At 72.0% G+C, this 57,671-nt stretch carries 41 protein-coding genes, 4 tRNA genes and 1 riboswitch (2 of these 46 running past the window's edge); of the genes, 13 read left to right on the plus strand and 32 right to left on the minus strand.

The window, feature by feature from the left end; genetic code table 11:
* From thiC to clpB, 4 genes are all read right to left on the minus strand, one after another.
* Positions 1 to 1,264 carry the 5' portion of a phosphomethylpyrimidine synthase ThiC gene (thiC, locus tag H9641_RS03320; RefSeq protein WP_225219876.1) on the minus strand. The gene continues 500 nt to the left of window position 1, outside the view, so 1,264 of the gene's 1,764 nt are visible here — the first part of the coding sequence; it begins with the start codon at positions 1,262 to 1,264; its stop codon lies beyond the left edge, outside the window.
* Positions 1,255 to 1,364, minus strand: a riboswitch (TPP riboswitch). Its footprint overlaps the gene before it by 10 nt.
* Positions 1,365 to 1,540: 176 nt before the next feature.
* The gene (locus H9641_RS03325; RefSeq protein WP_191800993.1) at positions 1,541 to 2,524 is read right to left on the minus strand and encodes a diacylglycerol/lipid kinase family protein; all 984 of its coding nucleotides are present in this window, start codon (positions 2,522 to 2,524) and stop codon (positions 1,541 to 1,543) included.
* 68 nt (positions 2,525 to 2,592) lie between these two features.
* Positions 2,593 to 3,663 carry a CAP domain-containing protein gene (locus tag H9641_RS03330; protein ID WP_191800995.1) on the minus strand — a complete coding sequence of 357 codons (1,071 nt, stop codon included), beginning with the start codon at positions 3,661 to 3,663 and terminating at the stop codon, positions 2,593 to 2,595.
* Between the two features lie 202 nt (positions 3,664 to 3,865).
* A complete protein-coding gene (gene clpB, locus H9641_RS03335; RefSeq protein WP_191800997.1) occupies positions 3,866 to 6,481 on the minus strand; it encodes an ATP-dependent chaperone ClpB in 2,616 nt (871 codons plus the stop codon).
* Positions 6,482 to 6,766: 285 nt separating this feature from the next.
* On the opposite strand from clpB, the gene H9641_RS03340 reads away from it, so the two are divergent.
* On the plus strand, positions 6,767 to 7,327 hold the full coding sequence (locus H9641_RS03340; protein ID WP_191800999.1) for a hypothetical protein: 561 nt from the start codon (positions 6,767 to 6,769) through the stop codon (positions 7,325 to 7,327).
* Positions 7,328 to 7,516: 189 nt separating this feature from the next.
* The gene (locus H9641_RS03345) at positions 7,517 to 8,476 is read left to right on the plus strand and encodes an alpha/beta hydrolase (protein ID WP_191801001.1); all 960 of its coding nucleotides are present in this window, start codon (positions 7,517 to 7,519) and stop codon (positions 8,474 to 8,476) included.
* 25 nt (positions 8,477 to 8,501) lie between these two features.
* Here H9641_RS03345 and H9641_RS03350 read toward each other — a convergent pair whose 3' ends face one another.
* From H9641_RS03350 to H9641_RS20585, 11 genes are all read right to left on the minus strand, one after another.
* A complete protein-coding gene (locus H9641_RS03350; protein ID WP_191801003.1) occupies positions 8,502 to 9,512 on the minus strand; it encodes a cation diffusion facilitator family transporter in 1,011 nt (336 codons plus the stop codon).
* A 65-nt stretch (positions 9,513 to 9,577) separates the two neighbouring features.
* Complete coding sequence (mnhG, locus tag H9641_RS03355) at positions 9,578 to 10,006, minus strand: monovalent cation/H(+) antiporter subunit G (protein WP_191801005.1); 429 nt, start codon at positions 10,004 to 10,006, stop codon at positions 9,578 to 9,580.
* The gene (locus H9641_RS03360) at positions 10,003 to 10,458 is read right to left on the minus strand and encodes a monovalent cation/H+ antiporter complex subunit F (protein ID WP_191801007.1); all 456 of its coding nucleotides are present in this window, start codon (positions 10,456 to 10,458) and stop codon (positions 10,003 to 10,005) included. Before H9641_RS03360 ends, mnhG begins: the two co-directional genes overlap by 4 nt.
* Entirely contained in the window at positions 10,455 to 11,138 is a 684-nt protein-coding gene (locus H9641_RS03365; protein WP_191801009.1) for a Na+/H+ antiporter subunit E, read from the minus strand. The genes H9641_RS03360 and H9641_RS03365 overlap by 4 nt, the downstream gene beginning before the upstream one ends.
* Complete coding sequence (locus H9641_RS03370; RefSeq protein ID WP_191801011.1) at positions 11,135 to 12,712, minus strand: Na+/H+ antiporter subunit D; 1,578 nt, start codon at positions 12,710 to 12,712, stop codon at positions 11,135 to 11,137. Before H9641_RS03370 ends, H9641_RS03365 begins: the two co-directional genes overlap by 4 nt.
* Positions 12,709 to 13,260 carry a Na(+)/H(+) antiporter subunit C gene (locus tag H9641_RS03375; protein WP_191801159.1) on the minus strand — a complete coding sequence of 184 codons (552 nt, stop codon included), beginning with the start codon at positions 13,258 to 13,260 and terminating at the stop codon, positions 12,709 to 12,711. The genes H9641_RS03370 and H9641_RS03375 overlap by 4 nt, the downstream gene beginning before the upstream one ends.
* Positions 13,261 to 13,349: 89 nt before the next feature.
* Positions 13,350 to 16,418 (minus strand): Na+/H+ antiporter subunit A, encoded by a 3,069-nt coding sequence (locus H9641_RS03380; protein ID WP_191801013.1) that lies wholly within the window; start codon positions 16,416 to 16,418, stop codon positions 13,350 to 13,352.
* A gap of 258 nt (positions 16,419 to 16,676) precedes the next feature.
* Positions 16,677 to 17,312, minus strand: coding sequence for a PadR family transcriptional regulator (locus H9641_RS03385; protein ID WP_191801015.1), 636 nt, complete (start codon positions 17,310 to 17,312; stop codon positions 16,677 to 16,679).
* Positions 17,313 to 17,453: 141 nt separating this feature from the next.
* Entirely contained in the window at positions 17,454 to 18,545 is a 1,092-nt protein-coding gene (locus H9641_RS03390; protein WP_191801017.1) for a hypothetical protein, read from the minus strand.
* Between the two features lie 65 nt (positions 18,546 to 18,610).
* A complete protein-coding gene (gene dcd / locus H9641_RS03395) occupies positions 18,611 to 19,186 on the minus strand; it encodes a dCTP deaminase (protein WP_056652708.1) in 576 nt (191 codons plus the stop codon).
* Between the two features lie 164 nt (positions 19,187 to 19,350).
* Positions 19,351 to 19,983 carry an NINE protein gene (locus H9641_RS20585; RefSeq protein WP_191801019.1) on the minus strand — a complete coding sequence of 211 codons (633 nt, stop codon included), beginning with the start codon at positions 19,981 to 19,983 and terminating at the stop codon, positions 19,351 to 19,353.
* 136 nt (positions 19,984 to 20,119) lie between these two features.
* Here H9641_RS20585 and H9641_RS03405 point away from each other — a divergent pair.
* Positions 20,120 to 20,193: transfer RNA gene (locus tag H9641_RS03405), tRNA-Gly, on the plus strand.
* 61 nt (positions 20,194 to 20,254) lie between these two features.
* Here H9641_RS03405 and H9641_RS03410 read toward each other — a convergent pair.
* Positions 20,255 to 20,440, minus strand: a complete 186-nt coding sequence (locus tag H9641_RS03410) for a hypothetical protein (RefSeq protein WP_191801021.1) — start codon at positions 20,438 to 20,440, stop codon at positions 20,255 to 20,257.
* A gap of 155 nt (positions 20,441 to 20,595) precedes the next feature.
* On the opposite strand from H9641_RS03410, the gene H9641_RS03415 reads away from it, so the two are divergent.
* From H9641_RS03415 to H9641_RS03425, 3 genes are all read left to right on the plus strand, one after another.
* Positions 20,596 to 21,003, plus strand: a complete 408-nt coding sequence (locus H9641_RS03415; RefSeq protein ID WP_191801163.1) for a TOBE domain-containing protein — start codon at positions 20,596 to 20,598, stop codon at positions 21,001 to 21,003.
* Positions 21,000 to 21,854: a molybdate ABC transporter substrate-binding protein gene (modA, locus tag H9641_RS03420; RefSeq protein WP_318244358.1), complete on the plus strand. Its 855-nt coding sequence runs from the start codon at positions 21,000 to 21,002 to the stop codon at positions 21,852 to 21,854. The genes H9641_RS03415 and modA overlap by 4 nt, the downstream gene beginning before the upstream one ends.
* Positions 21,855 to 21,942: 88 nt before the next feature.
* Positions 21,943 to 24,087 (plus strand): ABC transporter permease, encoded by a 2,145-nt coding sequence (locus tag H9641_RS03425; protein WP_191801023.1) that lies wholly within the window; start codon positions 21,943 to 21,945, stop codon positions 24,085 to 24,087.
* A 50-nt stretch (positions 24,088 to 24,137) separates the two neighbouring features.
* On the opposite strand, the gene H9641_RS03430 is transcribed toward H9641_RS03425, so the two are convergent.
* The 6 genes from H9641_RS03430 to H9641_RS03455 form a co-directional block, all read right to left on the minus strand.
* Positions 24,138 to 25,388 (minus strand): AGE family epimerase/isomerase, encoded by a 1,251-nt coding sequence (locus H9641_RS03430; RefSeq protein ID WP_191801025.1) that lies wholly within the window; start codon positions 25,386 to 25,388, stop codon positions 24,138 to 24,140.
* Between the two features lie 99 nt (positions 25,389 to 25,487).
* Entirely contained in the window at positions 25,488 to 30,956 is a 5,469-nt protein-coding gene (locus tag H9641_RS03435; protein WP_225219878.1) for a GH92 family glycosyl hydrolase, read from the minus strand.
* Between the two features lie 285 nt (positions 30,957 to 31,241).
* On the minus strand, positions 31,242 to 32,156 hold the full coding sequence (locus H9641_RS03440; protein ID WP_191801027.1) for a carbohydrate ABC transporter permease: 915 nt from the start codon (positions 32,154 to 32,156) through the stop codon (positions 31,242 to 31,244).
* Entirely contained in the window at positions 32,153 to 33,058 is a 906-nt protein-coding gene (locus H9641_RS03445; protein WP_191801029.1) for a carbohydrate ABC transporter permease, read from the minus strand. The genes H9641_RS03440 and H9641_RS03445 overlap by 4 nt, the downstream gene beginning before the upstream one ends.
* Before the next feature lie 194 nt (positions 33,059 to 33,252).
* A complete protein-coding gene (locus H9641_RS03450; protein WP_191801031.1) occupies positions 33,253 to 34,542 on the minus strand; it encodes an ABC transporter substrate-binding protein in 1,290 nt (429 codons plus the stop codon).
* Between the two features lie 258 nt (positions 34,543 to 34,800).
* Entirely contained in the window at positions 34,801 to 36,003 is a 1,203-nt protein-coding gene (locus H9641_RS03455; RefSeq protein WP_318244359.1) for a LacI family DNA-binding transcriptional regulator, read from the minus strand.
* Positions 36,004 to 36,216: 213 nt separating this feature from the next.
* Here H9641_RS03455 and H9641_RS03460 point away from each other — a divergent pair, with 213 nt between their 5' ends.
* From H9641_RS03460 to H9641_RS03475, 4 genes are all read left to right on the plus strand, one after another.
* On the plus strand, positions 36,217 to 39,459 hold the full coding sequence (locus H9641_RS03460) for a GH92 family glycosyl hydrolase (protein ID WP_225219880.1): 3,243 nt from the start codon (positions 36,217 to 36,219) through the stop codon (positions 39,457 to 39,459).
* An 86-nt stretch (positions 39,460 to 39,545) separates the two neighbouring features.
* Positions 39,546 to 43,550: a discoidin domain-containing protein gene (locus H9641_RS03465; RefSeq protein WP_191801035.1), complete on the plus strand. Its 4,005-nt coding sequence runs from the start codon at positions 39,546 to 39,548 to the stop codon at positions 43,548 to 43,550.
* Positions 43,551 to 43,617: 67 nt separating this feature from the next.
* Positions 43,618 to 43,986, plus strand: coding sequence for an ArsR/SmtB family transcription factor (locus H9641_RS03470; protein WP_191801037.1), 369 nt, complete (start codon positions 43,618 to 43,620; stop codon positions 43,984 to 43,986).
* Between the two features lie 169 nt (positions 43,987 to 44,155).
* Positions 44,156 to 45,673, plus strand: a complete 1,518-nt coding sequence (locus tag H9641_RS03475) for a GmrSD restriction endonuclease domain-containing protein (protein ID WP_191801039.1) — start codon at positions 44,156 to 44,158, stop codon at positions 45,671 to 45,673.
* Positions 45,674 to 46,211: 538 nt separating this feature from the next.
* Here the strand turns inward: H9641_RS03475 and H9641_RS03480 are convergent.
* Positions 46,212 to 46,284, minus strand: a tRNA-Arg gene (locus H9641_RS03480).
* A 255-nt stretch (positions 46,285 to 46,539) separates the two neighbouring features.
* Here H9641_RS03480 and H9641_RS03485 point away from each other — a divergent pair.
* From H9641_RS03485 to H9641_RS03495, 3 genes are all read left to right on the plus strand, one after another.
* On the plus strand, positions 46,540 to 47,283 hold the full coding sequence (locus H9641_RS03485) for a fumarylacetoacetate hydrolase family protein (RefSeq protein WP_191801040.1): 744 nt from the start codon (positions 46,540 to 46,542) through the stop codon (positions 47,281 to 47,283).
* A 181-nt stretch (positions 47,284 to 47,464) separates the two neighbouring features.
* A complete protein-coding gene (locus H9641_RS03490; RefSeq protein ID WP_191801042.1) occupies positions 47,465 to 48,310 on the plus strand; it encodes an ABC transporter ATP-binding protein in 846 nt (281 codons plus the stop codon).
* Positions 48,307 to 49,671 (plus strand): FtsX-like permease family protein, encoded by a 1,365-nt coding sequence (locus tag H9641_RS03495; protein ID WP_191801044.1) that lies wholly within the window; start codon positions 48,307 to 48,309, stop codon positions 49,669 to 49,671. The genes H9641_RS03490 and H9641_RS03495 overlap by 4 nt, the downstream gene beginning before the upstream one ends.
* A 177-nt stretch (positions 49,672 to 49,848) precedes the next feature.
* Here H9641_RS03495 and H9641_RS03500 read toward each other — a convergent pair.
* The 9 genes from H9641_RS03500 to H9641_RS03540 all read right to left on the minus strand — a co-directional run.
* Positions 49,849 to 49,937 (minus strand) — tRNA-Ser (locus H9641_RS03500).
* 193 nt (positions 49,938 to 50,130) lie between these two features.
* Positions 50,131 to 52,731, minus strand: a complete 2,601-nt coding sequence (locus H9641_RS03505; RefSeq protein ID WP_191801046.1) for an MMPL family transporter — start codon at positions 52,729 to 52,731, stop codon at positions 50,131 to 50,133.
* A 41-nt stretch (positions 52,732 to 52,772) separates the two neighbouring features.
* Positions 52,773 to 53,429, minus strand: a complete 657-nt coding sequence (locus H9641_RS03510) for a TetR/AcrR family transcriptional regulator (protein WP_191801048.1) — start codon at positions 53,427 to 53,429, stop codon at positions 52,773 to 52,775.
* An 82-nt stretch (positions 53,430 to 53,511) separates the two neighbouring features.
* Entirely contained in the window at positions 53,512 to 54,783 is a 1,272-nt protein-coding gene (locus tag H9641_RS03515) for a threonine/serine exporter family protein (protein ID WP_191801050.1), read from the minus strand.
* 146 nt (positions 54,784 to 54,929) lie between these two features.
* Positions 54,930 to 55,014, minus strand: a tRNA-Ser gene (locus H9641_RS03520).
* A 207-nt stretch (positions 55,015 to 55,221) separates the two neighbouring features.
* Entirely contained in the window at positions 55,222 to 55,761 is a 540-nt protein-coding gene (locus H9641_RS20590) for a GTP-binding protein (protein ID WP_157257694.1), read from the minus strand.
* Between the two features lie 367 nt (positions 55,762 to 56,128).
* On the minus strand, positions 56,129 to 56,545 hold the full coding sequence (locus tag H9641_RS03530; protein ID WP_056652781.1) for a DUF742 domain-containing protein: 417 nt from the start codon (positions 56,543 to 56,545) through the stop codon (positions 56,129 to 56,131).
* A 10-nt stretch (positions 56,546 to 56,555) separates the two neighbouring features.
* Positions 56,556 to 57,005, minus strand: a complete 450-nt coding sequence (locus tag H9641_RS03535) for a roadblock/LC7 domain-containing protein (RefSeq protein WP_030151141.1) — start codon at positions 57,003 to 57,005, stop codon at positions 56,556 to 56,558.
* A 40-nt stretch (positions 57,006 to 57,045) separates the two neighbouring features.
* Positions 57,046 to 57,671, minus strand: partial view of a sensor histidine kinase gene (locus tag H9641_RS03540; RefSeq protein WP_191801052.1) — the end only. Its footprint extends 3,139 nt past the window's final position; only the last 626 of its 3,765 coding nucleotides appear in the window; its start codon lies off the right edge, out of view — the gene reads right to left on this strand; it ends in the stop codon at positions 57,046 to 57,048.

Consider the following 57,671-nt stretch of genomic DNA (forward strand, 5'->3'; position numbering starts at 1 on the left):
TCGCGGCCCCGATCGCGGACGTGATGTGGTCGTACGCGGGCGCGATGTCGGTCGCGAGCGGGCCGAGCGTGTAGAACGGCGCCTCCTCGCACAGCTCCTCCTCGAGGCGCACGTTCTCGACGATCTTGTGCATGGGGACGTGCCCCGGGCCCTCGATCATGACCTGCACGCCGTAGGACTTCGCGACCTTGGTCAGCTCGCCCAGCGTGCGCAGCTCGGCGAACTGGGCCGCGTCGTTGGCGTCCGCGATCGAGCCCGGGCGCAGGCCGTCTCCCAGCGAGAACGTCACGTCGTAGTCGCGCAGGATCTCGCACAGCTCCGCGAAGTGCGTGTACAGGAACGACTCCTGGTGGTGCGCGAGGCACCAGGCAGCCATGATCGAGCCGCCGCGGGACACGATGCCCGTGACGCGGCGGGCGGTCAGCGGGACGTAGCGCAGGAGGACGCCCGCGTGCACGGTCATGTAGTCGACGCCCTGCTCGGCCTGCTCGATCACGGTGTCGCGGTAGATCTCCCACGTGAGCTGCGCGGGATCGCCCTTGACCTTCTCGAGCGCCTGGTAGAGCGGCACGGTCCCCACGGGGATCGGGGAGTTGCGCAGCACCCACTCGCGGGTCTCGTGGATGTCCTTGCCCGTCGAGAGGTCCATGAGGGTGTCCGCGCCCCAGCGGGCGGCCCACACCATCTTCTCGACCTCCTCCTCGATCGAGGACGTCACGGCCGAGTTGCCGATGTTCGCGTTGATCTTCACGCCGAAGGCCTTGCCGATGATCATGGGCTCGATCTCGGGGTGGCGGCGGTTGGCCGGGATCACGGCCCTGCCCCGCGCGACCTCGTCGCGCACGAGCTCGACGTCGACACCCTCGCGGGCCGCGACGAAGCGCATCTCGTCGGTCACGACCCCGGCCCGCGCCCAGGCGAGCTGCGTCCGGGCGCCACCCGTGCCGCGCTCGGTGGGGGCGGCGTCGGGCCGGAGCCAGGACGCACGCAGGGCGGGCAGGCCGCCCGCGAGGTCGAACGCCGCGGGGTCGTCCGACGCGGTGTACGGGCCCGAGGTGTCGTACAGGTCCAGGTGCTCGCCGTTGCTCAGGTGCACGCGGCGCTCGGGGACGCGCAGGTGCTCCGCACCCGGGACCGGGTGGTGGACCTTGACGGACCCCGCGATGGGTCCGGTCGTGATGGTGTGCGCGGACGACCCGGTGGTCACAGCGGGTGCAGCGGTGGCGGGCCCGGTGGTTGCGGGCACAGCGGTCTCAGAGCTCATGGCTCTCTCCCTACGTCGGCATGATCCGAACAGGTTCGAACGGTCGGCGGCGCTGAGCCGCCCTCTCAGCTCGCTGCTGCGAGCTCCCGTGGGTGTGTGGAGTTGTGGGTCGTGCTGGTGGTGCGGTGTGCTGGGTGGTGCGCGGCCACCGTAGCGCACGGCGCTGGGCGCCGGCGCGCGCGTCCCACGACCGCCCCTCTCCCCGTGAGTGCGGAGCTCTTGCGAGAAACGCCGGGCGTGTCGCACAAGAGCTCCGCACTCGGCGACTGGCCTGGATCACCCGTCCGTCGGTGCCCCCTCCGCGATGTCGTCGGACGTGTCGGGCTGGTAGACGCACACCCACAGCGCGCCGGCGCGCACGCTGACCTCGAGCTTCTTCGACGGCTCGATCACGTCGCCGTCGAGCTGGCGCGGCTGCGGCCGGTCGGAGATCACCGAGATCCGTGACCCGCGCAGCACCTCCATGTTGGGGACGCGCCTGCGACCACGCAGCACCCCGACGAGGAGCTGGACCCAGTGGCCCAGGTTGCGGGGCGCGAGGATCGCGACGTCCATCTGCCCGTTGTCGGGCACGGCGTCGGGCAGCAGGTTGACGCCTGCCTGGAGCTTGCCGACGTTCCCCACGAGCACGCTGCGCGCCCGACGGCGCAGCGCCGGCCGGTCGTCGACGCGCACCTCGACCTTCATCTCGTCGTCGGCGAGGTGCTTGAACGCCGAGACGACGTAGGCGAGCGCACCCGCCTTGGCCTTGAGCGCGGTCGGTGCGTCCTCCATCATCGCGGCGTCGAGCCCCATGCCCGCCATGACGGCGAACGCCTGTCCGTCGACCTCGCCGATGTCCACGGCGCGGCGCCCTCGGTCGAGCGCGAGGCGGATGCCGTCCTCCGGGTTCGGCGGGATGCCGAGGTTGGTCGCGAGGAGGTTGCCCGTGCCGCCGGGAAGGACCGCGAGGGCCGCCTCGGTCCCGACGAGCCCTTCGATGCAGGCGCGCACGGTGCCGTCGCCGCCGCTCACGAACACGACCTCGGCGCCGTCGTCGACGGCCTGCCGGGCCTGGCCGGTGCCGGGGTCCTCGGCGGTCGTCTCGAGCCAGGCCGGGGCGGGCCAGCCCGCGTCGGCGAGCTGGGCCTCGATGGTCCGGCGGAGCTCGTCGAGCCCCTCGACCCGGTTCGGGTTGACGATGACCGCTGAACGGAGCGGAGCGTGGTCGAGACGTTGCTGGGCGGCGGGCTCGGGCGTTGCTTCGTGGGACGGGTTCACACCTGAGTATGTCGCGACGGGCACCGGCTCGCCCGACAAGCGGACACCTCGGACCTTCCGGACGCCCCTCAGTACCCGAAGACCTGCACCCAGGTGTTTCCCGCGCGCCCCAGTCCCATCGCCGTGAAGTCGCAGTTGAGGATGTTCGCACGGTGCCCCTCGGACGCCATCCACGCGTCGACCACGGCCTGGGCCGTCTGCTGACCGGCCGCGATGTTCTCGCCGCCGGGCCGCGCGTACCCCTGGGCGGTCACGCGGTCGCCGAACGTCCGCCCGTCGAGGCGCGTGTGGCTGAAGTACCCCTGGTCGACCATGTCCTGCGCGTGCAGGGTCGCGGCGCGGGCGAGCTGGTCGTCGGCCCGCAGGGCCGGGCAGCTCGCGGCCGCACGGTGCGCGTTGACGAGGTTCAGCACGGCAGCCATGTCTCCCGTGCCCGACGACGGAGCTCCCCCGGTCGAACCGGTTCCGCCCGTCGAGGGGGCAGGGTCCGCGAGCAGCGCGGCCTGGGTCGCGGCACCCGCCACACCGTCGGGCGCGAGGCCTCGTGCCGCCTGGAACGTGCGCAGCGCGCGGTCGGTCCCCGCACCGAACTCGCCGTCGGCCAGGACCGTGGCCCCGTGCACCTGCAGCCGCTCCTGGATCGCCTGGACCTCGGGTCCGGTCGCGCCGAGTTGCGGCGGGCCCGCGGGAGCGGTCGCCTCGGGCGCGGGCTCGGGAGCCGGCTCCGGGGGCGCGTCGGGCGCCGGGACGGCCACCTGTGTTTCCGGCTGGGTCCTCGGGGACTCCGACGGCTGCGCCGTACCGCCCTCGGCGAGGACCGGCCCGCGCGGGGCGTCGCTCCGGCTCGCGCGGTCGACGTCGCGGCCGAGCGCGGCGTCCCAGCGCGCGCCGATCGGCTCGAGGCCCGGCCCCTGGCCGCCGACCTCCTGGACGGCCGGGACCGCGAGCAGGCCGCCCACGAGGCCGAGCGTGACGACCATGACCTGGGGCAGCGCGGTCACGCGACGCACCTCGCTCCCCGCGCGGGCGTGGCGGACGGCCTCGGCCCGGCGTCGGCGCCGGGCGGCGCGGGACGGCGGGGACGCGATCTGCTCGGCGCGACGACGCTCGGCCCGGGTCTGCGGAAGGTGGTCGGGCACGGGGGAATCCAGCGGCACGAGGGACCTTCCGTCAGCGGAACGTGGGCTGATCGTCCAGTATGCCCGTTCCGTGGGAGCGAGACCAGGCTGCGCACGCACGAAGGCCCGGCCCCTTCCGGGACCGGGCCTTCCGCGCACGGGGTGAGCGCCGTCGTCGGGCAGGAGGATCCCCCTGCCCGACGGCACGCACCTCACCGGGGCGTCACTGCTGGACGCGGAGCTCGAGCCCTTCGCCCTCGACCTGCGAGCGGTCGACCACGATCGTGTCGCCGTCCGCGATCTCGCCCGCGAGCAGCTTGCGCGCGAGGCGGTCGCCGATCTCGCGCTGCACCAGGCGGCGCAGCGGGCGTGCTCCATATGCGGGGTCGAAGCCCTCGAGCGCGAGCCACTCGCGTGCCCCGGCCGTGACCTCGAGCGTCAGACGACGGTCCGCGAGCCGCTCGCCGAGCCGGTCGACCGCGATGTCCACGATCCGTCCCAGCTCGTCGAGGTTGAGCGGGTCGAAGATCACGACGTCGTCGAGCCGGTTGATGAACTCGGGCTTGAAGCTCGCCCGCACTGCCGACATGACGCCCTCACGCTTGGCCGCGTCGTCGAGCAGCGGGTCCACGAGGAACTGCGAGCCCAGGTTCGACGTCAGCACCAGGATGACGTTGCGGAAGTCGACCGTGCGGCCCTGGCCGTCGGTCAGGCGACCGTCGTCGAGCACCTGGAGCAGGATGTCGAACACCTCGGGGTGCGCCTTCTCGACCTCGTCGAGCAGCACGACCGAGTACGGCCTGCGCCGCACGGCCTCGGTGAGCTGGCCGCCCTCCTCGTAGCCGACGTACCCCGGAGGGGCACCGACCAGGCGCGAGACGCTGTGCTTCTCGCTGTACTCCGACATGTCGATGCGCACCATGGCGCGCTCGTCGTCGAACAGGAAGTCCGCGAGCGCCTTCGCGAGCTCGGTCTTGCCGACGCCCGTGGGGCCGAGGAACAGGAACGAGCCCGTGGGGCGGTCGGGGTCCGCCACTCCCGCGCGCGAACGCCGCACGGCGTCCGACACCGCGGCCACCGCGGCCTTCTGCCCGATCAGGCGCTTGCCGATCACGTCCTCCATGTGGAGGAGCTTCTCGGACTCGCCCTGGAGCATGCGGCCCGCGGGGATGCCGGTCCACGCGGACACGACCTCGGCGATCTCGTCCGCGCCGACCTTGTCGGCGATCATCGGCGCCTGCTGCGCCGTGGCGGACTCGTCGCTGTCGATCGACGCCTCCTCCTGCTCGGCGGCCTGGAGCTGCTCCTGGAGCTGCGGGATCTCGCCGTACTGGATACGACCCGCGGTCTCGAGGTCGCCCTCGCGGATGGCCCGCTCGACCTGGACGCGCAGCTCGTCGAGCTTGGCGCGCAGGTCGCCGACGCGGTTGTGGCCCGCCTTCTCGGCGTCCCAGCGTGCGGTCAGCGCGGACAGCTCCTCGCGGCGGTCGGCCAGGTCGGCGCGCAGCTTCTCGAGGCGCTCGCGCGACGCGGGGTCGTCGGACTCGGAGAGCACGACCTCCTCCATCTCGAGGCGCGTGACGGCACGCTGGAGCTCGTCGATCTCGACGGGCGAGGAGTCGAGCTCCATGCGCAGGCGCGACGCGGCCTCGTCGACCAGGTCGATCGCCTTGTCGGGGAGCTGGCGGCCCGTGATGTAGCGGTCGGACAGCGCGGCGGCGGCCACGAGCGCCGAGTCCGCGATCGTCACCTTGTGGTGCGCCTCGTAGCGCTCCTTGAGCCCGCGCAGGATCGCGACCGTGTCCTCGACCGAGGGCTCGCCCACGAAGACCTGCTGGAAGCGGCGCTCGAGGGCCGGGTCCTTCTCGATGTGCTCGCGGTACTCGTCGAGGGTCGTGGCGCCGACCAGGCGCAGCTCGCCGCGGGCGAGCATGGGCTTGAGCATGTTGCCCGCGTCCATGGCGCCCTCGCCGCCGGCCCCCGCACCGACCACGGTGTGGAGCTCGTCGATGAAGGTCACGACCTCGCCGTCGGAGGACTTGATCTCCTCCAGGACGGCCTTGAGCCGCTCCTCGAACTCACCGCGGTACTTGGCTCCCGCGACCATGGCCGCGAGGTCGAGCGAGATGAGCTTCTTGCCCTTGAGCGAGTCGGGGACGTCGCCCGCGACGATGCGCTGGGCGAGGCCTTCGACGACCGCCGTCTTGCCGACACCGGGCTCGCCGATCAGGACAGGGTTGTTCTTGGTGCGCCGCGACAGCACCTGCACGACGCGGCGGATCTCCGAGTCACGCCCGATCACGGGGTCGAGCTTGCCCTCGGCCGCGGCAGCGGTGAGGTCCTGGCCGTACTGCTCGAGGGCCTTGTAGGTGCCCTCGGGGTTGGGGCTGGTGACGCGGCCCGAGCCGCGGACCGCGGGCAGGGCCGAGCGCAGCGCGTCCGCGCTCGCCCCGGCGTCCGTGAGGATCTGCGCGGCGGGCGAGGAACCTGCGGCGATCCCGATGAGCAGGTGCTCGGTCGAGACGTACTCGTCCCCCATGCCCTGGGCCTCCTTCGAGGCCAGGTCGAGGGCGGTCGACGTCGCGCGCGACGCCGTCGGCTGCGCGACGGCCGAGCCGCTCGCGGTGGGCAGCGCGACGAGCGCCGCGCGCACCTTCTGGCCGATGGCCTGGGCGTTCGCGCCCACGGCGTCGAGGAGCCCGACGGCGACGCCACCCTCCTGCGTGAGCAGTGCGGCGAGCAGGTGGACGGGTTCGAGCTGGGGGTTGCCGGCGGCCGAGGCGGTCTGGATCGCCTCGCCGATGGCCTGCTGGGACATGGTGGTGAACTTGGTGTCCATGGGGTCTCCGGTACTTCTGGGGTCTGGGTCTACCTGGATCAACGCGACCAAACTTGAGCCTATTCCACTCAAGTCTGTCCGTCATGTCGGCAGCCGGGCACGACGGCTGCCGTCCCAACGGGTGGTTCCCCTTTTCTCGTCCCGTGATCCACGGGATGCTGGGGGCGTGACTACACGACGGCTCGAACCTTCTGCCACCCTCGCACCGGACCGCGGCGACCGCACCACGGCACCGGCGCGCACGGGTGGCCAGCGTCCCTCCGACCTCACCGCCGGGGGTGCCCTGTGAACCTCGTCCTCGTCGCGATCGTGGTGATCGTGCTCCTCGGGCTCGTCGTCATCGGGCTCGTCACCTGGCTGCTCCTGCGCCCCCGCAAGGCGCCGGTCGCCCAGCCGTACGGGTACGGCGCGCCCGTCGAGGGCTATCCGGCACAGCCTCCGTACCCTGGGCAGCCTGCGTACCCGGCGCAGCCGCCGTACCCGGCGCAGCCCCCGCACGAGGTCGGGACCCAGGCCGTCCCGGTCGACCAGTACGCACCGCAGCAGACCCCGCCGGCACCTCCGGCGCCGCCCGCACCGGCTGCCGGTCAGCAGTTCGCCCCGCCGCACGCACCCGCTCCGCAGGTTCCCGACGCGCCCGCGCAGCACGCACCTCCGGCCGCCTCTCCGCAGCCCGCGCAGACCTGGACGGCAGAGGTCACCGAGCCCGGGACCGAGCAGGCCGACGACTCCGAGCTCGACGAGACCACGCGCCTGCGCGAGGACCTGCGTCCGGCCCCGGCCGCGGCACCCCCGGCCCCCGCCGGCCCTCCCGCTCCTCCCGCGAGCCCTGCACCTCCCGCCTGATCGGCGGTCCTCGCCCGCTCGGCAGGGTGAGCGAGCCGACGGGGCCCCGCGCGCGACGGCGCGGTGACCACCCGGCCGTGCCGGGACGAGCGGGACCTCGAGGTCCCGCTCGTCCTGACAGGCCTCCCCGCGGGGGGCACAATGGCGGCACCGCGATACCGCCCGAGTACGCGGGCGAAGGGCTGCACCATGACGAACGGCTGGCACCAGGACGTCCTCGGCCCCGAGTGGGTCGCCCGCACGCTCGACCTCCCCGACGGCGACACCGCGACGCTCGTCCGCAAGGCGACGCCCCCCGCGGGAGGCGAGCGACGCCGTCGGGCCGTGCTGTACGTCCACGGGTTCGTCGACTACTTCTTCCAGGCCCATCTCGGGGACGCGTTCGAGGACCACGGCTACGCGTTCTACGCGATCGACCTGCGGGGCTACGGCCGCTCGCTCGCGCACTGGACCGAGGCGGGCAAGGACCCCAACATGGTCGACGACCTGAGCGTCTACGCACAGGACCTCGACGCCGCGGCCGCCACGATCCGGGCCGAGGGGCACGACGAGCTCGTCGTGGTGGGGCACTCGACGGGAGGCCTCGTCACGAGCCTGTGGGCCAACGCACGGCCGGGTAAGGTCGCCGCCCTCGTCCTCAACAGCCCGTGGTTCGACCTCAACTCGAGCTGGTTCGACCGCGTGGTCTCGACCCGGGTGATCGACGTCGTCGGGCGCTTCGCCCCTCGCCTGAAGGTCGGGTCGCTCGACGACGCCTACGGGCAGGCGCTGCACGCCGGGACCGGGGGCGAGTGGGACTACGAGCTCGGCTGGAAGCCCCACGAGGGCTTCCCCGTCCGGGCCGGCTGGCTGCGCGAGATCCGTCGCGGGCACGCGCAGGTCGCGCGCGGTCTGCACATCGAGTGCCCCGTGCTCGTCCTGACCTCGACGCGGTCCGGACCGAACAAGGGCTGGCACCCCGAGGTCATCACGACGGACAGCGTCCTGGACGTCCAGCACATCAAGGACCGCGCCCCCGGGCTCGGTGACGACGTGACGCTCGTGGAGATCGAGGGCGGCGCGCACGACCTGGTGCTGTCTCCCGAGCCCGCGCGCAGCGTGTTCCTCGACGAGGTGCTCGGCTGGCTGGACGCGCGGCTGCCCGCCTGACGAGGCGCGCCGCGCGCCACCCGCGCTATCTCGGCTCGTCCGACGGCACGAGCGACGGCTCGCTCGCCGGGGACACCGAGATCACGGCCCCGGCGATCACCGGGGCCGCGGTCGCACGACGCTCGAGCGCGTCGATGCGCTCGGCGACCACGTGCTCGTCGGCGTCACCCACGAGGTCGACGCTCGCGACCAGGTAGAGCGAGCGCGGACCCACGTACTCCAGACGCAGGTAGGTCACCCGTTCGACCTCGGGGTCGGCGAGCAGCTCGCGCAGCGCCGCGTCGCGCGTCGCGGCCCCCGCAGGCTCGCCCACGAGGAAGCGGCGGTTGCGGTCGATGAGGATCCACGAGATGACACCGAGGATCAGCCCGACGACGATCGAGCCGATCGCGTCCGGGACGGGCGACCCCGTGACCTGATGGAGGAAGATCCCGACGAACGCCACGACGAGCCCCATGAGCGCCGCGGCGTCCTCGGCGAACACGGCCCGCAACGTCGGGTCGGACGTGACCAGGACGTGCTGGAGCAGGTCGCGCTCGGCCGCCTTGGCCTCCTTGCGCGCCTGACGGTTCGCCTGGAGGAACGACGTCCCCTCGAGCACGAACGCGAGCGCCAGGACCGCGTAGGCGACCCCGAAGTCGTCGGCGGGCTCCGGGTGGACGAGCTCCTGGATGCCGTGCGTGATCGAGACTCCCGCGCCCACGGCGAACAGCCCGAGCGCCGCGAACATCGACCACACGTACGCCTCGCGCCCGAACCCCAGCGGGTGGTCGTGGTCCGCGGGCTTGCGCGAGCGCTTGTTCGCGAGGAGCAGGAACACCTCGTTGCCCGTGTCGGCCCACGAGTGCACCGCCTCGGCGACCATCGACGCCGAGCCCGTGATGACCGCAGCCCCCGACTTGGCCACCGCGATGAGCAGGTTCGCCCCGAACGCGACGATCACCGTGAGTGCGCTCTCGGCGTGCTCCTCGGTCTTGACGACGCGGGGACTGTCGGCGACGGGGGACGACGAGGGCGGCTGAGGCGACGAGGTCATGTAGCGGGTCTATCACCGGACCCCGAGCAGCGCGCGGGGACGCCTCCCCTCGGCGGGCCGGTGCGTCACTCCCGGGGAGCGTTCCCCCCGGCGGGCGGGTCCGACGCGGCCCGGGCCGCGTCCCGGTCGGCCTCGTCCTTCTCGCGGTCGGCGGCCTCCTGGTCGGCCGTGAGGTCGTCGAGCACCAGCAGGTCCGGACGCACCTTCCCGGTCCGGTAGCCCGCGCGACCGACCATGTGCGCGGCGACGGGCGACGTCATGAGCTGGAAGATCACGACGAGCACGAGCATGCCCACGGCCGACCAGCTGCGCAGCCGCAGCGCGAGCGCGATGAGGACCAGGATCAGGCCCAGGACCTGGGGCTTGGTCGCGGCGTGCATGCGCGCCAGCAGGTCTGGGAACCGCACGACGCCGACTCCTGCGGCGAACGCCAGGAACGCCCCGCACAGGAGGAAGATCGCCGCCACGACGTCGGCCACCACGGTCCAGCTCATGAGCGTGCCTCCTCGGGTCCGGTCGTGCCGTCGACCTCGGGGGCCGCGGCGGCATCTGCCTCCGCGGGATCGTCGGGCTCGTGCTCCGCGCCGTGCTCGGGGTCGGCGGCCTTGTCCCGCTCGTCGTCCTCGGCAGCGAGCCGCTCGGCCTCCTCGGCCGCGATCTCCTCGCGGGTCTTGATGCGCCGCTCGCCCTCGGGCTCGACGGACGCGAAGCGCGCGATGGTCACGGACCCGACGAAGCCCACGAGCGAGAGCACGACGAGGATCGGGATGGTCTCGGTGCGCCGGGACCAGGCGGCCTCGAGCGCGATGGTCCCGACGAGCGTGGTCGTGAAGACGTCGAGCGCGATGGTGCGGTCGAGCATCGACGGGCCCTTCTCGGCCCGGACGACGGCGAGCGTCGCGGCGGCGGCGAGGAGCACTGCGCAGATCAGGACGACGACGATCATCGCTTCCCCTCCCGTCGGTCGGTGCGTCGGTCGGCTCGGCGCTCCCCGGGTCCCCCCGTGGTCGAGGTGCCCGACGGCGCCGCTCCCGCGGGCACGGGCGCCTCGCCCGGGAGGTGGTACAGCCCCGCGGACTGGAGCTCCTCGTTGGACGCGAACGCGCGCAGCACGCGCGCCTCGAGGTCGAGCGTGTCCTGACGCACCTTGTCGGCGCCTCCCGCGGCGTCGAGGTCGAGCACGTGCAGGTAGAGCATGCCCGTGAGCCGGTGCGCCTCGATGACGAGCGAGCCGGGCACGAGCGAGCTGAGCTCGGCCGTGATGGTCATGTAGATGTCCGAGGGGTTGCGGAGCCTGACCCCGACCACGGCCCCGTGCGGGGTGTGGTGGAACCGGAAGGCCTGCATGCTCACCTGGAACGAGGCGACCACGAGGTCGGCGACGAACCGGGACATCAGCACGAGCAGGGGCCAGGGACGGACCGTCCCGCTCGTCGCGATGGACGGCAGCGGCATGAAGGTGATGAGCAGGCTCGCGATGATGACGCCCGCGATGACGTTGCCCCAGGACAGGTCGCCCCAGAGCATGACCCAGACGACGGTCAACCAGAGGACGGTGCGCCACTGCGCGGTGAGGCGGCCGAACCAGCCGCCCGCGAGCGGTCCTCTCCGACGGTGCAGGCTCATGAGTCGTCACCTCCCTGCTGCTGCTCCTCTTCGACGAGGTCGCTCGACACTCCCTGCCCGCGCCCCGAGTCGTCCGGGAAGACGGCGTCGACGTACGTCGAGGGTTGCATGAGGTTCCCTGCGGCCCGTTCGGCGTACGAGTAGAGCGGGCCCGCGGCGAACGTGAGGGCCAGACCGAACGCGACGAGCGCCGTCGTGGGCCCGACCATGCCGCGCGGTGTGCCCGTCGACGGGAGCTCGACCGGGGCCGTCTGCCAGAACGCCTTGTTCCACGCCTTGACGATCGCGTAGAGCGTCAGGAGCGAGGTCACGACGCTGCCCACCACGAGCGCCCACGTGAGCGGCGTGCCCTGGGCCACGCCCTCCTGGAGCAGACCGACCTTGCCGAGGAAGCCCGACAACGGCGGGATGCCCGCGAGGTTCATCGCGGGGACGAAGAACAGGATCGCGAGCCCCGGCGCGATCTTCGCGAGGCCGCCCAGCTTGTCGAGCGACGTGGACCCGCCCCGCCGCTCGATGAGCCCGACGACGAGGAACAGCGTCGTCTGGACGGTGATGTGGTGCACGACGTAGAAGATCGACGCCGCCATCCCGGCCTCCGAGGCCATCGCGATGCCGAAGATCATGTACCCGATGTGGCTGACCAGGGTGAACGACAGCAGACGTTTGATGTCGTTCTGCGCCACGGCGCCCAGGATCCCGATCACCATGGTCGCCAGCGCGAGCCACATGAGCACGGTGTCGAGCCGGTTGTCCGGGAACAGGAGCGTCTGGGTGCGGATGATCGCGTAGACGCCCACCTTGGTGAGCAGCCCCGCGAACACCGCGGTGACCGGGGCCGGCGCGGTCGGGTAGGAGTCGGGGAGCCAGGCCGAGAGCGGGAAGATCGCCGCCTTGATCCCGAACGCGAGCAGCAGCAGGAGCTGCAGCGTCATGCGGACCCCGGGGTCCACGTCGGGGAGCCGCTCGGCGAGCTGCGCCAGGTTGACCGTGCCCGTCGCGGCGTAGGTGAGCGCGATCGCCACGAGGAAGATGACCGACGACAGCAGCGCGACGACCACGTAGATGGACCCCGCGCGGATGCGTTCCCCCGTCCCGCCCAGCGTCAGCAGGACGTAGGACGCGGCGAGCAGGATCTCGAAGCCCACGTACAGGTTGAAGAGGTCGCCCGACAGGAACGCGTTGGCGACGCCCGCGGCCAGGACCAGGTAGGTCGGGTGGTAGATCGAGACGGGAGCCTTGTCGTGCCCGTCGGCCACGCCCTGCCCCAACGAGTAGAGCAGGACGCACAGCAGCACGAAGCTCGAGACCGTGAGCATGAGCGCCGAGAGCCGGTCCGCGACCAGGTCGATGCCGACGGGCGCCGCCCACTCCCCGACGTCGACCACGATGGGGCCGCTGTCGGCGCCGATGAGCAGGCCGATCGACGCGGCCAGCACCAGGGCCAGCGCGGCGACCGAGATGATGTGCTGGGCGCGCGGGTGGCGCCACAGCGCCAGGGCGAGGCCTGCCGCGAAGAGCGGCAGGACGACCGGCAGCGGGACGAGGGTCGCGAAGCTGTAGGGGAAGCTCATCTGCCCTCACCTCCTCCGGTGCCGGGTCTGCGTGGTCTGCGTGCCTTGTCCGGCGCGGGTCGGTTCCCGTCGCGCGCGTCGGTCTCCCCGTCGCCGTCGCCGTCGGTCTCGTCGTAGACCTCGGCGGCCTCGTCGTCCAGGGTTGCTCCGCTCTCCTCGGTGTCGCTGTCCTCGAACGCCGGGGCGTTGCGCGCGGCATGGCGCGCGACGCGGCGGTCCTCGAGGTCGTCCTGCACCTCGTCGTGGCCGTGCAGCTGCCACGACCGGTAGGCCATGGCGAGCACGAAGGCCGTGAGGCCCAGGGTGATGACGATCGCGGTCAGGACCATGGCCTGGACGAGCGGGTCGCTCATCTGGGCCGGCGCGGTCTGCCCGATGATCGGTGCGCCACCGGCGCGTCCCCCCGCGACGAGGAACATGAGGTTCGCGCCGTTGCCGATCAGGATGAAGCCGATGAGCACGCGCGTCAGGCTGCGCTCGAGGAGCAGGTAGACGCCCGTCGCGAACAGGACGCCGATCGCCAGGACCAGGATGAGGCTGGGGGTCATGTCGATGCTGTCGGTGGTCCGTGCGACCTCTGCCGGGTCGATGTCGGCAGCCGGCAGCAGGAGCGGCGCGAGCAGGTGGTTCGTCGAGCTCATCGTCGCCCCCCTCCGATCTGGTCCGGTTCCATCGCTTCCATGGGCCCCGCGTCCTCCCGGGCCGCGGCCTCGCCGTGGCGGTCGATCTCGGCACCGAGCGTGCGCAGGATGTCGAGGACCAGGCCGACGACCACGAGGAACACCCCGATGTCGAAGAACAGCGACGTGACCAGGTGGATCGTCCCGACGAGCGGGAGCGTCAGGTCGATCGCGACGCTCTGCAGCACGCTCCCGCCCATGATCAGGCCGATCAGCCCCACCCCCACGGACAGGAACAGCCCCGTGCCCAGCAGCAGGCCCGGGTGGACCGGTGCGGCCTCGCCCAGCTCGTAGCGTCCGCCCGCGAGGTAGCGCACGATGAGCGCGATCCCGACCACGAGGCCGGCCGCGAACCCGCCACCGGGGGCGTTGTGCCCCGAGAAGAGCAGGAAGATCGCGAACACGATCATCGAGTGGAAGAGCACGCGCGTGACGACCTCGAAGATGACCGAGCGTCGCTGCGGAGCGAGCGTGCGCCCTGCGCTCAGCCACACGAGCATGCGTGGCTGCTTGCCCTCGGCGGCCGCCTCGTCGACGCCGCGGCGGCGCAGCGCGGCGCCCGGGTCCTCCTCGTTGGCCCAGATGCCGGGGGTCGCGGCGCCCGACGACGTCGCGTTGCGCTCGCGCAGGATCTCGCCGCTGCGGGTCCGCAGGAAGACCAGGGACGCGACACCGGTCGCCGCGACGAGCAGCACCGAGATCTCGCCCATGGTGTCCCAGGCGCGGATGTCCACGAGGGTCACGTTGACGATGTTCTTGCCGTAGCCGTGGATGAACGCCTCGGCCGGGAAGTCGAGCGAGATGGGGCTCGCCACGCGGGCGAGCGGGACCGTGAGGGCGAAGCCCATCATGACCACGCCCACCGCGACGCCCAGGACCAGCCGCACCCAGCGCGACGTCGCGAGCGGCCGGTTGGAGAAGTACGGGGGGAGCCTGCGGAGCACCAGGACCATGACCACGAGGGTGATGGTCTCGACGAGCACCTGCGTGAGCGCGAGGTCGGGGGCACCGTGCAGCAGGAACAGCATGGCGTTGCCGTAGCCCGCGATGCCCACGAGGATCACAGCCTTGAGGCGACGGCGCGAGCGCGCCGCGAGGATGGACGCGACGCAGATGGCCGCGACCGCGGCGACCTGGGCCGGGCGGTCCCACGCCTTGACCTGCTCGGGCCACTGCCCGCCGATGAACATCAGGAGGCCGGGCCCGACGACGAGCACGACGAGGATCGCGCCGAGGTAGAACGGCAGCGAACCACGCTGCGTGACCGCGGTGACGTCGGCCGCCACCTCGTCGAGGCGGCGCATGATCCGCCGGTAGGTGCGGTCGGCCTCCGGGCCGGTCCAGAGCGATGCCTGGAACCGCTCGACGGCCTTGCGCTGCCAGAACAGCAGGGCACCGACCGCGAGGATGAGGACCGTGAGCCCCAGCGCCGGCGTGAACCCGGCCCACAGGGTCAGGTGCCCCGGCTCACCCGCGGGATAGGTGTCGGCGTAGGGCGCGAGGAGGTTCTCCCCGAAGTGCGGGACGAGCGCGGCCGCGAGGCCGAGCAGCGCCAGCACGAGGGCGGGCCACACGAGGAGCGCGGGCTGGCGGTGGATGCGTGCGGGGTCGATCGGGGCTTCGTCCGGCAGCGGCAACCCCGCGCCGCGTTGGGCGACGAGCTGCTTGCCGGTCGCGTTGAGGCGGACGTGCTCGTTGGCGCGGGCCACTGCCGCGGCGACGTGCTTCTTGGTCGCGAACGCTCCCCAGAAGAACCGGATGCCGTAGGCGACCGTGAACATCGAGCCCACGACCACACCGATCAGGACGACGGCGTCGACCCACGTGGGTCCCTCGCCGTGCAGGAGGGCCTCGAGCGCGGCCTCCTTGGCGACGTAGCCCGCGAGCGGCGGCAGCCCGATCATGGAGGCCGTCGCGAGGGCGCCGGCGAGCGCGGTCAGGGGCAGCGCTCGCCCGACGCCCGTCAACCGGCGCAGGTCACGGGTTCCCGTCGCGGCGTCGACCACGCCGACCACGAGGAAGAGCGAGGCCTTGAACATGGCGTGCGCGCCGATCATGGCCAGGCCGGCGAGCGCGGCGGACCGCGTCCCGAGCCCCACGAGCAGGACGATCAGGCCGAGCTGGCTCACGGTGCCGAACGCCAGGACGAGCTTGAGGTCGTGCTGGCGCAGCGCCCGGTAACCGCCCACGAGCAGCGTGCCCACGCCCAGGACGATGACGATCGTGCGCCAGACCGTGGTGTCGGAGTACGCGGGGGCGAAGCGCGCGACGAGGTAGACGCCGGCCTTGACCATGGCTGCGGCGTGCAGGTAGGCGCTGACCGGGGTGGGCGCGGCCATGGCCGCGGGGAGCCAGAAGTGCAGCGGGATGAGCGCGGCCTTGCTCGCCGCGCCTGCCAGGAGGCACACGATCGCGGCGGTCACCGCTCCGCCCGTCGGGGGGTCCGCGATGATCTCCGAGAGCCGGAAGGTGCCGCCCTGGACGCCCAGGATCACGACGCCCACGAGCATCGCCAGGCCGCCTGCGGTCGTGACGATGATGGCCTGCATCGCGGCTCTTCGACTCGCCTTGCGGTCGGCGTAGTGGCCGATCAGCAGGTACGAGAAGACCGTCGTGAGCTCCCAGAAGATGAACAGGAGCAGCATGTCGTCGGCCGTGACGAGACCGACCATGGCCCCCGCGAACGCCGTGAGCACGGCGCCGAAGCGCCCGAGGCCCGAGGCGGTGGGAGAGAAGTAGGCCGAGCAGTAGACGAGGACCAGGGCGCCCACGCCGCCCACGAGCAGCAGCATGAGCCAGGACAGGGTGTCCATGCGGAAGGCGAGCTCGAGCCCCAGCCCGGGCACCCACTGGGTGACCTCGGTGGGGTGCACGCCGTCCATGACGCGCGTGGTCCAGCTGAGGGCGTAGACAGCGGCGGAGGCGGGCGCGAGGGCCATCACCAAGAACGCCTTGCGGCCCAGCACCGAGACGAGTGCGGGCGCGCCGAGTGCCATTGCCAGATGCGCAACGAGCAGATAGAGCACGTCCGCTCCGTCCTGGTCGGGGGCGGGTGGGCGAGAACGTGGACCAGGGACTGTCGCCAGGACCGACCAGGACGACGCGACAGCGCGCATGCAGAGGACGGCCCGGAGACACACCGGGTCCGGTAAGTATTTTACCGTTCAACGAGGCCTTGGTGACCACTCGGCGCCCCGAGGATCGGTGGGTGATGTCACAGGTTCAGCGGGAACACACGAGCGGACCACGACGCGGCGAGCCGCCGAACCCCTGCGGAGCGGCGGTCAGCGGGCCGCCGACCGCCACGCGTCGATCCCTCCGAGGGTCCCGTCGGTGATGCGCCGCACGAGCACCTCGGTGTACGCGAGCTCGGCGCGCAGGATCGCCAGCTCGTAGCGCGAGTCTGCGACGGCGAGCTCGGACACCTCGGGCCGGTCCGTGCCGGAGATGTCCAGGTCCTCCAGGTCGTCCTCGATCCTGCGGACCTTGACCCGCAGCGCGACGAGACGGGTGCGCAGGAGGTCCGCGACGTCGTCGGGCCCCAGGAGCGGGAGGAAGCTGAGCGCCGCCATGAACTGCGGGTACTCCTTGACGGGCGCACCCAGCAGGGCGCGCATCCAGTCGTCTACCTCGGTGCGGCCCGCGCCGGTCAGCCGGTAGACGGTGCGCTGCGGACGGTTCCCGTCCTGCTCGGTGCCGGCGGGCTCGATGAACCCGTCACGGACGAGCGCCGTGATGACCGAGTAGAGCGAGCCGTAGTTGAGCCGCACGGACTCGTCCTTGCGACGGTCCTTGAGCGTGCGCGCGATCTCGTACGGGTGCATGGGGCGCTCCGCGAGCTGCGCGAGGACCGCGAGCGCCAGGGCGTTCGCACGGCGCCGTGCGGTGGCGCCGTCGCCGGACGCTGCGTCGTCTGCCATGTCCGCCTCGCCCGTTCTCGCCCGTCTTCGACTACTCGGCACAGAGTATTCGCGGCCCCTCTGGGAGCGCAACCACGCTCCGGGCCGGGGAGCGGGCGGGTCGGTGGCGGGGTGCGGGCCCGCCCGGCCCGCACCCCCTGCTCAGATGTCCTGCGGGTCCACGAGGAAGTCGGCCTCGTCGGCGATCTCGCCACCGACCGCGGCGTAGAGCGCACGCGTCACGTTCGCGATCAGCTCGGCCGCGCGCTTGCGCGCGATCTTCAGCTCGAACGACGGCGACTCCGTCTGCGCCTCGACCAGGTCGCGCGGCTCCCAGCGCAACCGGTAGGCCACCGCGCCCTGCGAGGCCCACGGGAGGTTGCGCAGCAGGAGCGGGAGCTGCTCCTCGCCGCCGATCTCCACGGCCACCAGGCCGTCGACCCCCATGTCGATGATCAGGCCGTAGCCGTCGAGCACCTTGCCGCTCGTCAGCGCCGCGATGTCGATGTCATCGGCCTGGGCGTGCAGCGCGCGCCGCAGCTCGGGGTCCATCTTCTCGCCCCGGTACAGCGGCAGCTCGCCGATGCCCTGGGGCGGGCCCCCGTACGCGCGCCCCTCGGTCGCGAGCACCACGCGCGGGTGGACGTTCGAGACGACCGCGAGCGCGGCCTCAGGGTCGAGCCACACGTCCGAGAACACGGACATGTCGACAGCGACCCCCGGGTCCGGGGTCAGCACGACCGCGGGCGCCGCCGGGTTGCCCGCGTCCACCCGGATCGAGCCGCCCAGGCGGCGTGCGACCTCGACGAGCCACGCGATGACGCGCTCCTCCTCGCGGGTGGGCAGGCCCGCGGGGAAAGCGCGCCCGACGCCGTCGCGGTCCCCACCACCGGGGAACGGGACGTCGCCCCGCTCGCGCGGGCACACGACGTCGTACACCTGCTCCGTGCCGGGCGGCAGACCCGGGTTGCTCCCGTCCGCCGACCACGGCGAGTAGGGCCCCGTGAGCGTCGAGTGCCGCGAGGTGCGCAGGACACCGGGCTCCCCCGGCCTGGCCGTGCGGGGCGCCGGCGTCAGGGGATCCGTGCCCGACGGCGCCACGTCCCACCGCGCCCCGGCGAACCTGGACACGGCAAGGGTCTCGACCTCGTCGATCTCGACGTCCCCCGGCAGCGCGAGCAGGTGCCGCGCCTGGTGGCCCTGCGCCGACGACGCGGGGAACGGTTGGAGGGTCGAGCTGGGCGCCTGGGACACGGTGGTGTCAGCCTCTCTGCGGTGAGAACGTCCGATCTGGCGGGCTCGGGTGAGCCGGCTGGGGATCACACGTCGGTGCGGTGGAAGTTCTGCCAGGAACGCGAGGCCGTGGGGCCCCGCTGACCCTGGTACCGAGAACCATAGATCGACGAGCCGTAGGGGTGCTCCGACGCCGACGACAGCCGGAAGAAGCACAGCTGGCCGATCTTCATGCCCGGCCACAACGTGATGGGGAGCGTCGCGACGTTGCTCAGCTCGAGCGTCACGTGACCGCTGAAACCAGGGTCGATGAAACCGGCCGTGGAGTGCGTGAGGAGCCCGAGGCGGCCCAGGGAGGACTTGCCCTCGAGGCGGGCCGCGACGTCGTCGGGCAGGGACACCTGCTCGTAGGTCGCGCCCAGGACGAACTCGCCCGGGTGCAGGATGAACGGCTCGCCCGGCTCGACCTCGACGAGGCGCGTCAGGTCCGGCTGGTCCGTCGACGGGTCGATGAACGGGTACTTGTGGTTGTCGAACAGCCGGAAGAACTTGTCCAGCCGCACGTCGATGCTCGACGGCTGGAGCATCGCGGGGTCGTAGGGGTCGAGGCGGACCCGCTGGGCGTCGATCTCGGCAGTGATGTCGCGGTCGGAGAGGAGCACGGGGCAACGGTACTCCGCGCCGGGCGGGCGCCGGGAGGCGGTCCGGGGAGGTCTTCGGGGACGCGGTCGAGGGTCGGGCGGGCATGGGCCGGTACCCCGGAGGCCGGACCCGAGGCCGGTCGGTCAGACGTGCTGAGCCTGACCGACCTCGGGTGGGCACGGCATCAGCTCCGCAGCGGTCGGCCTGTCGAGTCGACCGAGTACTGCCCCGACTTGGACGTCAGGTAGAGGATGCCCTCGACGAGCCCCCAGATCGCGACGGCCCAGCTGAGGAAGCCCAGCGACAGCACCGAGATGAGCAGCATGGCCACGCCGACTCCCGTGTACCCGAGGTAGAAGCGGTGGATCCCGAGGCTGCCCAGGAAGATCCCGAGCAGACCCGCCGCGAGACGCGACTTGGCGTTCGGGTCCTCGTAGTAGCCGGTCTGCTGGGCACCGTACGCGCCGTAGGGCTGCTGGTAGCCGGGCTGCTGGCCGTACGGGTCCGTCGGGGCCCCGTAGCCGTAGCCGGGCTGCGTCTGCTGACCGTACGGGTCCGCGGGGGTGCCGTAACCAGGCTGGGCAGGCTGGCCGTAGCCGGGCTGCGCCTGGCCGTACGGGTCCGCGGGCGCGCCGTAGCCGTAGCCGCCCTGCTGGCCCGCGGCCGGGTCGACCGGCGGGTAGCCCTGCGCACCGGCTCCATCCGGTGTGCCGTAGCCCGGCTGGGCAGGCTGGCCGTACGCGGGCTGCTGCGCCGCGTACGGGTCCGCTCCAGCCGCAGGATCAGTGGGCTGCTGCTGGTACGGGTTCTCGGACAAGGCGCCTCCTCAGGCGTAGCGCGGGCATCGATGCTGGCATCATGGCCCGTGTTGGGTATGATCGTGGACGCACACCGGTTCCTGACCGGTTCGCACCGGCCGGGGACGGCCTGCGAGCTGCAGGGTTCCACGTCATGCGGATGTAGTTCAATGGTAGAACTTCAGCTTCCCAAGCTGATAGCGCGGGTTCGATTCCCGTCATCCGCTCCAGCCGAGAGGCCCCGCACCAGCTGGTGTGGGGCCTCTCGCGTTTCCCTGATGTGCGGGACCGTCAGGCGTCCCGTCGCGACCGCACCACGTAGCTCGCGACGCCCGCGACGACCGCGACCAGGCCGAGCACGACCCAGAGCATCGGCGATCCGGGTTCTTCGCCCCCCGCGATCGCCGTGACGGCTCCTCCGACGGCCCAGATCGCACCGATCACGACCAGCCCCAGCGAGCTCCAGTAGCGACTCACCACGAGTTCTCCTCCCGCGTCCCCGACGTGCGCGCCGCACGCCTCTCGGAGCATGCCACGCCCGCACCGCGGAATCAGTCATATCGCCGCCAAACGGCCCGTATCGTGACACCGTGTCGCAACAGCTCCGCATCTGCGGCACTATGCTCGCTCTCATGCCGCACTATCGGATACGCGAAGCCGCCGACCTGCTCGGCGTCAGTGACGACACCGTCCGCCGCTGGGTCGACGCGGGCGACCTCGACGTCGCCCTCGACGACTCGGGCCGCAAGGTCGTCGACGGCGCGCAGCTCGCGCGCTTCGCGACCCAGAACGCCCAGTCCCCCACGACCGACCCGTCCGGTGTGGCCCGCTCGGCGCGGAACCGGTTCGTCGGGATCGTGACCCACGTCGTGAGCGACACGGTCATGTCCCAGGTCGAGATGCTGTGCGGCGGCCAGCGCGTCGTGTCGCTCATGAGCACCGAGGCGGTCCGGGAGCTCGGGCTCGAGCCCGGCAGCCTCGCCGTCGCCGTCGTCAAGGCCACCACCGTGATCGTCGAGACGCCAGGAGGCATCGCGTGAACAGCACCACCCCCGCTCCCAGGACCGCGCCGTCGACCGCCGCTCCCCGCACCCGAGCCGCGAGGCGCACGGTCGCCGTGATGACCACGGCCCTGCTGACGGTCGCCCTCGCGGCGTGCGGGACGTCGTCGGGCAGCGAGACCCCCGCCGCCGCCTCCTCACCGGACGTCGCCGTCGAGGAGCAGACCCTCACGGTCCTCGCCGCCGCGTCGCTGCGCGACGTGTTCGCCGAGCTCGCCGAGGGCTTCGAGGCAGAGCACGACGGCGTGACCGTCGCCCTGTCGTTCGCCGGGTCGGCCGACCTCGCCGACCAGCTCCTCGCCGGGAGCCCCGGCGACGTGTTCGCGTCGGCCGACACCAAGAACATGGACCGCGTCGTCGAGGGCGGCGACGCGACCGACCCCGTGGTCTTCGCGACCAACACGCTCACCGTCGTCGTCCCCGCCGGGAACCCCGGTGGCGTCACGTCGTTCGCCGACCTCTCGCGCGAGGACCTCAAGGTCGTCGTGTGCGCGGCCGAGGTGCCCTGCGGCTCCGCGACCGCCAAGGTCGAGGCCGCCGCCGGCACCACCGTCCACCGCGTGAGCGAGGAGGCGAGCGTGACCGACGTCCTCGCCAAGGTCACCGCCGGAGAGGCCGACGCCGGGCTCGTCTACGTGACCGACGCGACCCTCGCGGGCGACGACGTCGAGGTGATCGACGTCCCCGAGACCAAGACCGTCGTGAACACCTACCCGATCGCGGTCACGTCGGGAGCCGCGGACACCGCGCTGGCCCAGGAGTGGCTCGATCTCGTGACCGGACCCGTCGGCCAGGCAGCGCTCGCGAAGGCGGGCTTCGGGGCACCGTGAGGCCGGGACGCGGGGGCGGGACCGTTCTCGGGTCGGTCCTCGACCGCGCCCGGGGCCGGAACCCCGTCGCGCCCCGGAAGACCGTCTGATGCGCGGCCTCCCCCGCTGGGTGCTCGCGCCCGCGCTGCTCGGCGCCCTGTTCGTCGTCGTGCCCGTGGTCGCGATGGTCGCGCGACTCGACGTGTCCGGAGGGCTCGGCGGGATCTGGGACCTGCTCACCTCGCCCACCGCGACCGACGCCCTGTGGCTCTCGGTGCGGACCTCGCTCGTCGCGACCGTGTGCTGCGTGCTGCTCGGCGCGCCCATGGCCCTGGTCCTCGCACGGACCACGTTCCCCGGGCAGCGCGTGGCCCGTGCGCTCGTGCTGCTGCCGCTCGTCCTGCCGCCCGTCGTGGGGGGCATCGCGCTGCTCTACACGTTCGGGCGGCGCGGGCTGATCGGCCAGCACCTGTCCGTCCTGGGGATCGAGGTCGCGTTCACGACCACCGCGGTGGTCATGGCGCAGACCTTCGTCGCGCTGCCCTTCCTCGTGCTGAGCCTCGAGGGGTCGCTGCGGACGCACGACGCGCGCTACGAGGAGGTCGCCGCGACGCTCGGCGCCTCCCCCACGACCGTGCTGCGTCGCGTGACCCTGCCGCTCGTCCTGCCCGGGCTCGTGTCCGGTGCGGTGCTCGCGTTCGCGCGCGCCCTCGGGGAGTTCGGCGCGACCATCACGTTCGCCGGGGCGCTCCAGGGCGTCACGCAGACCCTGCCGCTCGAGATCTACCTGCAGCGCAGCGCCGACCCCGACGCCGCGGTCGCGCTCTCTCTCCTGCTGGTGGTCGTGGCCGTGATCGTCACGGCGGCCGTGCACGGGGGGCCGTTCGGGCGCACGGACCCCCAGGTCCGGGGTGCGGGGTCGTCGGCCGAGGGCGACCGGGGGCTCGGGGGCGTCCGAGGACTCGCAGCGGGCGACCAGGTTCCCGCCGAGAGCGACCGGGGCGGTCCCCCTCGGACACCGCGTGCCTCGCCCTCGGCGAGCGAGCCCGTCACGCTCGGCGTGCGCGTGCGCCTCGCCGAGCGCGGCGTCGACCTCGACCTCACGGTCGAGCCCGGCCAGGTCGTCGCGATCCTCGGGCCCAACGGCGCCGGGAAGTCGACCGTCCTCCAGGCCGTCACGGGCCTGCTCCCCCACCGCGCGCACCCCCCGCGTCGCGCGAGGTCCCGCCGCGACGCAGGGAGCCCCGGACCCGACGGCGCCGCTCCCGGTCCGCGGACGGGCGCGCCCGTGCCCGCGCGGGACGAGCTCCGTGTCACGGTCGGCGGCGAGATCCTGACCGACACGTCGCGCGGCCTCTCGGTCCCTCCGCGCCGACGCGGGGTCGGTTGGCTGACCCAACGTCCGCTGCTGTTCGGGCACCTCGACGCGGCGGACAACGTCGCGTTCGGCCTGCGCGCCCGTGGCGTGCCCCGCCGCGCGGCCCGGTCCGAGGCACGCGAGCGCCTCGACGAGCTCGGTGCCGGCCCGCTCACGGCGCGGCGGCCCGGCGCGCTCTCCGGCGGCCAGGCCCAACGGGTCTCGATCACCCGTGCCCTCGCGACCGACCCGCGCGTCCTGCTGCTCGACGAGCCGCTCGCCTCGCTCGACGTCGGGGTCGCGCAGCAGGTGCGCCGGGTCCTGCACGACGCCCAGCGCGACCGCCCCCGCACGACCCTGCTCGTGACGCACGACCTGCTCGACGTCCTCCTGCTCGCCGACCGGGCGGTCGTGCTCGAGGGCGGCCGGGTCGTGGAGGACGGGCCCGCGCGCGAGGTCCTGACCCGCCCCCGGTCCCGCTTCGCGGCACGGCTCGCGGGCATCAACCTCCTCGCGGGCGTCGCTACCGAGGACGGTGGGTTGCTGCTCGACGGACCGGGGCTCGCCGTCGCGGGCGTCGTCGCCGACGCGACGAGCCTCGTCGCCGGCGATCCCGCGGTCGCGGTGTTCGCACCCCGTGCGGTCGCGATCCACCGCGACGCGCCGTCGGGCAGCCCGCGGAACGCGTTCGCGGTGACCATCACCTCGATCGAGCCGCACGGCCAGCTCTTCCGGGCCTGGGGAGAGGTGACGGGTCCGCGCGAGGTGCGGGACGCCGTCGGGCACCTGGCCGCCGACCTGACCCCCCGCTCTGTCGCCGACCTGCGCCTCGCCCCGGACGAGCACGTGTGGTTCGCCGTCAAGGCGGCCGAGGTGCAGGTCTACGGCACCCGCTGAGCGCGGGGCCCTCGTGCGACGCGCCGGGCATGTCGCACGAGGGTCCGCACTCAGCGGGACGTCACTGCCTCGACCGACTCCGCGAGGCTCCCCGTCACGGGCACGTCGGCCAGGAGCAGCGCCTGACCCGCGTGGTAGATGTCGGGCTTGCCGTCCCACACGGCCCCCGAGGGGCGGTTGTGGACGTCGAGCTCGTGGTGCCACGAGCCGTGCTCGACGTCGACCAGGTGAGCCTGCGCGTACGCCCACCACTCCTGGGCGAGCCGCGCGTACCGCTCCTCGCCCGTGACCTTGGCGAGGACCTCCGCGGCCCCGATCGCCTCGGCCGCGACCCAGTGGAAACGGCGCTGCTCGATCGGTCGGCCGTGCCAGTTGACCGTGTAGACGAAGCCGCCCTCGACCGGGTCCCAGCCGTCGTCGAGCGCCCGGTCGAACAGGTGACGTGCCGCGTCGAGCCGCGGCCCCGGGATGCCCGCGGACGCCCCCGACCCCGAGGAGTCGCTCGCGGCGTCGAGCTGCAGCAGGAGCCGCGCCCACTCGAACCCGTGCCCCGGGGTCGAGCCGTACGGCTTGAACTGGTCGTTGGGGCGCTCGGCGTTGAGCTCGGGCTCCGGGTTCCAGGACGCGTCGAAGTGCTCGACGACGCGCCACTCGCGCTCGGCCGCCCCCGCCACGACCCGGTCGGCGACGGCCGTCGCGCGTTCGAGCCAGAGCGGGTCGCCGGTCGCCGAGTGCGCGGCGAGCATCGCCTCGACGCCGTGCATGTTCGCGTTCGCACCGCGGTAGCGGACGCACCTCGTCCAGGCGCGGTCCCACTCGTCGCACAGCATCTGCTGGTCGGCCTCCCAGAACTCCTGGTCCAGGACCCGCAGCGCCTCGTCGAGCAGCTCGCGCGCTCCGGGCCGTCCGGCCACGGTCCCGCTCGACGCGGCGAGGACGACGAACGCGTGCGCGTAGGCGCTCTTGGTGTCGTCGACCGCGTCCCCCGGCCCTCGCGACGCGAACCAGCCGCCGTCAGCGGGGTCGGCGAGGTAGGTCCGCAGCCCCTCGAGCGCCAGGTCGGCGTGCTCGTCCGCGCCCGGGACGCCCAGCAGCGAACCGAGCGAGTACATGTGCGCCATGCGCGCCGTGATCCACGTGTGCACGGGCTCGCGGGGGTCCGGCGCGCCCTTGTCGTCGAGCCAGCGAGCCCCGCCGTCCGCTCCCAGCGACGCCTCCGCGAAGGTGAGCAGCCCGTCGAGCTGGCTCCGGCGCCACGTGGCAGCGTCCGGTGCTCCGGCTGCGTCGTCCCTGGTGGTCATGGTTCCCCGTTCCTCGTACCTGTCAATGATGCTCCCCTGGGCGGGTGCCCCGCGGCCGGTCGTCCGACGGCGGGGCACCCGATCAGGTACCTCTGGCGGCTAGCCGCAGGTGGCGGCCCCGTACGCGACCTCGCTGGTCACGACGACCTCCTCACCGTCGACCGTCGCCGTGGCGGTCACCGTCGTGGTGCCGGCCTCGATCGAGCCCGCACGCGTCGCGAACGACTGGTGCGCGCTCTTGCCCGGCCCGACGTTCGTGAACGTCTTGGTGCCGAACGGGGTGACGACCTTGATCGTCACGGGGAAGGACTCCCCGTTGACCGCCGTGACGGACAGCGTGACCTTCTTGGCCGTGCACTGCGTCTTGACGGTCGTGGCGACGTCGAGAGCCGGAGCGGCCTCGGTGACCGTGACGGTCACGGGGACGCTCGTGCTCGCGTACCCGTCGTCGACCGTCACGTGCGCGGTGTAGGTCCCGGGCTGCGCGTAGGTGTGCGCCCCCTCGACCGTGACCGAGGTTCCACCGGGGACGACCGTCCCCGGGGCCACGTCGCTGCCGTCGCCCCACGTGATCGCCGCCCGCAGCGGCGCCTCGGCCGTCGCGCGTCCACCGGTCACGGTGGCGAGCGTGGCCTCGAGCGAGGTCCCGGCGGCGACGCTCACGCCCGCTGCCGCCTCGGCGGCCAGCGGAGCGTGCTCCACCGGGGTGCCGTCGGAGGCGATCACGAAGACGTGGATGCGCCCGTCGCTCGCGAGGGAGCCCGGCTGGTCCGGGAGCGTGATGCTCACGGGTCGCTTGCCCTCGGGGAGCGTGACCGGCGCCGTCGCGAAGACCGCGGCGGGGGTGCCGGTCTGCGGGCTGCCGCCGCGCAGACGGTGGTCGGTCACCGCGACCGCGATGTTGCCGGACACCGGGTTGCGGGCCGCGCCCGACCAGTCGCCGAAGCTCAGGTCGATGGGCTGCGACGAGCCGTCGTCGAACGTCAGCGTCCCGGAGGCCACCTGGTTCTTCTCCGTGCCCGTGCCGATCACCGAGAGCTGCTGCGCGTCCGCGGGGACGTCGACCTCGATGGTCTGGCCGTCGCCCGTCGCGTTGTCGGGCTGCCCGGCGGGGATCGCCGGGACGTCGAACCCGAGGTCCGTGCCCGGCACCGTGCCGCGCTGGCCCTGCACGAAGCCCTTGGCCGCGAGCTGTGCCCGGTCGAAGAACACGCCCTGGCCGTCACAGCTCCCGGACGTGGTCCCGACGTCGCCGATGCACACGTTGTCGTAGGCCGCGACGAGCGAACCCTCGCGGACCAGCTCGACGGACACGTCGAGCGAGGCCGTGACCGTCTTGTCGCCGCGCGTGACCGTGACCGTGACCGGGTAGACGCCCGGTGCGGCGAAGGTGTGCGGCGCGGTGACGGTGTACCCGCCGAGCTGGACCTTGGTGAGGGTCCCGGCGGCGGGCCCGCTGCCGTCCCCGAAGGTCACGGTCGCGCTGACGTCGCCTGCCGCGACCTCCTCGGGCGTGACCCCGACGAGCGTCGCGAGCGACGCCTTGACCTCGGTGCCGGTCGTGGTCGCCACGTCCTGACCGGCCGTGAGCGTGAGCTCGGCGCCGGTCGAGGCCTTGGGGTCGGCGAGCAGCTCGAGCTCGGCGAGCGCGAGCGCCCCCTCGCCCGAGGTCGCCGTGACCGCCACGCGGTACTGCGAGTACGCGGCGGGCTCGGCGAGCGTGAACGGCCGGGTCTGGACGGCCCAGCGGAACTGCTGGTCGGTGCGCTCGTCGAGCGTCGTCCAGGTCTGTCCGTCGTTCGACCCCTCGACCTTCCAGGCCTTGGGTGCTGCCGTGCCGGTCGCGCCCGAGGTCAGCGTGTAGGACGTGACCGTCGGCTGGAGGCCTGCGGCCTTCCAGGTGACGACGGGCGTGCCCGTCGTGAAGGTGGTGCGGGTCTGCGACGTGTTGTCGGTGAGCGACGCGAGCTGGGCGGCCGGCGTGCCGTCGGAGACGGTCACCGTCCCCAGGCCCGACGTCGTCACGTCCGTGTCGGACTCGGGCGCCTCGTCACCGGTGGTCAGGGACGGCGGTGCGTCGTCCTCGCCCGTGCCCCACGCGGAGGGCTCGGGGCCCATCTCGAAGTCGAGCGTGGTGCCGCCGACCAGGTCGGAGTGCTTGATCGACGTCGAGGTGTGCGCCTCGCCGTCGACCGTGAGCGACTGGACGTAGACGTTGTCGACGCTGTTCTGCGGGGCGTTGACGACCAGGTCGCCGCTCTCGAGGTGCACGGTCGCCTTGCTGAACTGCGGCGAGCCGATCGCGTACTCCTCCGAGCCGACCTGCAGGGGGTAGATGCCGAGCGAGGACAGGATCCACCACGACGACATCTCGCCGTTGTCCTCGTCACCGGGGTAGCCCTGGCCGATGTCGCTGCCCACGAACAGGCGGCGCAGCGACTCGCGGACCTTCTCCTGCGTCTTGGACGGGGCACCGGCCGCGTCGTAGAGGTAGGGGATGTGGTGCGAGACCTGGTTGCTCATGCCCCACTGGCCCATGCGGACGTCACGTGCTTCGAGACGCTCGTGGATGCCGCCGTTGGGTGCCTTCTCCGGGGTGCTGAAGAACAGGTCGAGCTTGGCCTCGAGTCCGTCCTGCCCGCCGTAGAGGTTGGCGAGGCCCTGACCGTCCTGGGGGGCGTGGAACGCGAAGTTCCAGCCGCTGGTCTCGGTGTAGGGACCGCCCCAGTCCTCGGGGTTGAACGTCTCGGGCGACTTCTCGAACGTCCCGTCCGCGTTGCGGCCCTGGAAGAAGCCCGTGGCCGGGTCGAACAGGTTGACGTAGTGCGTCGCGCGCTCGAGGAAGTACTCGGACTCCTCGCGCAGCTGCTCGCGGCGCTCGTCGGGCGTGGCGGGGTCCTCGGCGAGGGCCGCAGCCATGTTGCCGATGCCGAAGTCGTTGATGAGCCCCTCGAGGCCCCACGACACGGACTCGTGCGTGGACGCCTGGGTGTAGCCGAGGAACTGCGACGTGTCGAGGCCCTTGCGGCCCACGGCGTTGTTCGGCGGCAGGACGGTCGCGTTCTTGAGCGCGGCGTCGTACGTCGCGAGCGGGTCCGCGAGCGGGACGCCCTTGAGGTACGCGTCGGCGAAGGCCACGTCCGAGCTGGTGCCGGTCATGAGGTCCGCGTAGCCCGGGGAGGACCAGCGGGCGACCCAGCCGCCGTCACGGTACTGCTGGACGAACCCGTCGACGAGCTCGGCCGCCAGCTCCGGGTAGAGGAGCGAGTAGGCGGGCCAGGCCGTGCGGTAGGTGTCCCAGAAGCCGTTGTTGACGTAGATCTTGCCGTCGACGATCTTGGCGTTCGTCGTGGTGTCGCTCGCGCTGCCGGTCTTGGCCGCGACGGGGCTCGCGTACTGGAACTTCGGCGCCTCGGCCGTGCCCGTGTTCTCGAACTGCGAGTTGGGGTACAGGTTGAGGCGGTAGAGGTTGGAGTAGAGCGTCGTGAGCTTGTCCTCGTTGGCGCCCTCGACCTCGATGACCTTCAGGCGGTCGTTCCAGGAGGACTGCGCCGCGGAGCGCACGTCCTCGAAGGACCTGCCCGTGACCTCGAGGTCGAGGTTCTTGCGGGCCTGCGCCTGGCTGATGAAGGACGTGGCCACGCGGAGCTCGACGGTCTTGTCCGACGAGGTGTCGAACGTCGCGAACCGGGCGTTGGCGCGGTTGCCCGCGGCGGTCCCGACCGCGCTGGGCAGGCGGTCGAACGTCCCGGAGATGAACATGCGCGACCGTCCGGCCGAGAGGCCGCTGCCGCCGTCGACCCAGCCGGAGAGCGTGCCGCTCGCGGCGTCGTAGGCCAGCTTGGCGTCGCCGCTCACGCTGTCGACGAGGACCTGGCCCTGGTCGGTCGCGTAGGAGAAGCGGAGCACCGCGCCGTGGTCGGTCGGGGTGACCTCGGCCTGGATGCCGTTGGTGAACCGCACCCCGTAGTAGTCGGGCTGCGCGGTCTCGTCGTCGTGCGTGAACTCGAGCGCGCGCGTGCCGAGCGTGGCGTTGGGCGTGCCGCCGCCCGCCGCGGGCAGGAACGCGAGCTGGTTGCGGTCGCCCATCCAGGGGCTGGGCTCGTGCGAGACGCCGATGCCCTGGAGCTGGGGCTTGTTGTTCGCGTTGTTCTGCTGCTGGTACGCGTAGAGCCAGCTCTGGGACGCCGCGTCGGTCATGGGCGTCCAGAAGTTGAAGCCGTTGGGCACCGCGGACGCGGGGATGTTGTTGCCGCGCGAGAACCCGCCGGTCGCGAACGTGCCACGGCGGGTGTCGACGTAGTTGGTCAGGCTCGACCCGTCGATCCGCTCGGGGCTCGCGGTGAGCGCGATGTCGTCGACCCAGCCCTGGAAGCGCGTCCCGGTCTTGCCCGTGGGGTTGTCGTAGCCGAGCAGGACCTCGTCGACCGTCTTGCCGGTCGCGACGCCGCCCAGGTCCACCTGGATCGAGTTCCACTGGTTGGCGTAGAGGATCTTGCCCGTGCCCTGGCCCTCGGGCGAGAACGGGGTGTCGTGCTGGTCGCGCGCGCCCAGCTCGGACAGGTAGGTCCCGTCGGTGAACTTCACGTCGACCGACGCGTACGTCGAGGGGTACGCGAGGTCGTTGAGGAGCTCGGGGAAGATCGTGTAGCTCAGGCGCGTGTCCTCGCCCACGGTGACGTCGACGTCGTCGTACAGGAGGTTGGTCGCGCTCGACGGCCCGTCGGCGAGCTGGCTGCCCGCGTAGCGCAGGGCCTTGGTGCCCGTGAAGCCGACGTTGGTCTTGATGGTCGGGCCGCTCGACGGGCCGGCGCCGACCTTGGTGACCATGGGCGTCTGCGCGGGGGCGGCGTTCAGGTCGGTCGAGAGGTTCCAGTCCGCGAGCTGGGTGAGCGGCTCGCCCGAGTTCGCGGTGACGTTGAGGCGGTAGTGCTGGTAGGTGCCGGGCGTCGTGACCTCGAAGACCCGTGCCTGCTTGCGCTGGGGGAAGTCCTCGTTGGTCCGCTGGTCGAGCGGGACCCACGTGGTGCCGTCCGTGGACCCTTCCAGGGTCCAGCTCTTGGGGTCGCGTCCCTCGGCGTCGTCGCCCGACGTCATCGAGTAGCCCGTGATCCGTACGGGCTCGGTGAACGCGTAGGCGACCCAGCCGGTCGTGGTCCGGGTGAGCCACTTGGTGCCCGAGTTGTCGTCGGCGAGCTTGGCCGCGCCCTCGTTGGGGAGGTTCTCGCCGCTCGCGGTCACTCCCGCGAGCTTGCCGAGCGCGCTGCCGGGCAGCGTGGAGACGGGTCCGGTGACGTTGGACTGCCAGGGCGCGCCGTCGCGCTGGGCGACGGTCGTGTCGAGGGCTGCGGCGTCACCGGTCTCGAACGACGTCGAGAAGTCGCCGGGCTCGGGTGCGGCCGAGGCCGTCCCGACGCCCAGCGGGAGCATGGGCAGGGCGAGGCCGGCCGCGAGGACGCCCGCGATGCGGCGTCGGCCCTTGCCCGCGGGTGTGCCGGGAGAGGTGGGCTTGCTGCCCGACGGCGCATCCGCCGTCGGGCGTTCGTGCGTGGGTGGGTACCAGCTCATGTCGTGCGATCTCCTTCGATCGTTCCGGCCACAGTTGGTGCAGCGGGGTCTTCTTCCGTGCGGTGCGGGCCGCCGGGTGGCGGTCCGCGGGTCTCGGTCTCCCGTCCCCCCGGGAAACCGACAGCGCTGTCAGGTTGGTGCAAGCAACTCCCTCGTCGACCCTTCTCAGAGGGTCGACGAGGGAGCGCCGTTCCCCGGTGCACAGCGTCGGACACCGGAAGTCTGGGGCTCGGCGCGGCTGCCGGCCCGCCCCGGGGGTACCCGGGGCGGGCCGGCAGCCGGACGTCAGCCCTTCACGGAGCCGGACATGAGCCCGCCCATGAAGTACTTGCCGAGCAGGATGTAGACGATGAGCGTCGGGAGCGAGGCGAACAGGGCCCCCGCCATCGAGACGCCGTAGTTCTGCAGCAGGGCGCCGTTCGCGAGGTTGTTGAGCGCGAGCGTGACCGGGCCGTTCTGGCTCGAGGAGAAGAACACCGCGAAGAGGAAGTCGTTCCACGCCGAGGTGAACTGCCAGATGAGCACGACCACGAAGCTCGGGATCGAGATCGGCAGGACGATCGACCAGTACGTGCGGAGCATGCCCGCGCCGTCGACGCGCGCGGCCTCGATGAGCTCGTTCGGCACGGTCTGGTAGTAGTTGCGGAAGATCAGGGTCGTGATCGGCAGGCCGTAGATCACGTGCAGCAGGATCAGCGTCGGGATGCCGCTCGGCAGGTTGAGGTCCTGGACCAGCTGGTTGAGCGGGATGATCACCGCCTGGTACGGGATGAACATGCCGAACAGGATGAGCGTGAAGACGAGGTTCGCCCCGCGGAAGGTCCAGCGCGAGAGCACGAACCCGTTGAGCGACCCGAGGAACGCCGCGATGATCGCCGAGGGGATCACCATCTGCAGCGTGCGCAGGATCGCCGGCGACAGCGCGGTCCAGGCCGCCTGCCAGTTCTCCGTGGTCCACACCTGGGGCAGGTTCCACGCGCGGCTCGGGGCCGCGTCACCGGCCCCCTTGAAGCTCGTCACGAACAGGACGTAGACGGGCACGAGGACGATCAGCACGAACAGGATGAGGATCGCGTAGCGCAGCGTGCGCCCCAGGGAGAAGCGCTGGACGGGCTTCTTCTGCCGGCGCGAGCCTGCCGCACCGGAGCCCGATCCCGAGCCGGGGGTCTGCGCCTCGACGGGCGTGGCGACGGCGGTCATCGGATCTTCTCCTTGCGGTTCAGGGAGATCAGGTAGGGCACGATCACGAAGGCCACGATGACCAGCAGGATCGCGCCGACGGCCGCAGCGTTCGCGTAGTCGAAGCTGGACTTGAAGACGTACATGTCGACGGCCGGAACCTTGGTCTGGTAGTTCGAGGGCTTGGAGATCGACATGATGAGGTCGAACGCCTTGAGGGACATGTGGCCCACGATGATGAGGGCCGAGAGGGCGATCGGCGTGAGCTGCGGGAACAGCACGTGGCGGTAGAGCTTCCACTCGTTGGCGCCGTCCATGCGGGCCGCCTCGCGCAGCTCGTCCGGGATCCCGCGGAAGCCCGCGAGGAACAGTGCCATGACATAGCCGGAGAGCTGCCAGATCGCGGGGATCGCGATGGCGGCGATACCGAACGTGACGTTGTTCCACCAGTTGTTCTGGAGGGCGTCCAGACCGATCATCTGGAACAGCCGGTTGAGGCCGCTCGCGTTCTCCCCCTGGTTGGAGTTGAGGAGCCAGCGCCACACGACGCCCGAGGCGACGAACGAGACCGCCATGGGGAACAGGTAGACGGCGCGGAAGAACCCCTCGCCCTTGATGGGCTTGTCGAGGAGCCAGGCCCAGACGAAGCCGACGACCATGGTGCCGACCAGGAAGACCACGGTGTAGATCAGGAGGTTCATCAGCGAGTGCTGGAACTCCGGGCTCGCGAGCAGGTCGAGGTAGTTCTGGAAGCCGACCCGCGAGACGGGGGCCTGCCCCGTGGACTGCGCGGCCTTGTGCATGTCCGTGGTCGAGGTGGAGAAGTTGATCCCGATGAGGCCGTAGACGAAGACCCCCACCAAGATCAGTGACGGGGCGACGAGGAGCAGTGGCGGGCCCCATCGTCGAGCGGACTGGATCACCGGTGATCCTCCCAAGGTGTGGGCACCTCCCGACGGCTCTCACGGCGCACAGAGGTGCGACGGGGCCCTGCCGGTGACGGTGCGTAGGAAACGAGCTGCGGGTACGGCGGGGTGGGGCGGGCCGTCCGGGGCCCGTCGCGGAGCTGCGCGAGCAGCACCGCGACGGACGACCCCGGTCGACCGGTCAGGCGTCCTTACTCGGCGGCAGCGGCGGCCAGGTCGGCCTGGTACTGCGCGAGGTCGGAAGCACCCGAGGTGAACTTGCTCGTCGCGTCCGAGATGCCGTTCAGGACGGCGATCGAGGCAGCCGCACCGTGAGCGAGCGAGGGGACGATCGTGTCCTCCGCGAAGGACGTGATGGCGGTCTGCTGGTACTCCGAGAAGTCAGCAGGGTTCGCGTCGGTACGGGCCGGGATGGAGCCCTTGGCCTTGTTGAACGCCGTCTGGCCCTCGAGGCTGGACACGGTCTCGATCCAGGCCTTGGCGCCGTCGGGGTTCTTGGCACCCACGGGGAGCGTGAACGAGTCGGCGAGGAAGCCGAACATGCCGTCCGTCCCGGGGACCGGGAAGTACGTGAAGTCGGCACCGGCGGTCTTGCCGGCCTCTTCGAACGCGGCCACGGCCCAGTCACCCATGACGTTGAACGCTGCCTGGCCGTCCATGACGAGCTGCGTCGCCTCGGGCCAGTCCAGACCGTCACGGTCGGTGTTGGTGTAGCTCATGAGCTTCTGGAAGTCCTCGAGAGCTGCCGTGACCTCGGGGCTCTCCCAGTCGGTCGAACCGTCCCACAGGCCGTTGTAGGCCTCGGCACCCAGGTCGGCCATGAGGACCGTCTCGAGCAGGTTGACCTGGGTCCACGTCGTGGCGACCGAGAGCGGGGTCTTGCCCGTGGCCTTGACGGCGTCGAGGGCGACGAACCAGTCGTCCATGGTCTCGTACGTGGCCGCCGGGTCGAGGCCGGCCTCGGTCAGCACGGCCGGGTTGGCCCAGACCATGTTGGAGCGGTGGATGTTGGAGGGCATCGAGTAGATCTTGCCGTCCACCGTGAGGAGGTCGATCAGGTCTGCGGGGAAGACGTCCTTGACGCCGTACTGGTCGTACAGGTCCGAGATGTCCTCGAGCTGCGCGGCGTCGATGTAGTCCGTGAGCTCCTTGCCGGCGTGGGCCTGGAACGTGTCCGGCGGGTCGTTGGCCTGGAGCCGGGTCTGGAGGAGGTCCTTCGCGGCCGAGCCGGCACCACCGGCGACCGCGCCGTTCTCGAAGGTGAAGTCGGGGTGCTGCTCGTCGAAGACCGTGACGAGGGCGTCGAGCCCTGCCTTCTCCGAACCGGCTGCCCACCAGGTGAAGACCTCGACGTTGCCGCCCGAGGCGGCGTCGGTGCCGCCCCCGGTCGAGTCGTTGCCGGAGTCTCCGCTGCAAGCTGCGAGGGCCAGGAGGGCAGCGGTGCCCACCAGTGCCCCAGCGACGCGCAATCCGTTACGCATGGGATCCTACTTTCGTGTTGACAGCGCTGTCAGGAACAGGACGAACGTACGGCCGCTCAGCGGCACTTGTCAAAGAAGTGCGCCGAATCGTTACCTGGGGGAGACCTCAGGTCGCCCCGAAGAGGACGACGACGACAAAGCGACCACTCGTGCGAGGCGCAGGATCGTGCGGATCCTCACGGCCGGACGACGCGCGGGCACGGACACGGGGAACGCGGGGGGCAGGCGGACGCGGGGGCGGGACGGGGGGGTCGCGCCTCAGCCGACCGCCGGCACGCCCTCGAGAGGCGTCGCGAGCGCGATCTCGCCCGACCCGCGCGGGATCAGGACGGTGGGCACGACGCGCAGGTGCGCGGGCTCCCCGGGGGACTCGATGCGCGCCACGGCGAGCCGTGCGGCCTCCTGGCCCATCGCGGAGACCTCGTAGCCGACGACGCTGACCTCGAGGATGTCGGCGAGCTCGAAGTCGTCGAACCCGACGAGCGCGACGTCTCGCCGTGCGCCGCGCGCCGCGGGGTGCAACGCCCGGAGCGCCCCCTGGGTGATCTTGTTGTTCGCCGTGAGTATCGCGGTGGGCGGCTCGTCGAGCGCGAGCAGCTCCTCGACCGCGAGGCGGGCCGTCTCGGCGTCGTGCAGCCCGTCGCGCACATAGCGTTCGGGATCCTCGATGCCCGCGTCCCGCAGGGCGTTGACGAAGCCCTCACGACGTTCCCGAAACGTCCAGAGCCGGGGCAGGTCCCCCGCGAGCGCGATCCTGCGGTGCCCTTGGTCGACGAGGTGGCGGGCGGCGGCCGCGGCCCCGGCCCGGTTGTCGAGCACCACGGTGTCCGCGTCGATCCCGCCCGGCGGGCGGTCGAGGAAGACGATCGGCACGCCGTCGGCGAGCTCGGAACGTAGGTACGAGTGATCGTCGGCCGTCGGGGCGATGAAGAGCGCGGCGACCCGCCGCTCGATGAGCGCGTCGATCAGCTCGCGCTCACGATCCGCGTCCTCGTCGGAGCTCGCGGTGATGAGCTGGAGCCCGTGCTTGCGCAGCTCGCGCTCGATCCCGCTCGCGAGGTCCGAGTAGAACGGGTTGGCGATGTCACCGGTGACGAAGCCGACGAGCCGGGAGACGCCTCCGCGCGCGAGGTCCGCGGCCACGGCGTTGCGACGGAAGCCGAGCGCGTCGGCTGCCGCCCGGACCTTGAGCCGGGTGGGCTCGGAGACGCTCGGTTCGTTGTTGAGCACGCGAGAAGCGGTCTTGAGACTCACTCCTGCGGACTCGGCCACCGCCGCGAGGGTCGGGCGACCTCCACCGCGTGCAGCTCGGCCGTCCTTGGCCACCACATCCACCCCCGCACGATCGACTGGCGGGATTCTTCCACACCCCAGCGCGTCCCGGCCCGGAGTGCCACCTGACCCACTCGTTGCGACGAGGGGCTGGTCAGGACGACTCCGGTGTGTATAGGGTGAGTACACCCGACCATGACAGCGCTGTCAAGTCGAGACGAGCACACAGACCGGACAGCGGACCCTCCTGCCGCTCACCTGCGGCGACCGACACGACACCCGCCCGACCCTCGCACCACCTGCCTCACTCCCGAACCTGCCCGACGGCGCCGCGCACCCCCGCGCGACGCCGCTCCCGGGCGTGCACCGGGGGCGGGCAGCACCCCCGAGAGGACACGTCCCTTGCCCGTCCCAGCCTCCCCCTCCCGCATCCGCGGCCGTCTGCCCGCGCTGGTCGCGGCGACGGCCCTCGTCACAGGCCTCGGCCTCACCGCGCCGAGCGCCGCCACGGCCCAGCCCGTCGCCGGCGCCGACCTCGTGAACCTCGACCCCTTCGCTGCCGTCGATCCCTGGATCGGAACCGCCGAGGACTTCGCCCAGAACAAGGGGAACGCGGCCTACGGCAACACCTGGCCGGGCGCGACGGTGCCCTTCGGCATGGTGCAGTCGAGCCCCACGACCTTCCGCAGCAGCGACGGCGACATGCGAGGCGGCTACGAGTACAGCGCCGACAAGATCCGCGGGTTCGGCATGAACCGCCTGTCCGGGACCGGGTGCGCCAACCGCAACGGCGCGTTCGACTTCCCCGTCCTGCCCTACGCGGGCAGCCTCACCGACCAGGGTGCTCTTCCGTCCTCCCCCGGCACCGACATCAAGCCCTACTACCTCGCGTTCGACCACGCGGACGAGGTCGGCGCGCCCGGGTACTACGCGGTCGACCTCGCGAACGGCGTGACCACCGAGCTCACCGCGACCAACCGCACCGCGATCAGCCGCTTCGACTTCCCCGCGGACGCCGACTCGTCGACCCTGATCTTCAACACCACGGGGTCGAACAACAGCGTGTTCGGCAGCGGCGTGACCATCGAGGGCAGCACGATCTCCGGCTGGGTCGAGACGGCGCCGGTCTGCGAGGGCGGCGGACGCTACAAGGCCTACTACTCGGCGACGTTCGACCAGCCGATCGTCTCGTCAGGCACCTGGACCGGCGGGGACGTCACGGTCGGCTCGACCGGCGCGTCCGCCCAGAAGCGGCACGGCGCGGGCGTCTTCGTGACCTTCCCCGACGGGGCCGAGGTCACGGTCAAGGCAGGCCTGTCCTACGTGAGCATCGAGAACGCCGCGGAGAATGCAGCCTCCGAGTCCGCCGACGTGACGTTCGACGAGGCGCGCGCAGCGGCGGAGACCACCTGGCGCGACGCACTGAGCACGATCGACGTCGCGGGGGGCACGGAGGCCGAGCAGGTCACTCTCTACACGGCGCTCTACCACTCGCTGCTGCACCCGAACACCTACGACGACGTCAACGGCGAGTACCTCGGCTACGACGGCGCGGTCCACCGGGTCGAGCCGGGGCGCCACCACTACGCGACGTACTCCGGCTGGGACATGTACCGCGGACAGGCGCAGCTCGTCGCGCTGCTCTTCCCGGACGTCGCGTCCGACATCAACCAGTCGATCGTCGACCTGGTCGACCAGTCGGGCTACTGGCCCAACTGGCCGCACCTCGGCGTCGCCCAGCAGAAGATGAGCGGCGACTCGCTGCCCACCGTCCTCTCGGTCATCGACGCGTTCGGCAGCACCGACTACGACCGCGAGGCCGCGCTCGCGCACCTCGTGTCCTCGCAGGCGCTGCCCCAGGACAAGGCACAGAACAAGCGCGAGAACGGATACCAGTTCGCGGGCCTCGGGTTCGTCGAGAACGCGAAGAACGCCGTCTCGACCTCGACGACGCTCGAGTACGCGACCAACGACTTCTCGATCGCCCAGCTCGCCCAGCGTCTGGGTGACGACGCGGCGTACGGCCGGTTCATGCAGCGCGCACAGAACTGGCAGAACGTGTTCGACCCGGTCACGCGCGAGATCCGACCGCGCGGTCGCAACGGGTTCGACCGCGGGTTCAACCTCGGCGAGCGGGGCAACCAGTTCGACCAGGCGACCGGCTACCAGTACGGCTGGGCCGTCCCGCAGAACATGAGCACGCTCATCGCCAAGCGTGGCGGGGTCGAGAAGGTCACGGCCGACCTCGACACGCACCTCACGCGGCTCGACGCAGGCGTCTACAACACTCCGTACGCCTACATGAGCAACCAGCCCAGCACCTCGACGCCCTGGGTCTACCACTGGCTCCAGCAGCCTGCGAAGACCACGGACACCCTGGACCGGGCTCGGGCCGAGCTCTTCACGACCGCTCCCACGGGCGTTCCCGGGAACGACGACCTGGGCTCGCTCTCGTCCTGGTTCGTCTGGTCCAACCTTGGCCTCTACCCGGCGATCTTCGGCCGCGCCGAGCTGCTCGTGTCCTCGCCCGCGTTCGACCAGGTCACCATCACGAGCCGGGTCGCCGACGGAGCGCCCCGGGTCATCTCGCTCACGGCGCCCGGCGCGTCGAGCGGATCGCGCTACGTGGACTCGCTCCGGGTCGACGGCGTCCCGTCCTCGGCCACGTGGCTCCCGGAGTCCTTCACCCAGCAGGGCGGCACGCTCGACCTCACCATGCGCTCGACCCCGGGCACCTGGGGCACCGGGGAAGCAGACGTCCCGCCGTCGTTCACCGACGGGAGCGACGTCTTCAACAACATCGGCACGACGATGGACGGCAAGGGCGCGACCGGGTCGATCGACGCGTCCGACAACACCCTGTCCCGCGCCGACCTTGCCGCGGCCGGCGCGACTCCTGGCGCTCGCCTCCCCCTGGGGGCGACGGGAGTCACGTACACCTGGCCGGATGCCGCTCCGGGTGCACCCGACAACTGGATCCCCCACGGCCAGAGCGTCCCGATGGGCGTCCGGGTCGAGAAGATCTCGTTCCTCGGCCTGGCCACCAACGGGCCGGCCAAGGGCACGGCGACGGTCGTCTACACCGACGGCACCCGGCAGGACGTCCAGGTCGAGCTGACGGACTGGACCCCGGGGACCACCTACCAGTTCGGCAACGTCCCGGTCGTGACCACGACGGGTCGCAACAAGGCCAACGGCACCAAGGACACGACCCAGGCCAAGGTCTTCGGGACGGTGCCGGTGTCGGTCGACCCGACCCGCACCATCGCGTCGGTGATCCTGCCGCAGGGCACCGACAAGGGCGTGATGCACCTGTTCGCGGTCGGCACCTCGGAGCCGATCGTCGACCGGGGAGTCGAGGTCGTCGCGAGCACCAGGTCGCAGTGCACCGGCCGGACCGGCGCCGTCGTGGTCCGCGTGGTCAACGACGACACCGTCCCCCTCGACGTCGTCGTGGCGACGGCGTGGGGCACCAAGACCTTCTCGCAGGTCGCCCCCGGCAAGTCTGCCGCGCAGACCTTCTCGACCCGGTCCTCCGAGATCGAGGCCGGGAGGGCCACGGTGACCGCGCGTCCGAGCGATGCGCAGGACGTGCGGCAGACAGTCACCGACGTCGAGTACCCCGCGGTGACCTGCGGACAGTGAGCACGGCCCTGGGGGCGGGAGCGTCCTTCCGCCCCCAGGACTCCACCCCTCCGATGCGTCGACGACGACGCAGGAAGCAGCCGACCATGCATCGCACGTCCTTCCGCCCCCGGGCGGACCGCGCTCCCGAGCCCCGGGCCTCGCACCGGCCCGGTCGGCGCGCGCTCCGAACCGCCGTCGTGGCCCTGACCTCGGGTTCGCTCCTTCTCGCCGGTCTCACGACCACGGCGTCGGCGACCGGGGTGCCCGCGACCACCGACCCGAGCGCAGCGTCCGTCGCGACCACCCCGGCCTACGGTGCCCCCGACGAGACGGCCGCCAAGTACTACGAGGCACTGCTCCGCCACACCCGGTGGGTCGAGTCGGTCTACGACCCTGCCGCGGGCGTCTACCAGCTCAAGGACATGAACTTCGCCGTCGTGCTCGGCAACGCCGTGCTCGTGACCCAGGGAGAGTACGACGCCGAGCTCGCCGGCATCTCGCGCGCGGACCTCAAGGCGCACACGCTCTCGACGATCACGCACTACGCGGCGTCGAACCGCCTCGTGAACCCCCAGGGCACCTGGGGGCGCAAGCTGTTCTGGGAGTCGACCTTCCAGTCGTACTTCCTCGCCGCGGGCCGCCTCCTGTGGGACGACCTCGACGCGACGACGCGCGCGAACCTCACGAAGATCGCGACCGGGCAGTCGCGCTACGCGGCCGACCTGAACTTCGCCCAGGACCCGCTGTCGGGCGGCTGGAACGCCCACTGGCCCACCGGCGGGTACAAGGGCGACACCGCACAGGAGGAGGTCGGCGTCTACACGCAGGCCCTCGCTCCGGGTCTCGCCTGGGCGCCCGACGACCCCGACGCCGACCGCTGGGCCGACCAGCTCGCGACCTGGGGGCGCAACGCCGCGGGCCAGCCGACAGCCGACAGGAACAACCCCGCGGTCGTGGCAGGCGCTCCCGTCTCGGACAACACGATGCAGAACGTCTACGACACCTACATCGTGGAGAACCACGGATCGTTCGGCCCGCACTACCAGTCGGACGTGTGGCGCTCGGGGGCGCGCAACGCGATCCACTTCCTCCTGGCGGGCGAGCCCATCCCGGAGATCCTGCTCGAGCAGCCCAACTCCGCGGAGCTGTGGCGGTCCATCCAGCTCGTCATGTCGGAGCAGGGCGAGCCGTTCATGCCCATGGTCAACGACCGCGAGTTCCTCTACGGCCGCGACGTCCTGCCCGTGGCCTTCCTCGGTCAGGTCCTGCGCGACCCTGACGCGGCCCGCGCCGAGGCGAGCCTCGCGGACGCTCTCGCGGACTATCAGATGTATGCGCCCGTCTACCGCCTGACGAAGTTCTCGGGCGAGGCCAAGTACGAGCCCGAGGCGCGCGCCGAGATCGCGATCTCCTACCTCCTGCACGTCGCGAGCGCCGAGTCCCCCGAGGGGCCGGTGACCCCGACCCCTTCCGACGAGCTCTTCGACCGCCTCGCGGGCGTCCGTGACTTCGGCGCGGGGCCGGGACTCGTCGTCCAGCAGTCCGCGAACGCCTGGGCAGGTGCGGTCAGCCGCCAGGGCTTCGTCAAGTTCCCCTGGGTCCCCGAGCAGGACTCGTGGCTCTTCCACCTCTCCGGCAGCTCCCCCTTCCTCTACCCGAGCGCCTCGGCTCAGGTGAGCGCCCGGTCGGTCGACGTCTCGACCGCCGCGAGGGACGGGTTCGACGGGACCGCCTCGGTCTTCCGGATCGGCGACGGGTACGCGGGCCAGGTGACGCTCCCGACCGGGTCGGCGGTCTACGCCTCGACGGGCGCAGGCCCCACCGACGGGACCGTGACCGTCCGCAACCTCGACATGGGCGGGTACGACGGGCTCGACGGGTCGCGCACCTACACGACGTCCGACGGAGAGGTCACCGCGGCCAACCCCGTCGTCCCGGCCGTCGACCCGGCCGACGCCAACGCCGCACGCGTCGACGACCTGGCGCTGGGTCAGGTCCAGGCCCGCTACGTGCGGATGAAGGGCATCCGCGGCAACGCGACGTACGGCTACTCGATGTACGCGTTCCACGCCTACGGCCCGGACGGGACGGTCGACCTGGCCGCGAGGAAGCCCGCGACCGCGTCGAGCCAGGACACCGAGGGCGGCCGCACGGCCGTACGCGTCACGGACGGCAGCCCCACGACCCGGTGGGCGGTCTCCAAGGCCGACCGCACGCGCCCCGACTCGTGGGTCCAGGTGGACCTGGGCGCGGAGACGACGCTGGCCTCGGTGCGCCTGGCGTGGGAGGTCTCGGCCGGCGCCGAGTACACCGTGGAGACCTCGCTCGACGGCACGACCTGGACCGTCGCGTCCCGCTACGGGAAGTCGGCCCAGGACGCGAACGTCGCGCGCCTCGACACCGTGGACCTCACGGCGGCGGACGGCTCCTCCTCCGCCCCCGCCCGGTTCGTCCGCATGCAGGGCGTCCGCGGCAACGCCGACTACGGGTACTCGCTCTACCACCTGCGCGCGTTCGGTCCGCTGGGGGCGACGAACCTCGCGGCGGGCAGGCCCGCGACCGCGTCGAGCGCCGACGACGGCAAGCCCGCGACCGCGGTCACGGACGGCAAGGCCGACACCCGCTGGGCCGTCTCGCGCACCGACCGCACCCGGCCCGACTCCTGGGTGCAGATCGACCTCGGCACCGTCCAGGACGTGTCCCGGGTCGAGCTGGGCTGGGAGGCGTCGGCCGGTGACGTCTACGTGATCCAGACCTCGACCGACGGCACGACCTGGCACGACGCCGGACGGCACGAGGAGAAGGGCGACGAGGTCCTGCGCTCGCAGGGCGGCTGGATCAACATCGAGGGCAAGGGCGGGTTCGTGGTCCGTGGCACGGACGCCCCGCTGACCGTCTCCCGCTCGGGCGACGCCAAGCACGTCGTGCGCCTGGCCGACGGCGCGTCGGGCCCCCGGCTCGTCGAGGCCGTGGTCGGCGACGCGGCGGCCACCGCGCAGCAGGCCGCGCGCGCCGTCCCGACGAGCAGCTCGCCCGGGACGCTCGTGAGCGCTCTGGACGGCTACCTGTCGGTCTTCAACCTCACCGGCGCGCCGGTCACCACGACGGTCACGGTGGCCCACGACGGCACGACGGCGACCCTGTACCCGGGCGCCCAGCGCGTGACGGCTGCCGGTTCCCAGGTCGAGGTGAGCGTCCCGGCCGGCAGCGCGGTCGTCCTGGCACCCCGCGCGACGCTCGACGTCTCGCAGGTCAGCGGGTCGTTCGACGCCGACGTCACCGACGCACGCACCGTGCTCCTCACCTCGGCCGCGCCCGTCTCGCTCGTCCTCCGCAACGCCGAGACGGGCGACGCCCGCGAGGTCGCGGTCCCGGGCAAGGCGTCGCCCACGACGCTCCGCTTCCGGGGAGCGACCCCGTTCCCTGTCGCGGACCACGCCCTGAGCACCCTCACGTTCCCGGCGTCGGTGCTCCCGTCGGGCATGACGTCTCCGTCGCTCGCGGTCGACGGCGACGCGTCGACCGTCTGGTCGCCGGGTTCCGCCGAGGGGCGCATGGTCACCGACCTCGGTGCCCCGCAGGAGGTCGGCCGCGTCGTCACACGCTGGGACGGAGACGCCCCTGCGGCCACGGTCTCGGTCAGCGACGACGGTCTGACCTTCACGGACGTCGGCCGGATCGAGGGCGGATCCGTCCGCGGCTCGCTCGACGTCGGAGCCACCACGCGCTACGTCGCCCTGACCGTCGACGGTTGGGCCGCGGGCGGGCCGGGGCTCTCGAGCCTCCGGGCCCTCGCCCCGGGGGCCGCCGACCCGGAGCTCGCGACCGACCTGTCGATCGGCACGACGGTCACCACGAGGTGCACGGCCGGGGTCCAGTACCTGTCCGTCCGCGTCGTGAACGGCGAGCCGGTCCCGCTCGACGTGGTCGTCCGGACGCCCGCGGGCACCAAGACGTTCGTCGGGGTCGCCCCGGGACGGTCCGCGTCCCAGACCTTCCGGGTACGCGACGCCGCTGACGCCACCGGCGTCGTCGAGACCACCGCCTCAGGGACCGACGGCGGCATCACCGTCGTCGAGTCCCCCTTCCAGCCGGCCACCTGCGGGTAGCCCATCGCCGCCGCCGCGTCGTCCGTCCCCCCGGGCGGCGCGGCGGCCCCACCCCGAGGAGAAGTCCATGTCGCGCTACGCCTACGTCCCCGACCCGGAGAACGACGCGGTCCAGTCCGTCATCGACGAGCTCACGAGCCCGTTGACCCGTGCCGTGCTCCGGCAGCTCACCGCCCACGGCGGACTCATGAGCGGTCAGCTGGCCCTCGCGACGGGGGCCCACCAGCAGTCGGTCCTCCACGTCCTGGGCCGGCTCGAACGGCACGGCCTGGTACGCGCGGACCAGCCGCGAGAGTCCCGCCAGGGACGACGCGTGCGGTACTCCGCGGACGTCGAGCGGGTCGACCGGATGCTCGCCACGCTCCGCCGGTACCTGCTGGCTCCGGAGCCGGTGGCGGCACCGCGCGGCCCCGTCCAGGTGCCGGCCACGGCCTGAGCATCGGCGCCCGTGCGACCAGGACGGGACGACCACCGGGGTGCGCTCCGCCGTCGGGCCTGAACGGATTCGTCGTCGTGCTCCACCCTCGGCTAATCTTCGATCGCCCTGCCGGTCCAGGACGCCGCCGGAGGGTTGCTCGCAGGCGGCCAGAGCAGCAGGAGGCCTGATGGGTCGCACCGCTCCCGGGTGGTACCCGGATCCTTCGGCCGCCGGCACCGAGCGGTGGTTCGACGGCGACCGCTGGTCCCAGCACACGCGCCCCACTGCCCTGCCCGCGAGCACGCAGCGCCTGCCTCTCGGGGTGGGCGCGGCGCTCCCCCGCGAGGACCAGCCCGCGACCCCGTTCGCCGAGGTCAGACCATCGGTCGAGGAGCAGCCCGCCACGTACGCGCCGGCGTCCTCGGTACGCGCTCTCCCTCCCGTGCCGCTTCCGCCGGCGGCGGCCGTGAGGTCGGAGCACGCCGCAGGCCCGCAGCGGACCGGCCCGACGGCGCAGCGCACCCGAGCGCGTCGGCCCGCCCCTCAGCGGGGCCTTCTCTCCAAGCCCGCGCTCTGGGTCGGGGCCGCCGTGCTGGTCGTCGCGGTCGCCGGCAGCGCCGCAGCCCTCGCAGGACAGGGCGACGACCCGGCACCGCCGGCCGTGGTCGCCAGGCCGTCGACCGCCCCGACGCCCGTCGAGGAGCCGCCCGAGGACAGCACCCCGGACTACATCGAGGTCGCGAACTCGGCGGTCCTCGAGCTCGCGGCCCTCGACATCGCGACCGTGACGGCGGCCGCGCCGTCTCAGAGCGCTCTCGCGACGGTCGCGCTCCTCGAGGTCGGGGAGCCGAACCCGGTCGCCGGGTACTCGTCGGACGCGTTCGGCACACGCTTCGCGGACACCGACGGCAACGGCTGCGACACGCGCAACGACGCGCTCGCCCGGTCCCTGTCCGGGGTCTCGTTCAAGCCCGGGACGCGAGACTGCGTGGTCATGACGGGGCTCCTGACCGACCCGTACAGCGGCAAGGACATCGCGTTCGAGCGCGGACCCCTTTCTTCCGGCGCGGTCCAGGTGGACCACGTCGTGCCCCTGACCGACGCCTGGCGTCACGGCGCACAGTCGTGGGACGTGTCGCGCCGCGAGGCGTTCGCCAACGACCCGCTCAACGTCCTGGTCGTCGACGGCACGCTCAACCAGCAGAAGGGCGACGGGAGCGCGTCGGCCTGGCTCCCGCCGGCCGAGTCCTTCCGGTGCGCCTACGTCGCCCGCCAGGTCGCGGTCAAGTACACGTACGGGCTGCGGGTCTCGGCCGCCGAGCAGGCGGCCATGGTCGCGGTCCTCTCGACGTGCCCCGGCGAACCGCTCCCCACCGGGTCGACCCTGCCCCCGCCGCGCGACCCCGTCGTCCCCGCACCGGTCAAGCCCAAGCCGACGCCGAGCCCGACACCGACGCCCGAGGCGCCGCCCGTCGCGGCCGAGCCCGCGCCTCCGGTGACGCCGGCACCGGCACCGACTCCGACCACCCGGCCCGTCCCGGAGGACTGCAAGGTCAAGGGGCTGTACGTCCGCCCGACCGACGGTGCCACGAACGTCTACTACGTGCGGGGCGAGGAGTGGAACTTCAAGGAGGTCGTGGCCGACGTGTGCTTCGACAACCGCAAGGAGGCAGAGGCCGCGGGGTTCAAGCGGGCCTGGTGGTGACCTGAGGATCGGCGAGCCGTCGCACGCTCCCTCAATTGCCTTGCCGCCGTCGCGCCGGTTCGGGTGCACTGATCCGATGGACACCACCCTACGGGAGCTCTTCCCCGACTTCACCGTGGTCGAGCGCCTCGACACCTCACCCGAGGTCCTCGACCACGCGGGGATCATGAGCGGACCGTGGACGGCCGCGTCCTGGATCCGCGCCACGGACGTCAGGAGCAGCTCCGACCTGCTAGCGGACACCTCGTCCGGGGTGCGCACCGCGGTCAAACTCGAGCAGTACAAGGCCACGGCCAAGGTCGGCTTCACGCAACTCGGTGTCGCGGACCATTGGCCGCATACGCCGCCCCGCTCGACAACGGGTGCACCTGGCGATGGTCTCGGACGGCGCCGCCATCGCGGTCTACGCGTACGGTACGCAGGTCTCGACCGTGCCGGGAGGGCGACGCTCGGGCTGGCCCAGCTTGGACGGCTGACCGAGACACCAGCGAAAAGCACGAAGGCCAGGAACCTTGCGGTTCCTGGCCTTCGTGTTCTGTGCGCCCGGAGGGATTCGAACCCCCAACCTTCTGATCCGTAGTCAGATGCTCTATCCGTTGAGCTACGGGCGCCCGGCTGTTCGTGATTTCTCTTGAGCAGCCGTCGAGAAGACTACAACGGTTTTCGCCGGATACTCAAACCGATACGTCCTGACCAGCCGCTTCGTGACGCACGACACCTTCCGAAGGAGGGCGCGGGCGGGCCGTCGCCGCTCTCGCCTCCCGTCACGATACAGACGCTCCGTCACCACATCGGACGTCATACCTCCTGTAGTCTCACGTGCAGCCGGCCCGCTCGCGCCGACACCGCAGACGGAGGAACCCACCGTGAGACTCGCTCGGATCGACACCCCCACCGGCCCGCGCCCCGTCGTCCAGGACGGCGACGTCTGGGCCGTGGTCGTGGACCACCACGCCCCCGACCTCGAGCGCACGGGTGAGACCCACCCCGTCGACGGTGCGCGCCTCCTGGCCCCGTGCGAGCCGCGCGTCGTGCTCGGGATGGCGCACAACAGCGGTCCGGCCGACCGGCTGGTCCCGCCGCAGGCGTTCACCAAGTCGGCGCGCACCGTGGTCGGGCCGGGCGAGCCCGTCCGGCTGGACCCCGCGGCGGGCAAGGTCGTGGTCGAGGGCGAGCTCGCGATCGTCATCGGCCGCACCGCCCGGCACCTCACGCCCGAGCAGGTCCCCGGCGTGATCCTCGGCTGGACCGTCGGCAACGACGTCACGGCGTACGAGCAGAGCGCGCTCGACGACAAGTTCACGCAGTCCAAGAACGGCGACGGCTTCACGCCGCTCGGCCCGTGGATCGAGAGCGACCTCGCCGTGGCAGGCGTCGCGGACCTCGCGATCGACGTCCAGGTCGACGGCGCCACCGAGGCCAAGGCGTCGACGTCGGGTCTCGCGTGGGACGTCGTCGAACAGCTCGTCTACCTGACCTCGCACCTGACCCTCGGACCGGGCGACGTGGTCCTCACCGGGTCGCCCAGCACGTCGGCGCACGTCGTCCCGGGCCAGACCTCGACCATCACGATCGAGGGCGTCGGGACGCTGACCAACCCGATCGTCTGAGCCGCGGGCCGTGGTGGCCGCCGGTGCAGGCGGCCACCACGGGAGCCACCGGTCCAGCACCCGCCCGCGGCCCGTACGCCGCGAGGACGGCGACCGGTCCCCCCTGGGCATGACACGCCGTCGGGCAGGTCCCCACCGTGGCCGGACGCGGCGAGCACCGTCCCCGCCGAAGGATGGAAGCATGACGAACCTCGGCCCTGTCCCCTCGACCGGCTCGCCCCTCGTCGCCTCCGGGCTGACGAAGGTCTACGGCACCGACCACACCGCCACGCACGCCCTCGCAGGCGTCTCCCTCACGGTCTCGCCCGGCGAGTCCGTCGCCATCATGGGTCCCTCGGGCTCGGGCAAGACGACCCTGCTGCACTGCCTCGCGGGCATCATCAAGCCCACGTCGGGCGCGGTGTCCTGGCGGGGCGAGGACCTCACGACGCTCAGCGAGGGCCGCCGCACGGCCCTGCGTCGCCAGGACTTCGGCTTCGTGTTCCAGTCGGGCCAGCTCCTGCCCGAGCTCCCCGCGGTCGAGAACGCGGCCCTGCCCCTCATGCTCGCTGGCGTCTCGCGCACCGAGGCCACGCAGGTCGCCGCGCGCTGGCTCGCGCACCTGGGCCTGGCCGGCATGGAGCAGCGCCGCCCGGGCGAGCTCTCGGGCGGGCAGGCGCAGCGCGTCGCCATCGCACGCGCGCTCGTCGGGTCGCCCGGCGTCGTCTTCGCCGACGAGCCGACCGGGGCGCTCGACCAGGCCACGGGCGCCGAGGTGCTCTCGGTCCTCACAGGGGCCGTCCAGGCGTCCGGCGCGGCCCTCGTGGTCGTGACGCACGACGCGGGCGTGGCCCGCTACTGCTCGCGCACCGTCACCATGCGCGACGGGCGCGTCTCGGGCGAGTTCTTCGCGGGATCCCCCGCGCAGCAGGCGCCTGCCCAGACGCACGTGCCCGACGCCGCCACGCGGGCCGCCATGGCCGCTCACCCCGCGAACGGTGTCCCGTCCGCAGCGCAGGCCGCCACGACGCGCGAGGCGACCCGATGAGGGCCACTCTCGACCTGTGGTGGCTCCTGCGCCGGCGCAGCTCCGACAGCCGCGACCCGCAGGGCCTGACCAACGTCCTGGCGATCATCGCGTTCGCCGCGACGACCGCGATCCTGCTCGTCGTCGTCGGCGGCGTGGGCGCGTTCCTGGCCCGTGCGGGCGGGATCGACGGCATGAAGGACGGGACCGCGGCCGACGTCACCTCGTACGACGTCCAGTACCCGATCTTCGCGTCCATCGCCGCGCTCCTGCTCCTCATCCCGCTCGTGACGCTGGGAGGCGCCGCAGCGCGCCTCGCGGTCGCCCGGCGCGACGCGCGCCTCGCGTCGCTGCGCCTGGCGGGAGCGACCACGGGGCAGGTCGCGACGCTCACGGTGCTCGACGCGGCCGCACAGGCCCTCGTGGGGGCCCTCGCGGGCCTGGTCGGCTACGCGGCCCTCCTGCCCCTCGTGGCGCAGCTCCGCTTCCAGGGCAGCACGTTCGCACTCTCCGAGCTCTGGGTGGGGGTCCCGGCGATGCTGGTCGCGGTCGTCGGGGTCGTGCTCGTCGCGCTCGTCTCTGCGGCCGTGTCGCTGCGACGCGTCGCGATCACGCCGCTGGGCGTCGCAGCGCGCGTGACCCCTCCCGGTCTCAAGGCCGTGCGCCTGGTCAGCACGGGCGTCGCCTTCCTCGCCATGATCGTCGTGACCAACGTGTCGCTCGGGAGCGAGGCCGTGGCGATCACGGTCCTGGTGCTCGTCCTCGTCGCGGGGTTCGCGACGCTCAACGTCGTCGGGCCGTTCGTCATCTGGGTCGTCGGCCGGATCACGGCGCACCGTGCGCGGACCGTCCCGACGCTCCTCGCCGGGCGCCGCATCGTCGACTCGCCCAAGACCGCGTGGCGCTCGGTCGGTGGCGTCGCCCTCGCGACGTTCATCGCCGGCATGACGAGCATCTTCGCGCTGTTCGACCCGGGCATGGGCGCCGACCCCGGCGAGGCCCAGTTCCTCACCGACCTCACGACGGGCGGCTTCCTGACCCTCGCGATCGCGGGCGTGCTCGCCGCGGTCTCGACCGGGGTCATGCAGGCGGGCCGCGTGATCGACCAGCGGGGCGAGTACCGCACGCTGACCCTCGCGGGCACCGACCTCAAGACGCTCGACAAGGCGCGGCTGCGCGAGACGGTCATCCCGCTCGTCGCGAGCGTGGGCGTGGCCACGACGGGCGCCCTGATGTTCATGGCGCCGATCGTCGGCCTCAACGCGTTCGCCAACGTCGACGTGGTGGTGCAGTTCCTGCTGTGCGTCGTGGGGGCGTCGGCGCTCGTCCTGGCCGGGGCGGCCGCGTCGCGGTTCGTGGTCCGGTCCGCGATGGCGGCCTGAGCAGGGCTGCACCTGCAGGTGCCCGACGGCGTGGCGTGGGCTGCGTCGTCGGGCTTCGGCATGCAGGGGTGCGGAGGGCGCGCGGGCCACGTTGTGTGCCTCTGCGCGCTGGGCGCACGGTCGCATCACGGGCAACAGAAAAGGCCCCGGGCCTGACGCAGCCGGGACCTTCCTGAGCGGAGACGGAGGGATTCGAACCCTCGAACGGGTTGCCCCGTTACCACCTTAGCAGGGTGGCGCACTAGACCTGGCTATGCGACGTCTCCTTGCTCGGATGCTAGGCACCGAGCGTCGCAAGGCTACCTTCTCCCGGCACCGCGGAGCAAAACGCGGGCGCCGAGACCGTGCCGGGCGCGTGCCGGGCGCCCCACCCGGCCCGCTCCACGCGGGCTGCGGGGACGGCCGGAGCCGCCCTCCTCGTCACGAGGAGAGCGGCTCCGGCGCCGTGGCGACGAGGCGTCAGCCCCGCGCGGGCACCTCGTCCTTCTCGACGTCGCCGTCCCGGTCGGCGCCCTCGACGGGGCCCTCCGCTGCGGGGTGCGCGTGCGGGTGGCGCCGCTCGAGCGAGGCCCCCTCGACGTCGACGTCGGGCAGGATCTTGTCGAGCCAGCGCGGCAGCCACCACGCCTTGTCGCCCGCGAGGTGCATGAGCGCGGGCACGAGCATCATCCGCACGACGAACGCGTCCACGAGCACGCCGAACGCGAGCGCGAACCCGATCGGCCGGATCATCGCGCTGTGCGAGAAGATGAACCCGCCGAACACCGCGATCATGATGATCGCCGCCGCGGTCACGACCGAGCGTCCGGCCCGGACACCCTGCACGACCGCGATCCGCGCGGGCGCCCCGTGGGCGTACGCCTCACGCATGCCCGAGCCGAGGAAGAGCATGTAGTCCATCGCGAGCCCGAACAGGATGCCGACGAGGATGGTCGGCAGGAAGTTCAGGATCGGGCCCGGGCTCTCGACGCCGAACACACCGCTCAGCCAGCCCCACTGGTAGATCGCGACGACCCCACCGAGCGCCGCGAAGTACGACAGGATGAAGCCCAGCGTCGCGATGACCGGCACGAAGATCGACCGGAACACCAGCACCAGGATGATGAGCGACAGGCCGACCACGACCGCGAGGTAGACCGGCAGCGCGGACTCGAGCTTCTCCGAGATGTCGACGTTGCCGCTCGCCGAGCCGGCCACACCGATCTCGTACGTCCCGTCGATGGGAGACAGGTCGCGCAGCGTGTGCACGAGCTCCTCGGTCGACTCGCTCGTGGGGCCCTCGCGAGGAACCACCTGGAACGCCGCGACCGTGCCGTCCTCGGACGTACCGATCGGCGCGACCGCCACGACGTCCTCCTGGTCGAACAGCACCTGGGCGATCTCCACCTGGGCCGTCATGGACTCGGCCTCGGTCTCGGAGGCGGGCAGGTCGGCCACCACGAGCAGCGTCCCGTTCTGGCCCTCGCCGAACTTCTCGGCCAGGGTCGCGTACGCCTGGTACTGCGACGAGTCGTGCGGCTCGGTCGACCCGTCGGGCAGGTTCACCCGGAGGTCGAGCGCAGGCAGCGCGACGAGCAGGAGCGCCGCGATGCCGACGACGACACGCACGACGGCCCACCCGGTCGACATGGGGCGGAGGGGCGCGGCGGACGCGGCGGCGGGGGCCGCAGCGACCTCTCCCCCGGTCCCCGCGCCGGCCTCGAGCTGAGCGCGCTCCTTCTTGCTGAGGATGCGCAGGCCCACGAGCCCCAGCAGGGCAGGCGTGAGCGTGACCGCGATGAGCACCGCGATCGCGATGCACAGCGCACCGACCGTACCCATGAGCCCCAGGAACGGGATGCCCGTGACGTTGAGTGCCAGCAGCGCGACGAGCACCGTGGTCCCCGCGAACACCACGGCGTTGCCCGAGGTCCCGTTCGCGAGCGCGATCGACTCGTGCAGCTCGTCGCCCGCCTTGAGCTGGCGACGGTGCCGGTTGACGATGAAGAGCGAGTAGTCGATCCCGACGGCCAGGCCCAGCATGAGGCCGAGCACGGGGGTCACGGACGCCATCTCCACGACGCCGGACAGGGACAGCGCACCCAGCGCGCCGATGCCCACACCGATGAGAGCCGTGAGGATCGGCAGGCCTGCACCGATGAGCGTGCCGAGCATGATCACCAGGACGACCGCGGCGACCAGGAGGCCCACGATCTCTCCGGCACCGATGATGCTCGGGGCTCCCATGGTCATGTCGGACGAGAGGTCGATCTGCAGCCCCTCGAGAGCGTCCGCGAAGACGTCGACGAGCGCGTCCTTGGTCTCCTGCGGGATCTCCATCTGCGGGTCGGCGAACGAGACCATGACGATCGCCGCGGTGCCGTCCTCCGAGACCATGCGGATCTCCGAGGCCATGTCGAGGAGAGTTGCCCCCTGCTCGAGCTGGGCCTCCTGCTCCTCGAGCGTCGCGCGGCCGTCGTCGAGGGTCGTCTGCTGGGCGTCGAGCGCCGCGAGCCCCTCGTCGAGCGCGGCCTGCTGCGCGTCGAGCTGAGGCTGGACCTGCGCGAGCATGCCCGCGGCCTCCGCCTGGGCCCGCGCGGCGTCGAGCTGCGCCTGACCCGCCTCGAGCTGCTCACGACCCGCGTCCAGCTGGGCCTGTCCCGCGTCGAGCTGCGCCCGACCGTCCTCGATCTGGGTACGGCCCGACTCGACCTGCTGCGCCTGGGCGGCGCGGTCCGCCTCGGTCTGGAACGGGTCCATGACCGCGGTGACGCCGTCGACCGCGGCGGCCTCGGCCACGAGCCCGGCGACGGCCTCCTCCTGCTCGGCCGTGAACGGCTCGCCGTCCTCGGTCTGGACGACGACGGTGCCCGTACCGCCCGAGGCGTCGGGGAAGTCGCTCTGGAGACGGTCGGTCACCTCGGCGGTCGGGGTGCCGGGGATCGAGAACGTGGTCGCGAGCGTGCCCGCGCCGAGCGCGAACGCGACGCCCGCCGCGACGAGGACCGCGAGCCACGCGACGAGGACCGTCCGTGCTCGGCGCGCCGACCAGCGGCCGACGCGATAGAGGAATTCAGCCATGGGAGTCCTTCGGTTGCGCGCGAGTACGCGATGAGCAGGGTTCAGGGGGCCCGGCGGGACGACGCGACCGAGGCGTGCCCGGTCCGTGTCGCGTCGAGGAGTCGTTCGAGCAGGGCCGACCAGGTCTCGCGGGAGTCGACGTCGTCGACCGCCCCCGTGACCTCGACCCAGTGGAGATAGATCACGATGAGCCCGCTCATGGTCGAGCCGACGAACAGCTCGATGTCGAACGGGTCGGCGTCGGGATGGCTCGTGGCCAGGCCCGCGGTGAGGCGCGTGCTGACCTCGGCGAAGACCTTGATCAGCGTCAGGGCTCTGCGAGGCGAGGGTCCCCCCTCGCCCCCGAGCACCCGGGTCAGGTACGTCAGCGGTGTCACGAAGTCGGTCGCGCGCAGGGCGTCCGCGACCTCGTCGAACAGGCCCGCGTCCGCCTGCACGGGGTCCGCGCTCGTCGAGAGCGCGTCGAGACGACCGAGCGCCGCACCGACGACCTCGCTGCAGACCTCGGTCACGACGTCGTCGAGCGACGCGAAGTGGTTGAAGACCGTGCGCCGCGAGACGTCGGCACGGTCCGCGAGCACGTCGACCGAGAAGTCCGTGCCGCCCGACTCGCCGATCAGGGCCGACGCGGCGTCCACGATCGCACGCCGGTGGCGCGCCTTGAGCGCAGCACGACGATCTCCGGTGACGAGGGACATGCTCCTACGCTAGGCACGTCGCTGCACTCGGTGCAACTAGCTTGGTGAGGGGTCTGTGAAGCAATCGCGCCGACCCTGGTACCTACCGCTCGAACGTCCAGTTCTTGTCGGTGAGCATGCGGGCGACCGCGAGCCCGATCGACAGCGCGATGATCACGAGCCCCGCCTCGACGGTCGACGCCAGCGCGTCGACCGTGGCCCCGCTGTTGAACTGGTAGACGGCCCGGTACGCCGTGACCCCCGGCACCATGATGACGACGGCAGGCACCGAGAGGGTGATGCGAGGAACGTTCATCGCGGGGGCGATGTAGGCCGCCAGGACACCGACGACGAGCGCGGTCGCCGCAGCAGCGGCCTGCGACGCGAACCCCGCGTCGATCATCAGGAGACGACCCACGTTGGCGATCATGCCGATCGACGCGGCACCGACCGCCATCTTCCACGGGCTGTTGAACATCAGCGCGAAGCCCAGGACGCCCGCGAAGCTGGCCAGCAGCCGGAGCGCGAGGAACAGGGTGTCGTCGAGCGCGGGCGGCGGCAGCCGGTCCGGCTGGAGACCCGCGATCGCGGACACGGCCCACACCGCGAGGGCCGCCGACGCCAGGATCATCAGCGCGTAGGTCATGCGCGCGATCCCGGCCGAGAAGTCCAGCTTGGCCAGGTCCAGGGCCGCCGTCACGAGCGCGAACCCCGGCACCAGGAACAGGACCGCGGACACGTAGCCGGCCTCGTGCCCGCCGGAGAGACCCAGCACGTTCTCGAAGGCCAGGACGACCAGCAGGTACGCGGACGCCGCCACGGTCGCCGCGAGCATCGTGGTCCCGAACTGGTTGATCCCCTTGTGCAGCATGGCCCGACGCACCATCTGCCCCAGGAACGCACCGACGAACACCGCGCCGCACTCGATCACGCCGCCGTTGTTCAGGAAAGCGAACGCCGCACACGCGATCGCGGCCCACAGGGCGTTGAGGAACGCTCCGTAGAGCAGGGGCTTGGCGGCGATCCTCTCGAGCTCCGCGTCGACGTCGGCGGCCGTGACGTGCTCGGGCAGGTCCCCCACGTACGACTCGAGCTCCGACAGACGGTCCGAGTTGATGCCGACCGCGCGGACCTCGGAGACCTCGGTGCGGAAGTTCCGGTCACGGTAGGACGTCGCGGTGATCTCGGTGAGCGTCACGTGCGCGGCGGTACGGTCCAGGCCCAGCGCCCGGCCCACGCGTGTCATGTGCGACTTCACGCGGTAGCTGCCGGTCCCCGCAGAGAGCGCGAGGCGCCCGACCCGCAGGACCGTCCCGGACTGTCGGACGAGCTCGCTCGGGCCCAGGCCCGGCTCGTCGGTCGCTTCTGCTGTCACCCCGTCATGATGTCCCGTCCGTCCCCCCGGTGCACCCACGGGCGACCCGGTGAGACGGTCCGGTCCACGCGTCCGGCGTGCCGCGGATCCCGCGCCACGCGGAGAGGCCCCGGTCCACCTGGGTGGTCCGGGGCCTCTCGTGAGGGCGGAGGGCGAGGGATTCGAACCCCCGGTTGCTTGCGCAACAACGGTTTTCAAGACCGTCACATTAGGCCGCTCTGTCAGCCCTCCTGGGATGCTCCGACGCACATTCTGGCACGTCGGGGCAGGAACTGGCGCCGACGGGCGCCGTGCGGGCCCCGACCGACCGTCCGGCGTGGGGAGGTGCCGTCGACCGGCACGGAGCCGGCACGACGACGGCGGGTCACCCGTGGAGGGGACCCGCCGTCGTGCCGTGGTCGTCGAGCAGCGGGCTGCCCGGCCAGCACGAGGTACGCGTCAGGCCGCGCCCGAGCGCAGCTGGCGCATCGCGAGCTGGACGAGCGAGATCAGCGTCTGCTTGGTCGCCGCACGCGAACGCGCGTCGGTGTAGAGCATGGGCACGTGCGCCGGGATCTGCAGCGCCTCACGGACGTCCTCGAGCTTGTGCTTGGCGACGCCGTCGAAGCAGTTGACGCCCACGACGAACGGGATGCCGCGCGACTCGAAGTAGTCGATCGCCGGGAAGCACTGCTCCAGGCGGTCGGTGTCCACCAGCACGACGGCACCGATCGCACCGCGCACCAGGTCGTCCCACATGAACAGGAAGCGGTCCTGTCCCGGGGTGCCGAACAGGTAGAGCCACAGCGAGCCCGGGAGCTCGATACGACCGAAGTCCATCGCGACCGTGGTCGTCATCTTGCGGTCGCTCACGCCACCCGCGTCGTCGACCCCCACCGAGTGCTCCGTCATCGCGGCCTCGGTGTTGAGCGGCTCGATGTCCGAGATGGACCCGATGAACGTCGTCTTGCCCACGGCGAAGCCACCGGCGACGACGATCTTGACGACCGTCGGCGCGGTCCGCGTCGCCTGGGGAGCAGAAGCCGGAGCCGCTGCGGGCTGAGCGGGTGCCGGCTGCTGTGGCTGCGGAGCCGCAGCGGCGGCCGGGGCAGGCGTCTGCTGCACGGGCGGCGTCTGGTGGACCGTCGGGGCCTGCTGCGCAGCGACCGGGGCGGGGTGGTGCTGCGCGGCCGCCGGAGCGGCTGCACCCTGGGGGCTCAGGACGCTCTGCCGGACCGGGGCCGGCGCCTGCACGGCAGGAGCCTGCACGGTGGGCGCACCTCCGCCGACGGGCGCGACCGGAGCCCAGGACGGGCCCGTGACGGCCGGACCGGCGCCGGGCTGCGGCTGACCGGCCGAGGCAGCGTCAGAGGGTGGAAATGCCATTGAGAACACTCTCCAAGATGCTCAGGGACAGTCCCGAGTTGCTGCCGCCGTGGCCGGTGTGGACGTTCAACGGTGTCGACGTGTGAACCGTCAGGTAGTTGTCCTCGGCGAGGTCGGCGACGAGGATGCGGGTGACGCCGAGGGGCATCCGCAGCAGCGCTGAGAGCTCGGCGATCGACACGTAGTTGTGAGCAGCGTGCTGGAGGATCGCGCGCTTCTCAGGAGGAAGGCCGTAGCTGTTCACAGCACCCGGCATCACCTCGACGAGGGCCTCGAGCGGAAGGTCCGAGGTCGCCGAACGGACACGTCCGCCGGTGACCGCGTACGGACGGACCGTCGCGGCCTCGTACGAGTCCGAGCTGTGGGCTCCCAAGCTGCCAAAAGGTGCGTTCGTCATCGACCTAACCTCATCCCACCGGGGCTCGTGTTGCTCCGTCAACAGGCAGGCTACCGCGCATCTCCGAGATCAGCTGAGGCGTCAGCGTGGCCTCGGTACGGGAGACGAGAAGTGCCATCTCGTAGCCGATCAGTCCGATGTCGCACGTCGACTCCGCGACGACGCCGAGGACCGATCCGTTCGACACGTTCATGAGGAAGAGGAAGCCGTTGTCCATCTCGACGATCGACTGCCGGACGTTGCCACCGTTGAGCTGGCGTGCCGCCCCACGGGTCAGGCTGGACATGCCGGACACGATCGCGGCGAGCTGGTCACCGCTCGTGCGGTCCAGCTGGTCGGACATCGCCATGAGCAGGCCGTCCGCCGACACCACCAGGGTGTGCCGACTTCCCGGGACGGTCCGCACGAAGTTGTCGAGCAACCACCCGAAATTGGTTGCTTCGGTGCTGAGCGCGTTCACACTTCCTCCTTGTCAGTTGCCACAGACGGCGAGCTGTTCGTTACCGCGACTGCGGCGCTGAGTCAGGGACATCATTCCCGTGCGAGGACAGATCCGTCGACCCCGTCTCGTCGTCGGCCTCGACCCGTCCCCGGGCCGTCGCCGACTGGAAGGCCGCGAGACGGGCTCGCAGCTGCTCAGGGTCGCGATCGATCTTCGCGGTGAACCGGTCGACGTACTCCTCGCGGTTCACCGTCCGTGCGCGCCGCGTCAGTCCGGACGCCGTGACGTCGGACTGGGCCTGGGGGCTGTAGGTGCCCGCGGACTCCGCGAACGCCTTGCCCTGGACCTCGGGCCCGTTGCGCAGCAGCGTGGACATCTCCTCGTAGAGCACGGCCGAGGCGATCCAGTCGGACCGCGCCTCGACCGAGTCCGACACGTAGGTCGGGTCGAGGGGCTCGATCGGCTCCTGGGCCGGTCGGCGGACCAGCGGTGCCGAGGCCGTGGGCGCGGCGACCTGCGGCTGTGCCGCGGTCGGCGGCGCGAACGAGGTCGGCGCGGCCGGGGCAGCGAAGGCGACGGGCTGCGGCTGCTGGTAGGCGACCGGCGCGGCCTGGGGCTGCTGGTACCCGACGGCAGCGGGCTGCTGCACGGCAGGAGCCTGCGGCTGCTGGTACGTGGCCGCGG

The organism is Oerskovia merdavium (assembly GCF_014836755.1).
GTDB classification, from domain to species: domain Bacteria; phylum Actinomycetota; class Actinomycetes; order Actinomycetales; family Cellulomonadaceae; genus Oerskovia; species Oerskovia merdavium.

Coding starts and splice junctions, on each gene's coding strand:
- H9641_RS03365 (WP_191801009.1), bottom strand. CDS start 11,138: ATGAGCCTGCACCGTCGGAGAGGACCGCTCGCGGGCGGCTGGTTCGGC.
- H9641_RS03385 (WP_191801015.1), bottom strand. CDS start 17,312: ATGGCAGACGACGCAGCGTCCGGCGACGGCGCCACCGCACGGCGCCGT.
- H9641_RS03350 (WP_191801003.1), bottom strand. CDS start 9,512: ATGACCTCGTCGCCTCAGCCGCCCTCGTCGTCCCCCGTCGCCGACAGT.
- H9641_RS03505 (WP_191801046.1), bottom strand. CDS start 52,731: ATGGCTGAATTCCTCTATCGCGTCGGCCGCTGGTCGGCGCGCCGAGCA.
- H9641_RS03530 (WP_056652781.1), bottom strand. CDS start 56,545: ATGACGAACGCACCTTTTGGCAGCTTGGGAGCCCACAGCTCGGACTCG.
- mnhG (WP_191801005.1), bottom strand. CDS start 10,006: ATGAGCTGGACCGTGGTGGCCGACGTCGTGGCGGCGATCTTCCTCCTG.
- H9641_RS03475 (WP_191801039.1), top strand. CDS start 44,156: ATGGGTCGCACCGCTCCCGGGTGGTACCCGGATCCTTCGGCCGCCGGC.
- H9641_RS03495 (WP_191801044.1), top strand. CDS start 48,307: ATGAGGGCCACTCTCGACCTGTGGTGGCTCCTGCGCCGGCGCAGCTCC.
- H9641_RS03370 (WP_191801011.1), bottom strand. CDS start 12,712: ATGAGCTTCCCCTACAGCTTCGCGACCCTCGTCCCGCTGCCGGTCGTC.
- clpB (WP_191800997.1), bottom strand. CDS start 6,481: ATGGACACCAAGTTCACCACCATGTCCCAGCAGGCCATCGGCGAGGCG.
- H9641_RS03510 (WP_191801048.1), bottom strand. CDS start 53,429: ATGTCCCTCGTCACCGGAGATCGTCGTGCTGCGCTCAAGGCGCGCCAC.
- H9641_RS03430 (WP_191801025.1), bottom strand. CDS start 25,388: ATGACCACCAGGGACGACGCAGCCGGAGCACCGGACGCTGCCACGTGG.
- H9641_RS03415 (WP_191801163.1), top strand. CDS start 20,596: ATGCCGCACTATCGGATACGCGAAGCCGCCGACCTGCTCGGCGTCAGT.
- H9641_RS03425 (WP_191801023.1), top strand. CDS start 21,943: ATGCGCGGCCTCCCCCGCTGGGTGCTCGCGCCCGCGCTGCTCGGCGCC.
- H9641_RS03470 (WP_191801037.1), top strand. CDS start 43,618: ATGTCGCGCTACGCCTACGTCCCCGACCCGGAGAACGACGCGGTCCAG.
- H9641_RS03450 (WP_191801031.1), bottom strand. CDS start 34,542: ATGCGTAACGGATTGCGCGTCGCTGGGGCACTGGTGGGCACCGCTGCC.
- H9641_RS03435 (WP_225219878.1), bottom strand. CDS start 30,956: ATGAGCTGGTACCCACCCACGCACGAACGCCCGACGGCGGATGCGCCG.
- H9641_RS03360 (WP_191801007.1), bottom strand. CDS start 10,458: ATGATCGTCGTCGTCCTGATCTGCGCAGTGCTCCTCGCCGCCGCCGCG.
- H9641_RS03465 (WP_191801035.1), top strand. CDS start 39,546: ATGCATCGCACGTCCTTCCGCCCCCGGGCGGACCGCGCTCCCGAGCCC.
- H9641_RS03440 (WP_191801027.1), bottom strand. CDS start 32,156: ATGACCGCCGTCGCCACGCCCGTCGAGGCGCAGACCCCCGGCTCGGGA.
- H9641_RS03345 (WP_191801001.1), top strand. CDS start 7,517: ATGACGAACGGCTGGCACCAGGACGTCCTCGGCCCCGAGTGGGTCGCC.
- H9641_RS03490 (WP_191801042.1), top strand. CDS start 47,465: ATGACGAACCTCGGCCCTGTCCCCTCGACCGGCTCGCCCCTCGTCGCC.
- H9641_RS03375 (WP_191801159.1), bottom strand. CDS start 13,260: ATGACCCCCAGCCTCATCCTGGTCCTGGCGATCGGCGTCCTGTTCGCG.